This window comes from Gammaproteobacteria bacterium, assembly GCA_035546635.1.
Taxonomy (GTDB): Bacteria; Pseudomonadota; Gammaproteobacteria; order JAURND01; family JAURND01; genus DASZWJ01.
Genome location: DASZWJ010000006.1, coordinates 57,672 through 115,342 on the forward strand (window position 1 = coordinate 57,672; position 57,671 = coordinate 115,342).

A 57,671-nucleotide genomic window follows, 5' to 3' on the forward strand; every position below is an offset into this window, starting at 1 on the left:
ACCTTGCTCACCGTTATAGCGTATAAAATCCGCATAGGCAGTCACTTCAGCCCGGATAAAACCCTTTTCAAAATCTGAATGAATCACGCCCGCAGCTTGCGGCGCCGTACAGCCCAACGGGATAGTCCAAGCTCGTACCTCCTTTACGCCAGCAGTAAAATAAGTCTGCAATCCCAACAGCCGATATCCCGCATGAATGACACGATCCAAACCCGGCTCTTGAAGTCCCATGCTGGCCAAAAACTCCGCCTTATCGTTATCTGGCAACTCAGCAATTTCTGACTCTATCGTCGCACAAACCGCCACCACCACCGCTCCTTCTTGTTGTGCGCGTTTTTGTACCAAATCTAAATAGGGATTATTAGAAAAACCTTGCTCATTCACATTGGCGATATACAAGGTAGGTTTGGCTGTGAGCAGTTGCAAGGGAGCTAAAATAGCCTGTTCTGACACATCCAGCGTCAGCGTTCGCGCCGGATGACCCGCGTTTAAATGGCTACTGACACGAGTCAACAAGGTCTGCTCCATCAAACCCTGCTTATCCCCGCTTTTGGCAGACTTCGCTGCTTTAAGTAACGCTCTTTCCACTGACTCAAGATCAGCCAAAGCCAACTCCGTGTTAATCACGTCAATATCCGACAACGGATCGATACGCCCTGCCACATGCACCACATCCGTATCTTCAAAACAACGCACCACATGCGCAATCGCCTGCGTTTCGCGAATATTGGCCAAAAATTTGTTACCTAAACCTTCGCCTTTAGCCGCTCCCGCCACTAATCCGGCGATATCTACAAATTTCATCGTCGTCGGAACAATTTTTTCTGGATGGACAATAGCAGCCAATTGCGTTAAACGCGGATCTGGAACCGGCACTATGCCAACATTAGGTTCAATCGTACAAAAAGGATAATTCGCAGCCTCTGCTCCCGCTTTGGTAATTGCATTAAATAAAGTAGATTTCCCAACATTAGGAAGTCCGACGATACCGCATTTAAAACCCATGCACTTTTCCTCTAATAATAAAGAAAGTTCAATTTCCTTCTCCATCTGTGACCGAAGGGAATCCCCTTGTGGGATGGGAGAAGGTGCCCGATAGGGCGGATGAGGGGTAAGCTTGCAGTAGCTGTCAACTTAAAGTCAACCACATCTTTTAGATAAAAAAATCTAACTTCCTTTTACAACCTTGTTCTTTTTCCCTCTCCCATCCCACAAGGGGATTCCCTTCGGTCACAGATGGAGAAGGAAATTAGACTTTTTTATTTATTAAGAGATTGGCAAGTTTTTTCCCCGTAAGCTAGAATTCAATCTCTGAGCCATTTTTCAAATAGGCTATACCAACCTAATCACATCAAGAGACCACCATGCAAGCATCCACTGCTGAAAAAATAACTTCCGACTATAAAGTCGCCAATATCAACCTGGCAGAAAGGGGACGCCATGAAATTAACCTAGCTGAGATTGATATGCCAGGGCTAATGGCATTACGTAGCGAATATAGCCAACAAAAACCCTTAAAAGGCGCACGTATTGCCGGCTGTCTACATATGACTAAAGAAACTGCCGTCCTAATCGAAACCTTGCTGGCATTAGGCGCCGAAGTGCGCTGGTCATCCTGCAATATCTTTTCCACCCAAGATACCGCAGCTGCTGCCATGGCAGCAGCCGGAGTTCCGGTTTTTGCCTGGAAAGGTGAAACTGATGAAGAATATGAATGGTGTATTGAACAAACGCTATTTGGACCCAATGGCTGGGAACCTAATTTATTGCTAGATGACGGCGGCGATCTGACAAAAATTGTGCATGATAAATATCCCGAACTATTAAATAAAATTAAAGGCGTATCAGAAGAAACTACCACCGGTGTAAAACGCTTATACGACATGGCCAAAGCCGGTGACCTAAAAATGCCCGCCATCAACGTCAATGATTCAGTGACAAAGTCTAAATTTGATAATCTTTATGGCGCACGCGAATCACTATTGGATGGTATCAAACGCGCCACCAATGTCATGATTGCTGGAAAAATCGCCGTTATCGCTGGATTTGGCGAAGTCGGCAAAGGTTGTGCCCAAGCCTTACGCAGTTTAGGCGCCACGGTATGGATTACTGAAATTGACCCCATCTGCGCTTTACAAGCTGCGATGGAAGGTTATCGCGTTATCACCATGGAATATGCCGCCCCCCACGCCGATATTTTTGTCACCGCCACAGGCAATGTACACGTGATTACCCACGACCATATGCAACAAATGCATGATGGCGCTGTGGTATGCAACATTGGACATTTCGATATAGAAATTGACATCGCCGGCATTCGCAAATACCAATGGGTGAACATCAAACCGCAAGTGGATCAAGTCGTATTTCCAGATGGCAAGCGCGTTATTATTCTGGCCGAAGGTCGTCTGGTCAACCTAGGTTGCGGCGATGGCCATCCCAGCTTTGTCATGTCAACCTCCTTCACCAACCAGGTATTGGCACAGATTGAGTTATGGCAGAATTCAGGTAATTACAAAGCGGATGTTTATGTTCTGCCTAAACATTTGGATGAGCATGTCGCCCGCCTGCATCTGAAAAAGTTGGGTGTGCAGTTGACGCAATTGACTAAAGAGCAGATGGATTATTTGAAGATACCAGCGAATGGCCCTTATAAGGCAGAGCATTATCGTTATTAAATGTACGTCGTCCCGGCATGGATGCTGGGACGACGTGCCATTTTTGGATTTCGCACCAGCGACTAGTTATAACAAAATAAACTTTACAATCGCGCTTATGACCATATTAAACATATTGCAATACCCCAATCCCCGTCTAAAAACGAAAGCGGAACGTGTGACAGAATTCAATGACGCCTTGCAAAAAATTATCGATGACATGTTCGAAACCCATTACAACACAGAAAATTGTGCTGCCCTGGCTGCAACTCAGTTGGATATCAAATCACCCCCGCACGTCACCGTCATTGACTTTTCCCCGGAAAAAAATCAACCCCTGTGCTTAGTCAATGCTGAAATTATTGAATCGCATGGCACTCTCTCTGAAGCAGAAGGCTGCATGTCTATTGCAGGTGTCTATGAAGCGGTTAACCGCGCTACTAAAATCAAGGTGCGTGCGCAAGACCGTTATGGAAAGCCCTTGGAATTTGAAGCGGAAGACTTTATGGCCAAATGTATTCAACACGAATTAGATCATTTAAACGGTACGATTTTTATTGACCGGTTATCACCGCTTAAACGGCAACGCGTAGACAAAAAATTCTCTAAACTTAAACGCTGGCAAAAATAATGGCATTAAAAATTATTTTCGCCGGCACCTCCGAATTTGCAGTAAATTCTTTAGAAGCTTTACTCAACTCTGAACATGAAATTATTGCAGTCTACACGCAACCTGACCGTCCTGCCGGACGCGGTTTGAAACTCAAACCCAGCGCAATTAAACAAGCGGCACTTAAACATCACTTACCACTTTATCAACCGGCTAGCTTACGTCATTTACCTGAGCAACAACAATTAGCTGCCTTAGGCGCTGATGTGATGGCAGTCGTCGTTTACGGCTTGTTATTACCCAAAGCGGTATTAGATACACCGCGTTTTGGCTGCCTCAATGTACATCCCTCCTTACTTCCGCGCTGGCGGGGAGCAGCTCCCATCCTCCGTGCCATAGAAGCTGGAGACAGCGAAACCGGAGTGACCATTATGCAACTGGATGAAGGCTGGGATACCGGTGACATTCTCAGCCAAGTGCGCTGCCCCATTGATAAAGAAGATACCTGTGAAAGTCTGACACGCCAGCTGGCACAAGTCGGAGCACAATTATTGGTAGACACCTTGAACCAACTTGAAACAGGTAATCTGCAACCTAAACCGCAAAACGACGCTGACGCCATCTACGCCGCTAAAGTTGACAAGGCAGAAGCCAGATTAGATTGGAGTCAATCTGCCGTGCAGCTAGAACATAAGGTACGCGCCTATAATTCCTGGCCGGTCGCTTATACGGAATGGCAACAAGCTATGCTGCGAATATGGTCGGCAAGCCTGGTTTCTGAATCCTCCTCTACAAAGGTTAAACCGGGCACCTTACTTGCTGTGAGTCCAGAAGGTATCGATATTGCAACAGGTGCGGGAACACTGCGTTTACTAAAAGTGCAATTACCTGGAGGCAAACCTCAGACAGCGGCGGATTTTATTCATGCGCGCAAACAATTGCTGGTCCCAGGAGTGACAGTTTTTGGTTTGTAAGTTTCCATAACATTTTTTTTCACAATGAAAAACACATTAACTCATTTATCACATGAAAAACAACAAGAATTAAAAACTGTTGTCGCCGCCATCCGTGCTCATCCTGAAGTAGAGATGATTATTTTATTTGGCAGCCACGCAAGCGGCAAAGATGTCGAAGATCTATATGAAGAAGATGGCATCCTTTATCACTATCAAAGTGACTATGATCTTTTAGTGGTTGTTAAAACTCGGGGCTTGCAGAGACAGCAACATTTAGAATTTGATTTGATGGAAACAGTTGAAAAACTACCTAATATTCACACGCCATGCTCTATCATTGTGCATGATGCAGACTATATCAATGCTCAATTAGATGATGCGCAATACTTTTTTTCTGATATCAAGAAAAAAGGAATTTTGTTATATAGCACGGGGCATTTAAAATTAAAAGAAGTGAACAAACAGTTAAATCCAAAACAACGTTATCAGTTAGCGCAAGAAGATTTTGAATATTGGTTTACAGATGGCGTTGGTTTTTACGAAGGATTTAATTTTTACTTGCAAGGCAAAAAAAACAACTTAGCTGCTTTTTCACTACACCAAGCGACAGAACGTTTTTATAACGCCATTTTGCTGGTATTTACACACTATAAGCCTAAAACACATGACTTAGCGATACTACGTAGATTAACCAATAACTTAGATCGACGATTCATTAAAATATTTGTCGAAACTGATCCTGAAGAAAGACGTTTATTCAGACTTTTGCGTGAAGCTTATATTGCCGCTCGCTATAAAAAGGGTTACAAAATCACCGAAGATGAATTAAACAGGTTGAGCGAGCGAGTTCAAACTTTGCAACAACTCACCGAGAAACTCTGTCATGAAAAAATGGAGTCTTTTTTAGTAAACTAGGTCCTGTCATCAATTAGCCCCCTACTACGTCATCCTGCGGCTAGTCCCTGAGAGATAGTCACTTTTTCTAGCGGCAAACCCCTTCTCCCGTCTGTGACCGAAGGGAATCCCCTTGTGGGATGGGAGAAGGATTTGCCACTTGACACGGCTTCATTCGATGTTCGATTGACATGCATGAAGATTTGATAAGTCACAACTCATATCGTTTGCTCCTTGCGGTAAAAACTTCTTGCAACATCTGCATAAATTGCTGTTTATCTCCCTGCCAATACAAAGGTTCCTCTACATAAACATCAATACAAAATGGCACCAGCAAGGCTTCGCCTTTAGGTAATGCCTTGCCTGCGCCGTGAATAAAAATAGGAATGATAGGAAGGTGGGGAAATTGCTTGGCAATATGTGCAATGCCTGATTTAAAAGGGATGAGTTGTTCCGGATCGCCACGGCTGCCTTCTGGATAAAAAATAATGATGGAATTCTCTTCGATGGCTTGATAAACAGCGTCAAGAGGATCAATGGTATGGGTCGTACTTTTTCGTTGAATAGGGATAATGCCGATAATATTTAATGAAAACCAGGCGAGTAATTTGGAACGTAAAAAATAATCTGCTGCGGCGACAGGGTGTAATTTGGGTAATAAGCGTTGGGGAAATAAACTCATAATGACCAGGGTGTCGATATGGCTGTTATGGTTTGCGACCAATAAAGCCGGCCCTTCTGTAGGTAATAAATGACGTTGGCGCACATTAACGCCCAGAATAATCAATAACAAGGGACGTAAGATCACGATAAAAAATAAATAGCGTATCACCTGGTAGAATCTGTTAATAATAAAAATACCTTATGAAATGAAAATACAACGGCGCTGTATAGATCAGGCTATCCAAGCGATCTAAAATGCCGCCGTGACCTGGTAACAATTGTCCGGTGTCTTTAATACCTAAATCGCGTTTCAAGGCAGAAATAGTAATATCGCCAATAAAACCACCGATGCCGATGATTAAGCCGAGAAAAAAGGCGTGTTGAATATCCAGCGGCGTGAGCCATGGCGCAAGTAAAATAGCTAACACGGTGGTAGTGAGTACGCCACCGATAAAACCTTCAACGGTTTTATTCGGACTAACCTTAGGGATAATTTTATGTTTACCGAGCAATTTGCCCCACAAGAATTGAGCAGCGTCGTTAAATTGGTTTAAGAATAATAAGTAAAAGATTAACCCCAGCGCATTACCGGATGTAGTGGAGTTGGCAGGTAATAGATACAGGGCGGCGACGTAACTCATGCAATACACCATCATCATCACTCCCCAATGGAGTGTGGAGATGGCTTTAATAAATCCGGCGGTTTCGCCGAGAATTAGCATGCGTAGGGGTAAAAAAAGAAAGACATAGACTGGGATGAATATAACAAACATCTCATACCAGCCGGAGCTGACCCAGTAATATTGCAAAGGTATGGCCAAATAAGCCCAGAATAAAACGCGACGATCAATACGCCGTGTCGGAATCAAGGTTAAGTATTCTTTGAGAGCTAAAAAACTGATTATCGCCCAAAACCATATGGCAATTTTGGGCGCAAGAAAAAATGACAGGGCGATTACGGTGATGATAATCCAAAACGTGCGGATACGCAGGCCAAGTTGAATACGACCGTCAGTTCTTTTCAGATAGAGCAGGGTAATGCTGATGAATGTTGCAATGCAAAGTAGGGCATAAACGCCGGCTATCGCTAAAAGGACATTGAAGGAGGGCAATACTAATAGCCTATTCATGATAAAGTGCCAAAAATGACAGAGAAAGTAGGGAAATATAGGCTATTTTATTAATTGTGATATAATAAAACAACTTTTAATTTTTCGGGGATAACGATGGATATTGGAATTTATAACGCGAAATACCCCTTTAGAAAACTTATCCAGTTTTTACTCCCTTATTTTAAAAATACCGATCCTAATACTGTCAGCTACGCGCTTGTGCCACTCGGCTTGTTAACCGCGCTTATTTATTTTTTTGCGCCTAAATGCGACTGGCTTTATTTGCTGGGTATTGTGCTTATTTTTTTGCGGATGATCGTTGGCACGCTAGATGGTTTGATTGCCGAAACTTTCCACAAACAATCACCTAAGGGTGAAGTAAACAATCGTTTAACGCCAGAATGTGCTGATATCTTACTGATGTTGGCTATTGCCCTTTCTTTACCGGCATCGCTGCCCTTGGGTCTGTTTGCCTTGGGTATTTCTTGGGGTATTAGTTACACTGGCATCATCGGCGCAGTGGCTGGACTAAAACCCCAAAGCGTTGGGCCCGTCGGTCAGACCGATAGAATTGCCAGTTTAATTTTATTGTCGTTGTTACAGTTCTTCAGTCTACACTATGCCTGGAATTTCAATTTTATCATTTTATTTCTGTGGTGGGTTATTATCGGTGGTCTCATCACTATTGGTCTGCGTATTTATCGACTTTTTAAATTATTGTCACCTCAATGATAAATTTAAATAAGATTCGCTCTAATTATCCCATCACCCAACGAGATATTTTTTTAAATCACGCCGCCACTTCCCCTGTTTCACATGCAGTGATTACCAGAATAAAAACGCTAACCGATGAGATGCAAAGACCGCTTAGTGAACATTTTTATAATTGGTTAGGCATTGTAGAAGAAACACGGCGTATGCTCGCTGATTTGATTAATGCTCAGCCGACAGAAATTGCTTTTTGTCAAAGTACTTCGATGGCATTGAATATAATTGCGCATGCCTTGCCCTTACGACCTGGCGATAAAGTCATCGTGCCGTCAAATGAATTTCCATCGAATATTTATGTATGGCAAAACTTACGCCAGCGGGGCATTGAATTTGAATTTTTTGAGGTGCTTCCGGGCGTGCCGGTGGTAGAGACCTTGCGAAACATAAATCTTCACCGAGTCCGCTTAATCAGTATCAGTGCAGTTAGTTTTCTCACCGGGCGCTTATACGAACTTAAATCCATAGTGGATTTTTGTCACGAACGGGATATTTATATTTGTTATGACGCCATCCAAGCCATTGGCGCCATTCCTTTCGATGTGCAGCACAGCGGAGTTGATTTTGTTGCTAGCGGCGGCCAAAAATGGTTGTTAGGCAGTGTAGGCGCTGGATTTTTCTATGTCAGGAAAGCTCTGCTAGAAACCCTCAACGTTCCTTATGTGGGATGGACGAGCGTTAAATATCCTGAAGATTTTTCTTTGAAAGAATTAGATCTGGCAACGGATATAACGCGCTTTGAAGCGGGACTTCCTAATATCTTGCCTATCGCTGGTTTGAATCAATCTTTGCGTGATTTAACTGCAATAGGGTTGGAGCATATTTTTACGCGGATTAAGGAAAATACCACTTATTTGACGACAGCGTTAAATGAACAGGGCATTAATACCTTGGCGCAGCAGGATCTATGCTCCGGCATTGTCAGCTTTAACATTCCCCCTCATTTAGACCTGGAATATTTTAACAAGTACTTACTGCAACATAATATTCATATTACGCAGCGTAATGATTATATTCGCCTGTCGCCGCATTTCTATAATACTGAACAAGATTTACAACAGTTGTTGGCTGGGTTGAAAATTGCCTATGTAAAAAAACTGCCGACTGATAGAGAGTCTAAAAACATTGCGTCAGTTAGCGTTAACCAAGATAAAAGAATATTATTAATAGGCGCCAACGGTATTTTAGGCAAAGCTTTAGCCCGTGAATTAGCACAACAAGGCTTTGGGATTACGCTAGTCGGTAGAGATCAGCCTCAGTTAGCTGAACTGGCTGCAGGATTGCAATCGGCGGGGAGTGGACACATTTCTTATGAAACAGTCGATTTTACTGCGCCGGAAATGTTTGCGAACTTTCTTGCGCGTTTGCGAGCGGCCGGCATTAAATACCATGCTTTGATTCATTGTGCCGGTGTAGTACATGCCGCGCCATTTACAGCATTGAGTAAAGATGATTTTAATGAAATGTTTAGGGTGAATTGCTTGGCAGCTTTCCAATTGATGCAACTCTTTATCAATGAATTAGCTGCAGAAAATTCATGGGGTATTTTGAATATCGTGTCACCCACCGGTCGCTGCGGTTATCCGCTATTATCTGCTTATGCAGCAACAAACGCGGCTTTGTGGACGTTAACTGAAGCGATTGCTCGCGAGGAAGAGAAGGTGCCAGTCATGCTCTTTGTTGCTCCGGCAATGCATTCACGCATGCAAAAACGAATTGGCCGTGTTTTATTACGTTATTTTAAATTAAGTGGTACTTTTGATTATGCCCAGCCATTGGCGGTAGCCAGGGAAATTTTAAAAATATTGCCTAAGGGAAAACCATTAGTTATCAGCAAAAAAAATCGAAAAATGTTATTACTAAATGCGATTTGCCCTGGCCTGATTAATCGAAGAATTCGTAAGATTTGGAAAGCAGAAAATAAAAAATGATGCGATCAATCCAATTTCGTTTTACATTTCACAGAATAGAATTATATGAATTACTGCGTAGGCAATTAATTGAAGAAGCAGCCGCGAAACCTGCTGAAGATAAAACCGAAATTAAGTCAGCTAAACTACGCCAATATTTTTGGAAAATACTAAGGGACAGCGTGATGAGACATATTAATATTTATAAGCACAAAAGATGGCAAAAAACAAAGTCATCTAATAAATTTGCACACCACAAGCTTTAGCACTATCAAGTAATTTTTTATCTAAAGTAGCCAAAGGGATATGATGTTTAATGGCTGTATTTAAATAGGCCGCATCATAGCTTGTGAGTTGGTAAACTCTAGCCAAATTCAATATAGATTCGCCTTGTTCATAACTGACATGATGATCAAATTGAATAGATAAAGCTTGTAATGTCTTCCAAAAATGTGATACCTGTGCTGGTGTCACACGCTTGCGATTTTCAGCCACCAATAATGTATTACTGACCTCTAATAACCACAGAGGCGGCACGATTGCAATGGTATCTGCCACAACATCATTGAGAATTTGTTCAGTTTTGTGGTTTTTTTCATCCTCAAATAACCAAGCCATGGTAATTGAACAATCTATCACCAGCATATTAGCGCCTGCCTTCTTCGATAGCCTTTCGAGTATTCATGCCTTTTCCCCAAGAAATTCCTTTACGCCAATTGCGCAATTCAGCCACAGCTAATTTAGCATCTGTGTCTTTTTCTTGATAAGGCGCCAAAATAGCTATAGGAACCCCTCGACGTGTTATAGTTATAACATTGCCCTTTATTACTTCATCAAGAAGTTGCGCCAAATGTGTTTTAGCTTCATAAGAACCTATGTGTTTCATAATTAATCTCTTAGAATAGAATAGAATAGACCAGACTATACACTGGTCTATTCTAGTTAAAATATTAAATTTGTCAATCTGATTGGCAGTTTAAAGGGCAAAGAACTAGAATATTCTTTTTTTAGTTGGATATTAACCTTCAGCTCAGCTTGGCCACGGAGCACTTCACTTTTAGACAAGAGATATCTATGACAACCATCGCCTTTAATCCCAGCCTAGTTAAACCAGAAATTGCTGCTTATCTGCAAGAACAGAGCAAACTCCCAATACCTGCTACACTAACGCCGGAATTGGTCAGGGCAGGCTTTGCCGCTAATTTCAAAAAATTCAGCCCCTATGCCAGCTTTTTTCCCGTTGATAGTGTAAAAGATTATGATATCTCTGAAGACCATTCATTATTGGTACGTGTCTATACGCCTACCGCCGATCACCAAAAACTGCCATTATTAGTGTATTATCACGGGGGCGGCTGGGTCGGCAACAACGTGACCACACACGATAGTATTTGCCGATTGTTAGCAAAACGTTGCGGCTGTATTGTGGTTTCTGTTGATTATCCTTTAGCGCCAGAACACAAATTTCCTGAGATTATTCAGCAATGTTTTGCTGCATTAACTTGGGTGTTTGAACACGCTGAAAAATTAAGCGGTGATGTCAATCGCATCGGGGTTGCCGGCGACAGCTCCGGCGCCAATCTGGCGACCATTATGACTTTAATGGCCAAAACCAAACTTCCTCCGATTATTTATCAGGCCTTAATTTGCCCCGTCACCGACTTAACCACACTGAATACTCCCTCTTATACGACTTATTCCAATTTCGGTTTATCCCGTGACAAAATGGCTTGGTTTATACAATGCTATTTGCAGAATGCTGCAGATGCTGCCGATCCCCTCGCTTCGCCTTTATTGGCTCCTGATTTATCCGGCCTGCCACCTACCTTGGTGGTCGCTTCCGAATTTGATGTTCTGCGTGATGATGCAGAACGTTATGCTGTACGCTTACAGCAGGCGGGTGTGCCCACGGTTTATCACTGCATGAAAAAAATGATACACAGCGGTATATTCTGGGCGCTCGGCTTACCGGTGATCGCCGAAGAAATTAATTTTATCAGCGATAGAATGACCGAAGGCCTGTCACTGCCGCCTAAAGCATAAATTCCTCCCCAAACATTATGTCCCTAAATATAAACCACTTAAGTCCCACAGTAACCCTGACACAAGCCTCCCTGCATTTCGGCGGCAATTTATTATTTCAAAATATACAATTAACCCTTCCCAGCAACCAATGGACAGTATTACTCGGCCCAAGCGGGGTTGGAAAAAGTAGTTTGTTGCGTCTGATTGCCGGCTTAAACTCAGATGCCCATATTGCCTCACCCATAACCACATCCGATGGTCTCAGTCTTGAAGGTAGACTGGCCTATATGCCACAGCAAGATTTACTCATGCCCTGGTTATCTGTACTTGATAATGTATTGATCGGGGCTAAGCTACGCGGTAGCAAACAAAAAAAACGCCTGACCGAACGTGCGCTGTTTTTATTGAATCAGGTAGGCCTGGAAAATGTTGCCTATAAAAAACCCAGCGAATTATCTGGTGGCATGCGGCAACGCGTCGCTTTAGCTCGCACCTTACTGGAAGACCGATCTGTGGTATTGATGGATGAACCTTTTTCCGCTCTGGATGTGATTACCCGCTTGCAACTGCAAGAACTGGCAGCGCAACTACTCATACAACGCACCGTGTTATTGGTGACGCATGATCCACTGGAAGCACTGCGGCTGGGAGATAATGTCTATGTCATGGCCGGCAGACCTGCAATTTTAGGCGCTGCACTGCATCCTGCTGGAGATAAACCCCGCGCCTTAACCGATCCTGGCTTGCTGCAATTGCAAGGACAACTATTGCTGGAACTGGAACATGCCAAGGAGAACACCACATGACCATGATGCTTCGCGGTGCAATATTATTATGCGGCCTCTTATTACTATGGCAAGCGGTGGTCTTTGCATTTGGGTTACCCCCTTATATATTGCCTGCGCCACTTAAGGTATTTAGCGCCTGGATTCACTATAGCCCAGTTATTCTGCAACAAACTTTAATCACCTTGACCGAAGCCGTACTTGGTTTATTGTTTGCGAGTTTACTTGGGGTTTGCAGTGCATTGTGCATGGCTTTATTTCGCCCTGTGCGATTTTGGATGTTACCAATTCTATTAATCAGCCAAGCAATTCCCACCTTTGCCGTAGCTCCTTTATTGGTATTATGGTTAGGCTACGGTATGTCATCTAAAATTATGGTGACGGTACTAGTGCTATTTTTTCCTGTCACCAGCGCTTTTTATGACGGCTTGCGCCGTACTGAGCCGGCCTGGTTGGATATGGCCACTGTCATGGGAGCTTCGCGTATGAGGACACTTTGGTTTATCCGAGCTCCTGCCGCATTACCCAATCTTGCCTCAGGATTACGCGTTGCCACCGCATTCGCCCCCATTGGCGCGGTCATTGGTGAATGGGTTGGCGCTAGTCGGGGCTTAGGTTTCATGATGCTAAACGCCAATGCCCGCTTACAGATTGATGTGATGTTTGGGTGTTTATTTACGCTGGTCATTATGTCTTTGTTATTATATGCGCTGGTCGATCAATTACTACGACTGGTTGTGCCTTGGCAGAAAACGGTATAGTTGTCTACAAAAACAAAATGCTGTCCCGCGTAGACGCATTAGTGTCAGGGGAAATATTCACTTTTTAGATGCCCCCCCTTCTCCCCTTGTGGGAGAAGGAATTTAGATTTTTACCAGACACTAGTACGCCTGCGTGGGAATGACAATGCTTTTTAATCTTTTTAGTTTTTATAGGAGCGAGTAGTTACTAAATTTCTTACCATCCATCATAATTTTCCTTTTCCAGGTGAAAAAACATGCGCACTTTTTTATTATTTTGTTTCGCCTTAATCCTACTTTTTTCCACTGCATTTGCCAGTACCACAGAAAAATCACCTCAATCACTCACAGTAGTTTTAGACTGGTTTATTAATCCCGATCATGCCGCTTTATTTGTTGCCGATCAACAAGGCTATTTCAAACAAGCCGGACTAGACGTTAAACTGATTGCTCCCGCTAATCCTGCCGACCCACCTAAGCTGGTCGCAGCGGGTAAAGCAGACATTGCCGTGGATTATCAGCCACATCTGTTGCTGGAAATAGCACAAGGATTGCCATTACAGCAATTAGGTGCTTTGATTGACCATCCATTGAGTTGTCTTGCGGTGCTTATCGATAGCCCCATTCATCAACTTGCCGATCTGAAAGGTAAACGCATTGCTTATTCCAGCACCGGCATTGACACCGCGATGCTGCAAATCATGCTAAAAAAATCCGGTTTAAATTTACAGGATGTGCAATTGGTGAATGTTGGATACGGTTTGAGCCAGGCATTACTCTCTAAAAAAGTTGATGCAGCCATTGGGTTAATGCGGAATTTTGAGTTGACGCAATTAGCGATGGCGGGACATCCTGCACGGGCTTTTTTCCCCGAGGATAATGGCTTTCCACCTTATGATGAATTAGTGCTTATAACACGTAATGATCGGTTGCAAGATCCACGATTTGCACCCTTCCTGCAAGCATTGGCAAAAGGCGTAAATTATTTGCAGGCACATCCTGAAGAAACCTGGCAAGCATTTGCGAAAGCGCATCCTGAACTCAATGATGATTTAAATCATAAGGCCTGGATTGATACACTGCCGTTTTTTGCTAAACAGCCTGCAGGATTTAACGTAGGGCGCTGCCAGAAATTAGCTACTGCATTAAATGAAGCACTGCAGTTGCAAATTCCAGCGAGTGCTTGTCAGATTACTTTGCCTAAAAATTAGGCCTCCTTCCTAGAATCTGTGGGGAAGAGGCGAAAAATATTTTAGGCAATGTTAGCTTGCACAGAAATCGCACATTTTCTGCGGCTATAGCGTTGAAGAAAAGATTCCACGTAGTCAATTGCTAGCTGAGCGGGTGAATCATTACCCATTTCTTCCAACAATTGAATCGCAAGATAGTTGAAATATTGCGTCTTAGACATATTATCTGGTTTAGGGGCATTTTTTAGTGCCACCGCATAACAGTTAATCAACTCCTGTTCCGTGTAAAGATTTCGAGGCTTATCTTTACCTTCGCTGCTAATATTATTAATAATCTCTTTTATTTTTTCTGGGCTAAGCGGTTTGCAAAAAACTTCATCAATTCCAACAGCACGACACCGAGTTACTGTATGCTCATCTGCGCTGACAGTAACTGCAACGATAGGTCGTCTTATTTTTTGCTTACTTCGTATCTCAGCGGCCAATTCGTAACCTGTCTTATCAGACAGTAAAATATCCAATAAAATTAGATCATAAGAGTTATGTAGTAATATAGCCGTTGCTTCTTCAGCATTTTCGACAGTGTGGACTATACAGTCCAGGTCCAGCAGCATTTTTTCATGAAAATGTTGTGCTATCCTGTCATCTTCCACAACAAGAACTTGCAACTTATCCGTTTTAGAAAATACTGGTTTTGATGTATGATTAAATTTTATGGGCACAATCCCAGAGGCAGATTGGCTGTTTGAGGCTTCAGCACTACTAAAGCCATTAACGATTTTTTTGAATTTTACAATAGCGGTTTTTTTTTCCAGATCATCTTCTGCAACATAACCAAGCGTGAATAGTATTTCATTAGCATCCATGTGTGTTTTTTCATTTGAGTTGTTTAGTAAATGGGTTCGCAGCATTTAATATTCCCCTCTGATAGCAAGTGAAAGTTTTTTCATTTATCTATAATCGCTATTTTTTAAGCAGCTTTTTTAAAAACCAGTTTCATCGATTTTCTATTGCTATAGCGCTTAATACTTGCCTCAACCGCATCAATTTCAACTTGCGACGGGTAAGAGTTGCCAGTTTTTTCAAGGATTCTAATAGCCACACAAGTTAAATAAAGAGATTGGCTCATGTCTTCAGATTTCGGCTCTTCTTGAAGTATCTGTTTATAAAGATCAAATAAAATACCGTCCAATGCCACTCGATATTGGTTTTTTACTTTAAGATTAGCTTTCATATATACCTCTACTCTATAAATTATGAGCACTCAATTGTTAGCAATTATTTAATGCCCATTCTTTTAGTTGATTAACACTAATAGGTTTTTTAAAAACCTTATTCATTCCTGATTGGTATGCTTTCTCTATACCATCATTATCAAGATATGCACTAATACCTATGACTGGGATATTCTTGATATTTCCGTCGGCGTTTCTAAGTGCTTTTACAAACTCATGACCATCCATAACTGGCATATTAATGTCCAAGAAAATTAAGCAGATTTTCTTATTTTCTAAAGTTTTTAGTGCTTCAAAACCATTACTCACGGTTTCAACCACATAACCCAGGGTCTCTAAAACGGTTTTAATGGCCATTTTAGTAATGGCATCATCGTCAACAACAAGAATACTAGTCATAATGGCTAAAACCCTGTAATGTAATTTGTATCAAAATTAAGACATAAAATGACTTCACTATAGCTATCTTGCTACTATTGAATTTGGTAAAACTTTTTTGCTTTATTTCAAAACAGTTAGCCATTCTATTAAGAAGCTCTTAATGTAAATTTTTCATTAAGCATAGTTAAACATACTGGCAAAATTTCGGTAAGAACGATTGTTCCAGCCTATTTTAGCTACCAATTTTAGGAGCCTACAATTGAAAGATAAAATCGACACAGGTTTTAAATTTAAGGAATTTTGTTCGCTGGATGATAGCCCCATTGCAGATTATTTAATAAAATCTATGGATATCATGCTGTCACTTGCGTCAATTCAGCAAATTAAGAAAGAATCTATAAATCTTTTAAACCTGAAACCAGGGCAAAAAGTCCTTGAAGCTGGATGTGGGCTTTCTAATGAAGTAGAGCTTATGGCTGGGATGGTTGGAGAAGAAGGTAGAGTTATTGCAATTGATACTAGCCACAGAATGCTAGAAATAGCAAAGAGTCGGGTGAAATCCACTAATATCATTTTTCAAAATATGCCAGTTGAAGCTATTGAATACCCGGATAATTTTTTCTCTGCTTGTCATGCTGACAGACTTTTGGTGAGCCACCAAAACTACGATGAAATTTTTGTTGAAATGCTCAGAGTTCTTAAACCTGGAGGCAATATTTCAATTACCGACGTAGATGCGAGTACCCTAGTAATTACGCCATACACTAGCACCACCAAAATCGTGATTGACCAAATTTTAAGCAGTTTCGTCAATCCAACGATGGGTAGAAAACTACTTAATATTTTTAGCCTACACAACCTCCATGATATTAAGATAAGAGTCAATTTATCCACTATAGAGGATTTTAAAACCCTAGAAAAGATATTTGATTTTCATGCTATTCTTAAATCCTGTGTAAAAGAAGGAAAACTTTCTGAACAGGACGTAAATTTTTGGTATGACCTAATGGAAATGGCCAGTCAAAAAAAGCGATTCCTTTATTGTATAACCTTCTTTACCGTATCAGGGATAAAATCGGATTAAACAGTCTAATAGCTTTACCAAATTTTCTGCCACCAGAATTTTTTTCAATCCAAGTAACATCATTGAACCGTTTAATTATAGAATTTTCTGTTATATAGGTTGATCCGTAATCTTTCCAAGATTGTATTATAAACCGTTGTAATAGCGGACAAAGCATGATTTTTTTAGGTATTTTTTTCAAAGTATGATTATTAACTATCAATGTTGCTTGAATTAAACCAGCAAATAGTAAACCCCGAGTCATTTGAATGTCACATTTACTTACTGCAGAACCTGTTCCATCAAAATTTATTGGAAATCCACCCCTCAAAATCTTAGTATGAATATTATCAGAAAAAATGAAATCGAGATCATCTAACGGACTATTTATTTCATCGCGATTTACCTCTGTATATTTTTTTAATAAGGAATGGAATTCTTTATCTTGAGAAGAACAACTAATAAATACTTTATCATTCTGAATGATGTTTTCTAAATTTACGCCATTTAGTACATGTTTTCCGGCACAACCAAAAACATAATTAGAAAATTTTATGGTATCTTCAATACTATGCATCACCTGTGCACCCTTAATCGGAATATTTTTTTCCTTGTTGATGTCAAAAGTATATACTGTATGACCAAACTCCAATAATTTCTCTGTTACAGCACTACCAATAGCGCCTAACCCAATAACACCACAGGGAGATTTCATCTGCCTTAAGGGTAAATTTTTTTCTAATTTTTCCTCTATAGATTTTGCGATCATGAAAGATTCTACTTTCTGTTTTGCAGCACTCGACGCTACTTCAATTACGGGATAATTAACTGAATCCAACACGGCCAAGCCAGAACTGGTTTGTTCCACACCAATAATTTGATAATTTTCCAGTAAATTTTTTGGAACGCTTTTCAAGCAAGAGCCGCCATCATCCAATACGATTATATGGTCTATTTGATATTTACGCTGTTTTAATAGAGTCTCTACCTCATGCCATAAATGTAATATATCCAGATTAAAGCTTTCTTGAAAATGTCCTATTTTATAGTTAGGTAAGTTATTAATCACCCTAATTCCTTTTGTCGTTAATAAGCGAGATACCATAGAATTAGTAGAATATATTTTACCCATTAACAATATATTATTCGGATTAGCTCCTAAAGAGATCAATCCATCAAATAAGTCAATCGATGTGTAAAGAAGATGTTGAACACAAACAAATAAAGTATTTTTAAAAAGAAAATTTTTATTCACTAGAGATATTAGTGAATTGATAACCGGCATTGATGTCCATGCCGAGTTATCTATGCTAATTTCGGCTGATTCGTACACATCCTCTAAAAAATGGAGCATTGTCACAGGGAACCCTTTGGGAAAATTTATCAGAAAAAGCTAAAAATCGAGAATCTTGCGTTATTATCAATGAGCTACTATTTATCTCAGAATAAGAATCCACATCAGTATGAAAAAAATCATATTGGGTAGAAACAATAGAATCATCCTGGCTGAAGCTATGATATTTCATAACCGCTTGTGTAAAAATTTTTATAAGTCTCATCAACTCTCTAGCATCATCCATAATACTTGGAGGATTTCTCAAAAAAGGTGAGCCTTCAAGTATAGTAGGGTAAGATAATGAAAAATAAACTGGCTGATCTGCTTTTGTAAACTTTGCAGGTTGCATGATCGTGGGAAAATAATTTTTCAGCCCATAGATTTCAACGTAAATTCTTTGAATAAGCTCAACAGGTAGAGCAATATTGTTGGTGGCTGGCCTCAATGCAACAGTTGCGCCGTTTGCGATGGAAATTAAATGCTTAACCACATCAATAAGATACGGTCGTGGCTTTATATTCCTACTTCCCATTTCCTCTGAAAAAGAAGCCCATCTTAGTGAAGAGTCTATTGTATCTCTGAAGAGTTGCAATTGTTTCCAGCACAACACTAATAGAAATTTATAAAACTTCACTGTGTTTTTCTCAGTGTCAGTATTAACAAACCATTCATTAGTGAATATAAGAATTTCATTTTCCCATTCACTATTACTCTTTATAGCTATTTCTTTAAAAAAGTCGAATTGATCGCCCAAGTTTTTTGGAGCTGGAGCAGTGATATTTAACTCTTTTCGAATTCTATTATGACCAATTAAATCATTAGCTCTTGGCAATAAAAAAACTGTCTTAGCGCCAGCCGTAACGCTCCAAAGTGGTTCCGATGAGATCTGTGTAATTTGATTGAGCACTTCAAATACGCCAAATAAGTCACCTGGTATAAAAAAATTAAGTGGGACAACACGTTCTTGACTAGTTTCTGCAAAAACTTCGTTTGAGTTTGTTAAAGTTAAACAAAGGGGAATCGCTGGCCCAGCAATTTTTTTGCGCACATCGTCGTTTAAACTTGGGTCGCTCAGGCTAACTAGTTCTTTAGATTTCAAAGGTAGAGCAAATTTTCCTTTATCAACTATCTTTGCTCCATAGGGATACCTAGCTATAAAAAATGTGTGTTTAGGTCCAGGGGACATGTCATCGATGGCTTCAGCTAAACTTGGATTAATAGCTAAGATTCGTTCTCTAACAGAACTCCAGTTCACTTCCTCTACATTTAAATCGTCCATGTGAATTTGTTTAGAAGAACGTAACATAATGAAAAACTTTAGATTTTACCTATATAAGGTTTGTGGATATTTCAGAGAGGTTAAGCTAGCATATCTTTTATGACTATGCTTGCCCGTTAAACAAAAAATTGTTCAAACATCTATATATTAACTTGAATCCTCATGTCAATCCATAAACATTAACCAGGCTGTGTTATTTTTACACAAACCACTAAGTATAAAATTTCCCATAAAAACTTCTAAGATTAATTTTTATGCTTATTCCTTAAGATGAAGTGTTTTTAAGTTTTAAAAAATACTCAGTAAAATCAATTTTTTTCTACACCAATAGCCATCATGCATTGCATAAAAAACGTAAACATATATCGTCCCCGATATCTTAGATTTTAAATTGGTTATTGATTGTTCAATGCCTATGAAAGCTAGTTTAGTTTTCAAGTCATTATGGCTTAAATCACGCTTAGCAAGCTCCGTCTTCAAAACCTTCCTAGCGATCTTAGACTGAAGGGAATAGCCTCTTGTAGTAGGAAAAAGCTCACCGCTATCAGAGACCAAACAATCTAGCAACCATTTGACTCAAACCCATCACTGCCGGCCCCAATACAACTCCCAATAAACCAAACAAGATCAATACCAACAAAATAATGAACCCATAAGGCTCTATCAGACTATACTTTGCCGCCCATCGCGGCGGCAACAGACTAGATACGACCCGGCTGCCATCTAAAGGTGGAATGGGAATAATATTCAATAGCATTAAAATTAAATTGATGCCAATACCTATCTGACCCATCATCACCACCGCTTTAGCGCCAACCAACTCCCCAACCTTAGTCACAAGCGCCCACAATATAACCATTACCAGGTTAGCAAAAGGTCCAGCGATAGCAACCAACGCCGCATCCCGGCGTGGATGACGCAAGTTACGCCAGGTAATAGGCACAGGTTTTGCCCAACCAAATAAAAAACCGACCGTCAGCAATAATAATGCTGGAACAATAATTGTACCAATCGGATCAATATGCTTGATTGGATTAAGCGTCAATCTGCCCATCATGCGTGCCGTTTGATCGCCCAATCGACTTGCCACCCAGCCATGCGCCACTTCATGCACCGTAATAGCAAATAAAATAGGTATCGCGTAAATCAGAATAATCTGTAATAAAGATAGCGCTTGCGTCATAATTTCCTCTACAAAAACTGGTTTTATTGTAAAGTATTTGTAATTGCTGGGCTATTACTGAATATAAGCAATGGACATTTGACCTCTATTATCTGATTATTCAAAATGCTAACCAGCTCCATGCCAACTTTCAGAAGCAAATGTATGTTCAAAAAAATCCTTATTGCTAACCGCGGCGAGATCGCCTGCCGCGTGATACGCACTGCTAAACGGCTCAATATCCAGACAGTAGCCATTTACTCTAAAGCCGATCAACACGCGCTGCACGTCAAACTGGCAGATGAATCTTATTGCATTGGCGCTGCCCCCTCTAGCGAGAGCTATTTATGCGGCGAGGCTATCATTCAAGTAGCGCACAACGCACAAGCACAAGCAATACACCCAGGATATGGTTTTTTATCAGAAAATGCAGATTTTGCAGAACGCTGCACAGAAGCCGGCATTGTATTCATTGGACCGCCCGCAACTGCCATCCGCGCCATGGGCGAAAAAAACACCGCCAAACAACTCATGCAAAACGCCAATGTGCCAGTTATTCCCGGCTATCACCAAGCAGTTCAAGATGATACAACACTAAAACAAGCCGCTGCTACCATCGGTTATCCCGTGCTAATTAAAGCCGTAGCCGGTGGGGGCGGCAAAGGCATGCGAGTCGTTACAGACCCTGAAAATTTTATTGAAGCACTCAATGCTGCTCGAAACGAAGCCAAAGCCAGTTTCGGCGATGATCGTGTCCTATTAGAAAAATACCTGCAACACTCCCGACATGTAGAAGTCCAAGTATTTGCGGATGCCCACCAAAACGCCGTGTATTTATTTGAACGTGACTGTTCCCTGCAGCGCCGCCATCAAAAAATTATAGAAGAAGCACCCGCCCCCGGCCTCACCGCTGAACTACGCCAAGCCATGGGGCAAGCTGCCGTCAATGCTGCAAAAGCTATTCATTACCGAGGCGCTGGGACTATAGAGTTTTTACTGTCAGAAGAAGGTAGCTTTTATTTCATGGAAATGAACACCCGCCTCCAAGTCGAACATCCCATTACAGAAATGATTACCAGGCAGGATTTAGTGGAATGGCAATTACGTGTTGCTAATGGCGAACCCTTGCCCATTACCCAACAATCCGCATTATCACTATCCGGTCATGCGTTTGAAGCACGAATTTACGCCGAAGATCCGCAAAAAGATTTTATGCCATCAACCGGCAAACTCTCTCATCTAAAATTTCCCACTGAAAACGCTAACGTACGCATAGACACCGGTGTCACGGCAGGCGACAGCATCAGCGTGTACTATGATCCATTAATCGCCAAACTCATTACCTGGGATCAGAACCGAAGTTTAGCACTAGAACGTCTGCATCACGCATTGACAGAATGCCAAATTGTCGGCGTCACGACCAATCTGGCCTTATTAACAGCGATTACGACTCATCCCGCCTTTGCAGCTGCAAAACTTGATACCCATTTCATAGAACAGCATATGGATCAGCTGTTAGCACCCTCAAAACCAGTACCAGACTCACTCTTGGCACTGGCTGCGCTAGGCATATTGATCGAACAACAAACCACACAGAAATCTTCGATCGAAACTGCTTCTGATCCTCACTCACCTTGGTTTCAAAGTGACAGCTGGCGCTTAAATCTACCCGCAAAACATAGCATATATCTTAAGACCCAACAGCAGACTTTCAGCGTAACCCTGCAACTGCAAGAAGGCAAAGTAACAACTATCTCCGTTAATGAAAACACCCATACGATTGATGATTTTTCATCCCAGGGTAATGAAATCACTGCCGTATTCGATCAACAAAACATCAGCGGTACCTTAGTAACTGCCAATAGCCATCTACACCTATTCGCATTAGGCCAACATGTCGTGTTTAATTCTGCCAATCCTCTAACCACCGCCAAAGACACCGAACTCTCACAACGCATCACTGCCCCTATGCCCGGCGCCCTTACCGAAATTTTTGTGACCCAAGGCCAAACTGTCAAAAAAGGCGACCGCTTACTTACAGTGGAGGCCATGAAAATGCAGCATACACTTTATGCGTCTGCTGATGGTAAAGTTAAAGATATATTCTATAAACCTGGGGATTTAATTGAAGAAGGGATGGAGTTAATTTCTTGGGAAGATTGAGAAGAAGGGTCAAGTATTACCCCTTCCTCCTTCTCCCTTAATTACTCGGAGCAACACAACGCTCTGGATGATCCACACAGTGCATTAACCAAGGCGCCAGCGGCACTTCTTTCAAAACCTGATAGGGTACTGCCACTTCTATTGTACCGTAAACTCTTGGTGCGACTTGTGCTTCCTTAAAATGAATCAGGATATCTGCTGCCCGTAAATTCCAGACACTGAAATTTTCTGGGGTTGGCTCTAAGCCTGCTGCAAAAGGCTGAAGCTCGGGAAATTTTTGTTTTAACACAGTCTTTGAATAATCGGCAATGACACTACGATAACCTGAATGGGGTTCAAATAATTCACTCAAGGTTAAGGCTTTCCCGGTACTAAGATCATAGTTTAAAGTTAGCATCGCATGAACAGGGTGTGCCTGTTTTTCCATCATGGATTCAGATGTGAATAATACACTAATGATGTGATGCTCATCTGGCTTGCTCACATAGACTTGATAATTAATAGATAGATTATTGTGTTTAGATGATAAGAGATGCGCATCCTTTTTGAATTGTGCCACTTGTGACGCCATCATCGATTTCACCAATTGATTAAATGTTCCCTCATTTTCGGAAAGGCTGACGCCTTTAATTTGAGGATAGACTAAATCAATCCGCGTACCTTGTGATTTATCTTCCTGATGCGTTATTTCAGGAGCTATGGTCATATTATCATTCAGCTTTAAAGGTTGAGCTGTGCTTATTGCAAAAATCATCTGAGCATATAAAAACACCAAGCCTGCTATAACTATTAGTTTTATTTTTTTCATCATAATTTCCTCTCTGTAAAATAATGAGCAACACCTTGCTGCCAAGGATACACCATAACACCATCTAATTGCTTAGGGTAAGGATCTTTACTGAAACACACAGCTTCACAATCCCCAAAATCTCTAGCAAGCATTCTTAAATTACTGCAATCTGCATTTTGCACATTATTACTGCTTTTAATCTCAATAAAAAGTATTGGTTGACCCGGGCGTTCTACCACCAAATCAATCTCCGCCCCATCTTTAGTCTGCAGATATGAAAACCGATATTCTCGATGAAAATAATTCGCCAACTGTCTAGATTGTAGAATAATGAAATGCTCAAATATTTCACCATACGCGCTGGTTCTTTCTTGCAAAGGTAAAGATAATTGCGAGGTTAATGCTCTTACTACCCCCGGATCAAAAAAATAAAACTTAGGAGCTTTACTAAGACGTTTACGAAAAGAATGTTGGAATGCATTGAGGAAAAATCCAAGTAACGTATCTTCAAGAATTGAAAAATACTTTCCTACCGTTTTAGGAGTCACGCTTACATCCCGCGCAATATTGGAAAAATTAATTATTTTACCATTACTTTGTGCGGAAACTTCTAAAAAATGCCTGAATGCATCTAATTCACGCACAAACTGCGTTGCCCAAATTTCTTCTTTAAGATAGGTATTTGTATAGGCTTCCAAATACAATTGTTTTTTTTCATCGGAATCATAGCTAAGTATTTTAGGTAATAACCCCCAGCGCAATGCATCTTGCAATACAAATTGATCTTTTATTTCTATATAGGTAAAAGGAAATAAATAGTAGACAAAAGCGCGGCCAGCCAAAAGATTAGCTCCACCGTGGCGTAGCTGGCGGGCACTGGAACCTGTTAGTACAAACTTTTTGTCGGTGGTTTCAATCAAATCATGTACCACATCCAAAAGCTTTGGTAATTTCTGGACTTCATCAATAATAATATGCCGAATATGACCAGGAAGCGCTCGAACGATAGCGGCTAATTCATCAGGATTTCTTGCGAAATTTCTCTCTTCTCTAGGACTGAGCAAATTAAGATATAAGGCATCAGAAAACCAGGGTAACTCCTTCACTAAGGTAGTTTTGCCTGTAGCACGTGGGCCAAATAAGAAAAAACTTTCATCTTCGGGTAACTTTAAAAGTCTGTTTATCATAGAATCTAGGCTCTTTGGGCGACTATTTCAGTCATATGATACAAAATTGTACGCCAATTTAGTACTATATAGAAGAAATAGTCGCCCAGTGAGCCTAGGAAAAGGAGGGCGGGTATTCTATAAACCTGGAGATTTTATTGAAGAAGGGATGGAGTTAATTTCTTGGTAAGATTGAACTTAAAAAGTAATTGCACACATTCTAACCAATTCTTTTAGAATCCATACTTTTAGTCACACTTGTTTCATTCTCCTTCGAATCAGCCAAGCCTGGATTGCTTAGTACTCCAAAAAAACCATCTGCAAGCCAATATAAGGCCTTCCTGGCTAAAGGATTTACCTTTTCCCATTCTTTATCAGTATATTCACACATTTGTTTCATCGTTCTTTCTTGAGCGGGTGAAGCTCTCAATAGAAACGCCTGTAAGGGACTTTGTTTCCAGCCTCTAACATTTAAAGGAAAATTCAACACTTCAAGCCATGATTCTGAGGTGTAATCACCCAGATGATATATTATATTCAATGCTTGTATAAGCTTGCTCGAAGCTGCAGCATATAAAGGTGTTTCTCCCTTCCTGCCCCCCAGAGTCAATGGTGTGTTAATTGCTGTGCGCCAGGTTTCTGGGGTATAGCCACCCCGTCGATACATCTCAGCCAATACTCCAACGTTACCCAGATCAGCCGCAATGTGTAACGGTGTTTGCCCTGTATTGGGACCATGGGTCAGAGGCGTGTTAAGCATTGCCCGCCAGGTTTCAGGAGTATAGTTACCCAGCTGGTACATGACATCTAATGTTTGCTGCTGGTTGCCTATAATTGCTGCATATAAGGCTGTTTCTCCTGATTGTTCTCCCTGCGTCAACGGTGTGTTTATTGCTGTGCGCCAAGATTCAGGTGTATAGCTACCCCGTCGATATATCTCAGCCAATACTTCCGCGTGACCTTGATCTGCCACAATGTATAAAGGTGTTTTCCATCTATAAGGACTATAGGGCAGAGGCGTGTTAAGCATCGCTCGCCAGGTTTCAGGAGTATAGTTACCCAGCTGGTACATGACATCTAATGCTTGCTGCTGGTTTTTAATAATTGCTATGTATAAAGGCGTATCTCCTTGCCTATCCCCCACACTTAACGGTGTGTTTATTGCTCTGCGCCAAGTTTCAGGGGTATAGCCACCCCGCTGATACATCTTAGCCAATACTTCCGCATGACCTTGATCTGCCGCTATGTATAGAGGCGTTTGTCCTGTATAGGGAGGAGAAAAGACCACAGCCGCGTTAAGAATTTCTCGCCAAGTTTTAGGTGTATAGCCGCCTCTTCGATAGATTGTGTCTAAAACGAGATGATAGCCTTCAGTAGCTGCAATAAATACAGGCGATACTCTATTCGGCATATCGGCAATAGTCGCAATAGTCATACGCAATCTTTCTGGGGTATAGCATCGCTCGCATATCATTTCCAACATCTCATGCCGACCAAATAAAACGGCGGCAAAGATAGGTGTCTTGCCCAACGGTACCGGCGTTGAAACCGCTATGCGCAAATCATCAGCTGTATACTCGCCCACATCACACATGAGAGATAATAATCGCGTATGACCTTTTGAGACGATGATATATAAAGGTGTTCTCTGATTAAATTCTGTTTCTTCTATAGTGGTGTTAAATAGTTGACGCCATTCAGCTGATGTGATGTCTCCCTCAGGTATTTCTCTTAGCAAAAGAGTATGTAAGATGTTACGCAAAATAGCCTGAACATTAACGTTTAAGATTTCAATCTGATGAGCCAACATATATTCACGAGCTTCTAAATGAATGGGAGCAAACCAATCAGCTCGAACTTGATCTAAAGAAAAACCTGCTACTAACCCCATCGCTTGATGTTTATTTAATTCTCTTAACTCTTCGACTGTCCAACCCTTGGTGATCGCTTCAGCATGTGCAGGGCTTACCCAAGTTGCAAATAAATCCAAAAAGCTAAAACCCGCCTCCAATAAACTTAGTTTCCAAGACTCTAATCCTCTTAGTAATGCTTTAGCCAATAATGAATCAGAGCGAAGAAAAGCTATTATTTGTTCTGGTGCTTCCAATGCCAACAGTTCGTTTATGTCTTCGATACAATCTTTAATGGAGATTCTTCCTGCCAGAATTTCGCCACGTATCTGTAAAAATACCCTGCGCATATTGGTTTTGAGCAACGAAGCTTCTCCTGGCGGATCAGAATGTAATAGCGCCATATGAAAACTTGATAATTTTGAAGCCAGACTCGCTATTAAGGAATCCAGTTCTGCATTTCTTCCGGGATCAAAATCGATGATTTGCGAGGCATAGGGCGAAGGTGCTTTTAGTTCTGCTTCATTGGCTTTACGTAAATAATTTTTGCTGACACTAGCCTGGTGCGCGAGTTCGCTTGGAGAGAAATAGTTAAATATGTTAGAAAGTGGGCCGGCAGGGATTTCATTTATTCTAAAATTTGGTTCAGCTGTTGATTTTGCTTCCTTCATATCAGACGCAGGCTCGAGCTTTTCTTCGGCTAATAATTTTGGGTTTTCCTTCGATTTTTGTTTAGTTGATTCTATTGTTGATATATCAGCAGTTATTACGACCAGGAGGTCATAAATATTCTTTTTTAATCTAATATTCCAAATGCCTGTTGTTCTCCCATACAATTCGCTTAATTGTTTCTTTAATATTGAATAATGAGTCAATATTTCTGCCAATTTCATAGTGGAATCAGTAAAGGATGGGTCAATATCTAAATATAAATTTTTCCAATATTGATATTTATTGAGTAGGAAAGCATATTGTTTGCCTAGAGGAAGCGAATCAAATTTCGTATTTTTTTTATCTTTCTCTTCTAAAATGTTCATTTTTTATATTTCCTACACTTTTAGATACGAACGATGTACTGAATAGTTACAAAAAATCTAGAAAGACTTTTTGCTTCAGAAGTAGAAGTGGTATTAGATTTTTATTTAAAGGAATATGCTAGCAAATGAGCCTTAAAACTGTATTAAGCCTCCCATTTCCCGTTTTTAACGGCTGAAAAGCGTATTTTGGCTTTTTGTTGGTAATTTCAAAAGGTGCACTTAAGAAAACAATAAGATAAATTAGTGTATAATATAAAAAATTTAGTAATTCCTCACCCTGGAGCACTAACCTATGCCAGACCTAAGCCTGGAAGCCACACACCGTTTTTGGCATGACTATGAAGACCCCATTATTTACCGGGTCGTTACCTTCATGGAAGGGGTAGAAGAATGGACGCTGGATGGAAACCCAGAGTTTGAAGCCTCCATGACCCGCTTAGGTGAAGCGCTGGAAGACATTGGCGGCATCGACCTACAACGCGAAGATGATTTTATTAAACTGGCGGCTTACATCAAAGCCAGCCGCAACTTACGACTATTACAGTGCTTGGATACCGCACACCCGGGCGCTGCTTCAAAATTATTAATGCATGCTGAGAACACCAGCACCTCCAGCGACGATGTCGCCGGATTATTCTTACGTCGTAATATCGTATTTGAACGCTTGCGGTTACTGACACGTGTCTTTTCACCTGAAAGATTCGCCATGGTGACCAAGGTTTTGGAGGATAAAGAATGAAATCAGGTATTTTAGGTTTAGTATTGTTATTTACTGTCGTCTCAAGCTTTGCGCAATTAAAATGCGACGCTCCCGAGTATACTGAAAATCCAGTGATGCACGATGCGTGTGTCAACTTGCAAAAAGCCCTAGATGAAAAAATAAAAAACAAAATGGAGAAATTTTCCGAAGGCATCAATAAAGCGAGATCCCGCGTCAACGAAGCAAAACTGAACCAAGCCATCAGCAACGTACAAAGCACACCCCCCCAAGGCACAGCTGGAAATATACCCAACACGGCCGCGCCCGCCAACCCCGCGCCAGTACAACAAATACCACAACAACCAGCACCTGCAGTGAATTACCCAACGCAAACACCCACTGCTCCTGAAGCTGTCACTCCGCCAGCTCCCGCCCCTTCTTCACCGCCGGAGACAGCTCCAAATAAACCACAAAATTCCAAACCCAAAAACATCCCCTATTATTAAACGCAGGTTTTTTTATGAAAAAGCTTAAATTACCGATGATTAACTTAACACGCAAAGGTTTATTACTATCTTGTCTCTGCCTGGCAGCACCCTTATCCGCGCAAGCTGCAACGCTGCAGGATCTGGTGAATGCCATTAATGACTTTCAGGAAGGCGCCCTAGACGTAGTTGAAAACACCATCAAAAACTATCTTGGTCTTTTGTATGAAGAAAACCCCACCTATCCCGCAACAGTTGCAGGCAACACCGCTGTAAATGAAGATGTGAAAACTAAAGTGCAAGACAGCATCAATGAGCAAGCACTACCTCAGATTAAAGAAGCACTGACTCGCCAAAATGAAGACAAACGAAGCATTATCCTGTCTTCTCTGCCTGCCAGTGACAATCAGCCCCAATCCACCAACGCTTCTTCTACGAATAACCCTGCCCCAGTGTCAGGAGGCGCAAACCAGAAAGAAGAAACTAAAGCCCCTGCAGGTGACCTCAACTTTGACGTAGGTTCATTATTATCGAAGCTATCTTACCCAGATGATGATGCTAAGAAAAATGCACAAAACTATATTCAATTTATCACCAGCTTGGCTGACCCCGTTTCCACTGTCAATATGACCACTCTGACTCCAGAACAACGTCGTTTGCTACAGTCTTCAACGGTAGGCCGCTACTATGTGCGCTACGTGCGCTCTGTGGTCGCCGCCCGTTCCATGGCAGTTAATAACTTGCTGAAAATGTATGCCGAACGCTTACCACAAGAAGGTTTAGGCAAACTCGCCGGCATGAAAGAAAAAGATGCAAGTCCCTTGGAAGTCAGAGCCTGGCTCGCTACCCGCCGTACGGATAATAAAGGCGACTGGTACCAACAAATGGCCACCGCTTCTGACTCTACCGTGCAGCGGGAAACATTAAATGTCCTGGCTGAAATTCAACGTCAAAACTATGAAGCACAAATGCAGAATGAACGCATTTTAGCGACGCTTTCGGTAATGGTATTACAGAATATTCAAGCGAATAAGACTGCGGATCAGGCTAAAGAAGCGCAGATTGGGAAATTATTGAAAGAGTAACTTAATTTCTCTGTCCTTGTGCGTAGTTGACTCACCCTTTGAAAAAATATTGTTGCAAAAATATCTATGCCTCGTGGGGCATAGGGGTTAGAGTAAGCACTGTAGCCCCCTCTCCCACAAGGGGAGAGGGGAGAGGGGAGAGGGGAGAGGGGAGAGGGGATACAGTACTAGTTGGAGTCTATTTATGTAACAAGCCCTTTGAAAAAGGGGGATGAACCTCAGCCCTCTTCCAACCAATCAAGATAAGCCTTAACCCCCTCTTCCACCGAACTGAATTTTTCCTGATAACCCGCCTGTCGCAAAGCACTAATATCCGCTTCGGTATAACTTTGATAGTGACTCTGCAGGTGTTCAGGAAATGGAATATATTGAATTTTCCCTTCCCCATGCCATGCCAACACCGCGTTAGCTACGTCATTGAAGGTTTGGCTACGCCCGGTACCAACATTAAAAATACCTGATTTATCTGGATTATCCAAAAACCACAAATTGACCTTGACCACATCGTCTATAAATACAAAATCACGCCGTTGATCCCCTGGACCATAACCGTCTGATCCTTCAAACAGTCGTACTATTCCATCTTTACGCAATTGGTTGTTTAAATGAAAAGCCACGCTGGCCATAGAACCTTTATGCTGCTCCCTTGGACCATAGACATTAAAATAACGCAATCCAACTACCTGACTTCTGATGCCTGGGAGCATAGCCCGCAGGTATTGGTCAAATAGAAATTTTGAATAGCCGTAGACATTGAGCGGTACTTCATACTGAATATCTTCTTTAAACACCTGGCTATTGCCATAGACTGCGGCGCTTGACGCATAAAATAAGGGAATTTTGTTTGAGAGCGCAAAATGCAATACCTTTTTGCTATATTCATAGTTATTTTTTAGCATCCACTGCCCATTCCACTCGGTCGTTGTGGAGCAGGCACCCTCATGAAAAATTGCCTGCACATGCACGGGAAAATGTTTTTCTCCCTGGATATACGGCAGAAAATCATCCTTGTCCATGTAGTCGGCAATAGCACAATCCACAATGTTGGTATATTTATGACCATCCGTCAGATCATCAACCACCAAGATATCCTTATGACCACGTGCATTTAAACCACGCACAATGTTACTACCGATAAAACCCGCACCACCCGTTATGATAATCATTGTTATGCCCTCATTTCTTTATTGTAAGCCTAGAACTAAATCCGCCTATCCTCTGGGCATATGGTGCCAGGTTCCCCCTCCCCTGGGGGGCTAGGGTATGCACACATCTTTCCTTAGTTTGGAAGCTAAGGAAAGATGTGTGCATACCCTAGCCTGGTGGGAAGGAGAGCTAAGACTGTTTCTCTACAATCTCTAGCTAACCTGTGGCGCTGATGGAGCATTAGTGCCAGACTGTGATTCTGAAGCTGGAGCTGAAGGCGCCGCCGTTTTAGCCTCCGGCGAAATAATAACAGTTTGTCCCGGCAATACCCAAGGTCGTGAAGTCTGCTGATTCAATTGACGCAGCAAGGCATTAAAATTAACCACGCTTTGATTGAAAAGTTGGTCAAAAACCTGCTGAAGTTCTGCCTGCCGATTTTGCAGATTCTGCATTAACTGTCCAAGTTGTTTCTCATCCAGCTGTTCATTGCCAGAATATTGAATCACTTGCGAGCTATTTTTATTGGGGGTATTCGTGCTTTGGGTGATGGTCTTAACATAAACTCGATTCTGAGCAGGTAAAGTTTCATTATTAATCCATCCCACCTGGCCATTAGTCGGGTCAGCGACTTTTAGCCAATTGCCTTGGCTGAAAATAGGAATCAACGCGCGACCAGGTGTGATTGCCTCAATCACCTTAGATTTTGCATCCGGCTGTTCATACAGTGAAATATTTGCGGCAGGTGCAGGTGGTGCAACTTCTTTTGATTCTGATTGCGCATACCCAAGCCCCATAAAGGTGGCTAAAAATATCAGTACTGCGCCGATAAATTTCTTCATGGTTTCATTCTCCGAGAGATTGCGTTTAAGTTAGGATGCCGCCACACGCGTACACTACCTATTTTCGCCGCATGACTTAAGAGTACGACCAACTCACCCGCTTTTAATTTTACAGACCAGTCGTCGCACTCCCAAGATCAAGAACTGCTCGGCATCTATTTTTCTTTTTCTGCCTTAACAGTGATTTTACGTGGCTTGACTTTTTCTTTTTTAGGAATAGTCACGTTTAACACACCATGTTTAAACTCCGCCTTAATCCCATCTTCATCGGCCGTATCCGGCAAACTAAAACGACGATAAAATGTCCCTGAAGAACGTTCTATACGAAAATAACCACTTTCCTCAGTTTTAGCCTCAGTTTCTCTATGCCCTTTAATAGTCATAACACCATTTTCCATAGTGACATCCAAATCTTCTGGTTTAACGCCAGGCAAATCCGCCATAATCAGAAAATGGTTAGATTCTTCTTTAATATCTACGGCAGGGATCCATTGACCCGTGGCTATTTTAGAACTATCCCCCCTCATCGAAGGACGATTATCAAACAATTGTGCTAAATCAGTCTGTAATTGATTCAACACATTCCATGGATCATAACGAACAACATTCGGTTGCATAATTTATTCTCCTTTGTGTAGTGATAAAATTGTGAAGTATACGAGTCCTAATATTAGGGTGTTATACTGCTTTTTCAAGCGCTGAGTTCACTCTCTCCCATGTCTGTGACCATACAGAATCTCTTTGTAATGGCAAGTGCATATCTACAATGATTTCAACACTTCAACAGCAATCTTCCCTTGTTCCACGTGGAACAATCTAGATTCGCAAACTTGCTCCAGCTCAACTAACGCCTGCCTATCAACACCTGTAACAAATACTTGCGCATCAATTTCACTCAACACTGAAGCAACCCGATGTCGACTCTCAGTATCCAGCTCAGCCGCCAAATCATCCAACAAATAAATACAACGCTTACCCGTCTGTTGTTTCAACAAAATACCTTGTGCCAAATGCAGCGCATATACCACCAATTTTTGCTGGCCTTGCGAGAGTATATCTTGAGCGGGCAATGTCCTATCCACACGAATTAATAAGTCAGCACGATGCGGACCATACTGGGTATAACCTAATTGCAAATCCCGAGATAAAGATTTCTCCAACACCTCATTTAAACCCAATGATTCATCCCATCCCGATTTATATTGCAACGAAACCGCACTACCTGCAGTTAAAAATTCCTGAATAATCCTAGAAAAAACCATGGTGAGCTCTGCCACATAAGCTTTGCGCTGCTGATGCAAAACTTGCGCAGCCACCTCCAATTCAGCATCCCACAATCGCACCAGCGTATGACTGGCGTGAGATTTAAGCGCCGCATTGCGCTGCTTCAATGCCCGTTGCGCATGTTGCCACGATTTAAGGAAGGTAGGTTCCACGTGGAACAATCCCCAATCAATAAATTGCCGTCGCAGCTTAGAACTGCCCAACAATAAGAAGCGGCTATCTGGATTTAATAATTGGAGAGGTAACAGACGTGTCACTTCGACAATAGAGCGTACATTTTCTTGCGCAATGCGTATGCGGCTATCACCATTGATATGACGCTCCATACCTACCGGCAATAGCTGACTTCCACATTGGATTTGTGAGAATAAAGAAAAATGCGTTGCACCGTGCTGAATAATGCGAGAATGTAAACGACTGCGAAAAGAACGGCCTAATCCTAGAAAGTAAATGGCTTCTATCAGGCTGGTTTTACCACTACCATTGGCGCCATAAAATAAATTAAACCGTTCAGCTGGGTGGAGTTTAACATCAACAAGATTACGTACATTGTTAACCGCAAGCAGCGTCAAACTCATATTTGCAAAGGCATGATTAAAAACAAACTATCTTCATTATTAGCTTCTTCCATAAACATACGGCTGTTGGCATCGAGGAAGGTCAATTTAATCTCGCCGGTGTTAACCGTATTCAGCACATCGAGTAAATAAGTGACATTGAAAGCAATTTCCATATCCTCACCATCATAGTCGACAGTCAACACTTCTTCGGCTTCTTCTTGCTCGGGATTGTTAGCCAGTATATGCAATAAATTACTGCGCAACTGTAAACGCACCGCCCGGACTTTTTCATTGGATAAAATCGCCACTCGCATCAATGCTTCGCGTAGCGCATCGCGATCGACCGCCACAAATTTTCCCGTAGTTTTAGGCAATACCCGTTCATAATCCGGGAAACGACCATCAATCAACTTAGAAGTAAAGGTAAATGCCTCACCGCGGACACGCAGATGATTTTCACCTACTACAGCGACGACCTCAGATGCTTCATTTTTAAGCAAACGCAATAACTCCATCACGCCTTTGCGCGGCATAATGACTTGGGTTTTTTCTTGTCCGGCCAGGGGGGTTGCAATGCTAGTCATAGCAAAACGGTGACCATCGGTAGCAACGGTGCGCATTTTGCCTTCTTTGAGTTCAAACAGCATACCGTTTAGATAATAACGCACATCTTGTTGCGCCATGGCAAAATGCGTGCGTTGCAATAAATTGTTGAAATGTTTTTGCTCAACGCTGAATTCCAGATTAGTCTGTCCTTCTTCAAACGCCGGGAAATTTTCCACCGGCATCGTCGCCAGAATAAAGCGGCTGCGACCCGAGCGCACAATCAATCGTTCCTTGTCCTGGGATAAATCAATTTGGACTTTTTCTGGTAAAGTTCGGCAAATATCTAGTAATTTTCGCCCGGAAATGGTGATCTGCATGGGCTCCTTAACCGGCGCCTCCAAACGTGAGCGCCCAATCAGCTCAATCTCAAGATCAGTGGCGGTAACCGATAGCACATCATCTTCTACCGTCAGCAATACATTAGCCAATATCGGCATAGTTTGGCGGCGTTCAACTACGCCAATAACTAATTGCAAGGGTTCAAGCAATGCTTCGCGTTGAATAGTGAGATTCATAAATCTTAACCTTTTAATGTTAATGTAATTAGCGAATTACGTAGATAACACCCGCAACAAACTCATATAATCCTCTTTCAAACCCACCTCAGAGGCAATTAAATCTTTAATCGTGCGGCAGGCATGTAGCACGGTGGTATGATCGCGTCCATTAAAAGCATTGCCGATTTCAGGCAGACTGTGGTTGGTCAATTCCTTAGCTAGCGCCATCGCCATTTGTCTTGCGCGCGCTAAAAACCGCGTGCGTCGCTTAGACAACAAATCCACGAGCTTGATTTTATAATAATCCGCCACCGTTTTCTGTATATTTTCGATAGAAACTAACTTCGCTTGAACAGCCAGCAAATCTTTCAAAGCTTCACGGGTAAAATCCAGTGTAATCGGCTCACCAGTAAAATGCGAATTCGCAATCACCCGCTTCAACGCACCTTCCAACTCCCTGACATTAGACTGAATCCGCTTAGCAATAAAAAACGCCACTTCATTCGGCAATTCAATGCGCGATTGCTCAGCTTTAGTCATTAAAATAGCCACTCGCGTTTCCAATTCCGGCGGCTCTATTGCCACAGTTAAGCCCCAACCAAACCGCGACTTCAAACGTTCCTCAAGACCACTAATTTCTTTAGGATAACGATCACAAGTCAGTATGATCTGATGCTGCGCATCCAACAAAGAATTAAATGTATGGAAAAATTCTTCCTGAGAACGCTCCTTGCCCGCAAAAAACTGAATATCATCAATCAATAAAGCATCCGCCGAACGGTAATAACGCTTAAAATCATTCATAGCATTACGTTGCAAGGCTTTAACCATATCAGCAACAAAGCGTTCTGAATGTAGATAAAGCACTTTCGCATGAGGTTTTTTGGCTGAAATATAATTTCCTACCGCCTGCATCAAATGCGTTTTCCCCAGTCCCACACCCCCATAAATAAATAGCGGGTTATAGGCAATTCCGGGATGGTCAGCCACTTGCATCGCCGCTGCACGTGCCAATTGATTGGATTTACCTTCAACGAAATTATCAAAATTAAATTGCGGATTGGGTTTGTTCGGCGCACCCTCACCAAAACTTTTGGGAACTGCAGCGATGGCAGCTGCCGGCAAGTCTGTGTGAGTTGCTGGCATCACTGGAACTGGACGTTGATTACTGCCAATCTGCAAGCGTACGGTTAATTGCGCATCAGGACTATATTCATAAATACAACGCGTAATGCGCTCAATGAATTTATCATTGATATAGTCCATAACAAAACGATTAGGCGCCAACAATAGTAATTCACCTTGCGCCATTTCAATTTGCAGCGGACGGATCCAGATATTAAATTCATCTGGCGAAATTTCACTTTCTAAGTGATCCATGCACTTTTGCCAGAGCGCGATTGCTTCCACTAATGTATTCCTCAAATCTATAATTGTAACCACTTGTCCTGCAGCTTGTTTCATAAATCAAAGCTATCATCTCGCTCAATAAGAGCCCATGGATAATATTCGGGATAAGTGACCCATGCTTTTCTTATCCATTCCCGTTTTCGTGTTTTGCTAGCTTTTGATGTCGAAAATTTTTCATCACCCATCATTCTCTAGCCTCATTCAAATTTAAACTAACTTAATCTCGTAGCCTTCTTTACTTGAAGCGTTCCCGCGATTGCAAATTCCTATCCCAGTCAATAACATGATACAATATGTCCCCCATAATTAACAGGCAGTAAAACTCTGCCCTTGACCCAAAAGAGGTACCCGTTTTATGAGTTTATTCAGCAATGAATCGTGGAAAATAAAGGTAGGATTGGCCGAAATGTTAAAAGGTGGCGTTATTATGGATGTCACCACCACCGAACAGGCAGTTATCGCTGAAAGCGCCGGCGCCTGTGCCGTAATGGCGCTAGAACGAGTGCCTTCCGATATCCGTCGCATGGGCGGCGTGGCGCGTATGGCATCACCGAAAATTATCCGCGACATCATGGAAGCCGTTTCCATTCCCGTCATGGCCAAAGCCCGCATCGGCCACTTTGCTGAAGCACAGATTCTACAAGCCCTAGAAGTTGACTTCATTGATGAAAGTGAAGTCTTAACCCCAGCCGATGAAGAAAATCACATTAACAAACATAAATTCCGCGTACCTTTCGTCTGCGGCTGCCGCAACTTAGGTGAAGCCCTGCGCCGCATCGCCGAAGGTGCCGCCATGATCCGCACCAAAGGCGAAGCCGGCTCCGGCAACGTCGTAGAAGCCGTACGCCACATGCGCACCCTCATGAGCGACATACGCAAACTTACCGTCCTCGATCCCGAAGAACTACCCACAGCCGCCAAAACCTTAGGCGCCCCCTTAGAACTCGTATGTTGGGTCGCTGAACACGGCAAATTACCCGTACCTAATTTCTCCGCCGGCGGTATTGCCACACCTGCCGATGCCGCATTAATGCGCCAACTGGGTGCTGAAACCGTATTCGTCGGCTCAGGCATTTTCAAATCCAGCGACCCCGAAGCCCGCGCCCGCGCCATCGTCACCGCCACCACCCATTACGATAACCCACAACGCCTACTTGAAGCCTCTGCTGAATTAGGCGAAGCCATGCCAGGATTGGACATACGCTTATTAAGAGAGGAAGAATTGCTACAAAATCGCAGCGAGTAAAGAAAGACATGAGCATCGGTATATTAGCGCTGCAAGGGGGTTATGCTGCACATGCACAAATGCTGACCAACCTGCAAACCCCTTGGCATTACGTACGTACACCTTCCGAATTAACAAAAGCGCAGGGTCTAATTCTACCCGGCGGCGAAAGCTCCACCATGCTGAAACTCTTGCAGGAAACCGGCCTATTTCACGCCATCAAAACTAAAGGTCAGCAAGGGCTACCGCTATTCGGCACCTGCGCCGGCGCTATTCTGCTGGCACGCTACGTCTTTGCCCCCACACAACCCAGCCTAGAACTAGTAGACGTCACCATCCAGCGCAACGCCTATGGCCGGCAATTATCCAGCCATATCACCTACGGCACCTGCAAACTCAAAACTGAACCTTTAGAGATGTTCTTTATCCGCGCACCACGCATCAGCACCGTCTGCTCCTCCGTTGAAGTCCTCGCCACCTGCGACAATGAACCCGTCTGCGTGCAGCAAAATCACTATTTGCTGGCGACGTTTCATCCTGAATTGACAAATGATACTTGCCTGCATCAGCATTTTATCAACCAAGTGAATCAAGTATCTGAAGCGACAACCATGCTACAAGGCTCAGCATTGTAAACTCTCGTAAGGGAATACCCTTTGGTCACCACAGAGACGTTTCAACCCTTGCCTATTTTACATTGACAATCAGCCACCAGTCCGCCAAAATAACCAGTTCAACTTCCTTCGGCTATGTAGCTCAGTTGGTTAGAGCGCGGCACTCATAATGCTGAGGTCGGTGGTTCAAGTCCACCCATAGCCACCAATGAAATCGATATTCTATCAATAAAAACAGGGTTAATTCATGGATTCGAGGGACATTGTTGTCTAATCCCCTTGATTGTCATTCCTGTGAGTGCAAGCGGTTCGTTCACAAAATTAAAAGCAGGCGAGCCACCCGCGCGCTCAGGAAGAATAGCAACCGAGTGAATGTGAATTATTCAACAATCAACTTGACGCGAAAGGTTTAAATCTAAATGAAGCTAAATTAAAGGTATTATATGCAGACAACGGCAGGTGAAAAATCCATAGAACTTGGTGAACATAAAGACACTGAAAGCCCTACCCCTACTCCCACACAACCAGCGCTTCCTGAAAAACAACTACTCACTTCAACTATAACTCCACTTGAAGTTTTAGAGCCTCCAACTAAAATCCAAAAACCTGATGCTACTTCCAAAACTCTTGCTGATAAAAAGGAAATACGAAATCCAAAATCTGCTTATGAATTAGGGAAAACGCACTTTCTACTTGCACAAAAGGCAACAGATCAGACAATCAAAGCAAGTGAATACCTACAAGCTTTCGCAGCCTTCGCTGCCCACCAAGAGCAATATGCGCCTGCTCAGATCGCTTTAGGAATACTATTTCTAAAAAAAGACTTTCCTTATCGAGATGAAAAAGTAGCAAAGAATTTTTTCGAATTAGCCGCAAACCAAAAAAATAAAAAAGGTCTATATCATTTAGGACTTTGTTTCGAAAATGGCATAGGATGTGAGCCAACAATAAAAATAGCTACAATGTATTATAAGCGTTCAGCTGCTAAAGGTTATGTCCCCGCCAAACAGAAGTTAAAAAATCTTGGAATAACCCTCAAGAAGCCAGCACTTGAAAAGAAACTAGCTCAAATTGTAGGCTCAGGGGATCTTACCTCTAATCTCGATGAATCAAATCCAAAGCTTATCTACGAAAGTGGAAAAATACATCTTGCGCGTGCCCAAAAAGCAACCGATGAAACCATCAAAAACAATGCATATGCAGAGGCGTTTGCAGCTTTTCAAACTGCTGCAGATAAACATCAATATGTACCCGCCCAGATTGCTTTAGCGCAATTGTTCTTAGAAAATGACTTTGTTTACCGTGATGAAAAACAAGCAAGAAACTATTTCCAATCCGCAGCTGATCGAGGCGATGGAGAAGGTTTATATCATTTAGCTCGTTGCTTTGAAAGAGGGATAGGAGGCAATCAAAATAAAGAGATAGCCGCTGACTATTATCAGCAATCAGCCGCCAAAGGCTATGCGCCCGCCAAAAGTAAATTAGAATCTCCACCCAGTATCGAATTATTAGATCTCAAAACATCTCAAACTGAAAACAGTGAAGCTGATTTAGAACCTCTACCACCCATCTCCGCTACCCCTGTTGCTACTGAAGAAGACGAAGAAGAGGAGAATGACGAAGAGGAAGAATACGACGAAGAGGAAGAAGCTGACGAAGAAGAAATCGTCGAAATAAAAGCGGCTAGCAAAGATGAAAAAAAGAGCAGCACCAAATTAGCAGAAGGTTTAATGGAAAACCACTTTCAAACAACATCTCCTATATCAACTAACTTATACTCTAAAGAATTAAACGATTTTGATGAAGAACCCGAAGAATTAAAAGCTAAAAAATTAAAGCCCGAAGATATAAAAAAACCTCCCCTACTGAAAGCTTCAGTGCAAGTGGGGATTAATTTTTATACGGCATGGGGTCAAGACTTTGAAAAAACTGCCCGCTACTATGAAGCAGCGATTGTTAAGAACGAAATAACACCAAGAATCCTAAACGACTTAGGAGAATGCTATTTATATCATGGCGTTAAATCTCTTATAGACTGGACACCACAGCAATTATTCTCTGAGGCTTCAACTTTAGGAGCTTCCTCAAACAGCTGGAAGCATGAAGACTATAGCGCTATAAAGCATACAATTCTTATCAATTTAGGCTATTGTTATGAAAAAGGCGTGGGATTTGGGGGGCTTGAAGGTTATGTACATGATAGACGGCAAACTGCTTTGGATATCTATAGAAAAGCTCAAAAATCTCTTTCTCCACAAGCCCATGAAGCTGTGTATAGATTGGGTCGTTGCGAGGAGGAGTTTGGTCACCCTGAATGGGCTATTCGCTACTATGAAGAATATCGAGATCAATTTCTGTATAAACATAGAGAAAAATTTGCCAAAGCTGAGTACAGATTAGGTTGTGTCCATGAAAAAATTGCCGAGAAAATGGAAGAGAAACGCGCGCTTAGACAAGCCAAGGGTATCAAACAATCTGCACCTACAAAAGAGGAATTGCAGGAAATAAAACAAGAAACCTCTGAGATACAGGAACATTTAGCCTTGGCTTTTGGCTATTATAAAAGAGCTTGCGAGCGTCCACTTTTCAATAACTATGATGACAAGGAATTTACTCGTATATCTGCAAAATCACACAATGCGCTGGGTGAGTATCATTTACGAAGAAGAGGTGAACCTCAAGATTTGAAGGATAATGATAAATCAAAGACAGTAACGGCAAAACTACACGAAGCATTAGAAAAAAATCTTTGGCTAGCAGTAGAACATTTTCGAAATGCAGCGCAAGCTAATGATCCTAAAGGGCAGTGCAATTATGGTTTATGCTATCTCTACGGAGTTGGTAGTTTTCATGAAAAAAACCTTGAGAAAGCTATTCGCTATTTTACTTTATCTGCGCGTCAAGGCTGCAAAGAAGCCATAGAACAACTGGAAAAATGTTATGAAAAAGGCATTCATGTCCCCATAGATTTTGAGATGATGAACCACTTACATAGATTAGCAAAAGTGTCAGAAACAGCAGCCAGAGCAAGGCAAGTCAAGGAATTGCTGTTAAATTATCGGCAGCCAAAACCGTCTACCAAAACCAGCACCTCTCATTCCAGCTCCAGTAGTTCTAGCAGTTCCAGCTTTTTTCCGTCAACACAGGCTTCTGCTCCTTCTACCTCCTCGACTTCTGTACCTTCAACAGCCTCTACACGCTTAGAAGTAAAAAAGAGAGAACTTCTCAAACCGGAGGTAACAACAACCACACTCCTGCCTTCATGAAAAAAATTAAAAATTTCGCACGTCGTCCCAACATCCAGGCCACAAGGATGTAAAACTAATGAAACCTCACCCTCTTTGAAAAAATGGGTGAGAGTTCATTTATTCAACAATGTCCTTTGCGGAACAAGGATTTATCCCTTGAAATATATTGCGACATTGTCATATTTATTGTGAAGTACCCAAGGAAGTCCCCTCAGGCGAATCTGAGAAGAGCTGTGGAAAATGCGTTTTAAATACTTGTAGCTGTATATCAATGTTTATAGATATTTCCTTCATACAATCTGCCACATTTGGATCACTGCTATCATAGATGCTTGCTAGAGATGCGCACGTGAATCAAAGCGTTCTTTTCCCTGCTTAAGTGCACTCACAGCAGCGGTTGCTTTTTCGAGGGTGAATTTGGTTCCGGTAAGTTCACGTTCAACATCCGCTATTATTTTATCCCGTTGACGTTGATATCCTTTTTTATCAGATTGTGAAAAAACTACAGCTGAAGATGAAGAATTTGAAAAAAAGGAACTGGAATAGGAAGAACTTGAAGAAACAGAAAACTTAGATTCTTTAGTTTTTTTGTCTTCTGGTAAATTTAGTTTAGCCGTTGTTTGTACACTTATTTCAACAGTACCTCCTGGTTTCACTCCCAGCAGCTGAAGATTCTTCATTAGCTCTGGAGAATTTAAAAATGTCTGCGCGACTTCTAGAGACTCACCTACGACAACCACATTGGGATGTGACGCGCTAGATGAGGAAGCAGTAGAGCTGAACTAGAACTGGAACTAGATTTACCATCCTTCTTAACATCCAATAAACCCGAATCAGCAACACTCACATCTTCATTCGTCCCTTTTCTGGTGAGAGATAACACCTTCAACCCCAGATAGATTAGTTTCCAACTCTACCATTTTATCGAATAATCTTTTTTCTTGTTCTTGTTGCATATATCCTCACATATATATTTATTATATCTGCCTACCCCTTTAAAAGCTGGAAGAATTTTATAACATGGAAAACCATTTACGGCGAATTATGTCAAAATAAATAATTTACGTATTTATACGTAATTTGACGCAATACACAATCCTTAAGTCAAACTCAAGCATAACAATTGTTGCAACTGTTCACTGAGTATGCTCAGCTTTTTCCCGCTCAAAAAAAGTTATTTTTTCCTGACAAAACATATTCGTCAAATTCATTAACTGCTGCACTCGTTCCTTAAGCCAATTTAGCTCTTCCTTGGTAATTGCATAACTGGGCTTGTAGCGAGCTTCCACATAAGCATTACATAACATTAAGAAATGATATTTTTCCACATTATCAGTCAGGGGAAATATTTCGGTAAAACGCGGATCTAATGCATTGACCAGTTTGCGCAAAATTGCTAAATCATGGGTGTTGGGTTTATAGTGGGTATATACTAGTAAAATAGTGCTGTAAAGGCGCTCAACTGTCTGATGCAATTCAAAAGCCGCCAGTGAATTTCTCTTCTTATTATAATTATATTGAGAAGAATCGAAAAATCCTTCAGCACTGTTAAACCAATACGCAAAATCCTTTTTAACATCCAAATATCGCTGCGTAGGATTTAATGGTCCAGGCTCCGCCAACACAAACTTCCCCGAGTCATACAACAAAACGCCCTGTTTTTGAATGTCAGAAAAAAAGTACTGCGTGCGTCTTACCCTGCGATTAACAAATTCAAAATCATGTGTGATAAGAGAAACCGGCGTTTTGATGCTTTCAGTTTGCTCAATCTCTTTAGCAATATCTCGCTGCAAACTCGCTTGCTGAGTCGTACTACGCGTTTCAACCACCAGCAAAATATCAAAATCACTCTGATACACAAAATGCTGACCATCTTCCGTCAATTTTTCCCGCCAATCACCTCTGGCATAACTGCCAAATAAAATAATCATCTCCACCGCAGAGTGCTGTCGGATAATAGCAATTATCTCAGACAGCTCCTTTTGTTTTTCAGCGGGCAAATGCAGAAAATTAGTTTTCATAAAGTTCCTTGGGATGCGCATTGACCTTTTACCACCCCCTTTGAAAAAGGGGGTCGCAGGCCATAAGGCCTGTGGGGATTTAAAAGTTAGGGTTGCTCTTTTTCAAACAGGATTTCCAATATATTTTATTATTTATAAACCACATCCAACATCAAAGTCCGCTGAATAGCTTCTGGAAGCGAAGTAACACAATGATTAAAACTATCATCCACATTTAAAGAAAGATATTTGCTTAGATAATTATCGATACTGGCTTTAGGCGAGGTTGCAAGCAACTGCGTGATGGCTTGTGTAGCCAGCTCTTTACCAGGATTTGCATTTAACAGATAAGAAAACAACAACGCCGTTTGCAATAACGGCAATATCAACAGATCCGGCAACTGTTTTTGTTGCAGCAAACGTGCTGCGTATAACACATCTATCACCGCATGTTGCAATAAAAAACCATGCTGCCAATCATTTTCGGCAATGCCATGGCGCACAGGAAACTCCCACTGTCTGCAGCCACCTGCACCATTATTTAAAAAATCAAACATGGCCAGTTGTGAAGAACCTAACTCCGGGGAATCTACGACGTGCTTATGCAGTGTAACCGCTAATGAAACACCCAACAGCGCATGAAACACCATGACATGACCCATTAATTTGACCGCAGCGCCTAAATCCACTTCAGCACCGAAATAGTTCGGTTTACCCATCAATTGCAGCATGGGCTCAAGCCGCATATAAAGATTATTATCGCCGCTGCATAAAATTAACATGGTGGCCGCTGCCGCACCTTTTGCACCGCCAGTCAGGGGATAATTGACGTATTGCATATCATAGGCAACACAATAGCGCTGGGTTGCTGTGACAAATTCACAACTCACTGTTGATAAATGTAAAATAAAATAATCTCGACCTGTTGCACGCGCATGTAGCATCGGCACTAATTCGGTCAATATTTGAAAATCATCGCCATTTTTTCCTGCGCAAATAACGACGCCATCAAAATCTCCATCATCAAGCAGCGTGTTCATATCCGGCACCAATTCTGCACCCTGTTCTTTCCACGCTTGACGAAATTTATCCCGACGCGCACCTTTTGTGCCTCTATCCAAGATACGCAAATAGCGCGCAACCTCACTATTTTGCAAATGCTGCGCGGAAGGACCTAACATATTGCCCAAACCACCTATAGCTACGAGTTTTAATGTCATTTTTTTATCCTATTGTAAGCATTTTTCCTTCTCACCTTCTCCCACAAGGGGAGAAGGAAAATTACTCTACATCCTAAACACCCCCCAAGCCGTTTCCTCTATTGGACTATTCAACGCAGCCGAAATCCCCAACCCCAAAACCCTACGCGTATCGGCAGGATCAATAATGCCATCATCCCAAAGCCGTGCACTGGCATAATACGGATGACCTTGCGTCTCATACTGCGCACGGATTTCGGCTTTAAAAGCTTCATCCGCTTTAGCATCATACACTTCACCCAGCCGCGTCTTCTTCTCTTGGTTCACTTGCGCCAACACATTCGCCGCCTGCTCCCCGCCCATAACAGAAATCCGCGCATTCGGCCACATCCATAAAAACCGTGGATTATAAGCCCGCCCCGCCATTGCATAATTTCCCGCACCAAAACTACCACCGATCATCACCGTGAATTTTGGCACTTGGCAACACGCCACAGCCGTCACCAGCTTAGCACCATCTTTAGCAATGCCGCGGGTTTCATATTTTTTCCCAACCATAAATCCAGTAATGTTCTGCAAAAACACCAATGGAATTTTGCGCTTGGCACACAACTGTATGAAATGCGCACCCTTTAGCGCCGACTCTGAAAATAAAATGCCATTGTTGGCAACCATACCCACAGGATAACCATAAATATGCGCAAACCCGCACACTAAAGTACTGCCATACAACGCCTTGAATTCATCAAACTCAGAGCCATCCACAAGACGCGCAATTACCTCATGCACATCATAAGGCTGCCTAGGATCGGCATTGACGACACCATAAATTTCTTCTACTGAATATAACGGTTCTAAACTCGCACGCGTAGCGAGGGTTAAAATTTTACGGCGATTGAGATTTGCAACTGCTTCCCGCGCCAATCGCAAAGCATCGGCATCATTTTGCGCATAATAATCTGCTACACCCGAAGTACGGCAATGCACATCTGCGCCACCTAAATCTTCCGCCGACACCACCTCACCCGTAGCCGCTTTCACTAATGGCGGTCCAGCTAAAAAAATCGTCGCCTGCTCTTTAACCATAATCGCGATATCCGCCATCGCCGGCACATAAGCACCACCCGCCGTACAAGAACCCATGACCACGGCAATCTGCGCAATACCCTTAGCTGACATATTGGCCTGATTATAAAAAATCCGTCCAAAATGCTCTTTATCAGGGAACACCTCATCCTGCTTCGGCAAAAATGCCCCACCTGAATCCACTAGATAAATACACGGCAAATGATTCACTTCAGCAATCTCTTGCGCACGCAAATGCTTTTTAACCGTGATGGGATAATATGTGCCACCTTTCACCGTGGCATCATTGGCCACAATCATGCACTCCTGCCCCATCACCTGCCCAATGCCGGCAATAATGCCACCTGCCGGCACCGGCTCATCATACATAGCCAAACCAGCAAACTGCGATAATTCTAAAAATGGCGAACCAGGATCGAGCAACTGTTCAATGCGTTCACGCGGCAAAAGCTTACCGTGCGCTTGATGACGTTTACGCGCTGCTTCTGTGCCACCTTGGGCAATGACGCTGGCTTTTTCACGCAAGTCCATTACGAGTTGCGACATGTGCGCTGCATTTTCTTTAAACAGTGTGCTTTGTGGGTTTATCGAGGAGGATAGTGTCGTCATAGGTTTCCTGTGGCTGAGATTTTGAGGCCAATGCAGTTTCATCACTCAAACAGCTTTTTTTAAGTAATTTTCCTTCTTTCAAACTGCGCAAGGATTTTCTGAGGTGATTCGCATTCGCTTCATTACTTAATAAATAGCGTGTTTCTTTGAATGATTCATAATCATCTAAAAAATGCATTACCATGTTTCCTACACGAGTTTTTTTGATTAATACCGACAGCATTAAGGTGAGTTTCCTATGGGGAAGGTTGTATAGAGCGGGGACATAGATACAACGCCTAGCCATGCTCAGGATCACAGCTCTACCGCAACCGCCGTTGCTTCTCCACCTCCGATACACAATGCCGCCACCCCTCGCTTTAAATCATATTTCTTCAACGCATATAACAACGTCACCAAAATTCTCGCCCCCGATGCGCCAATCGGATGACCTAACACGCAAGCGCCACCATGCACATTCACCTTTTCATGCGGAAGCTGCAAATCATGCATAGCCGCCATAGTCACCACAGCAAACGCTTCATTAATCTCATACAAATCCACATCATCAACTGACCAATGAATAGCCCGCAACAATTTCTGGATAGCGCCAATTGGGGCAGTGGTAAACAGATTAGGCTCCTGCGCGTGCGTTTGATGGCCAACCATAGTTGCCAAGGGCGTCAAACCTAGGCGTTCGGCTTCTGAACGGCGCATCAAAACCAAAGCCGCAGCGCCATCAGATATAGAAGAAGCATTAGCCGCCGTCACCGTACCATCTTTACGAAATGCTGGTTTCAATTGCGGAATTTTTTCAATTTGCGCACTGCCTGGACCTTCATCGGCACTAATCAACGTTTCTCCTTGTTTTGATGTCACAACTACCGGTGCAATTTCTCCATCAAAACTCCCTTCGACTTGTGCTTGTTTGGCGCGCAGAACAGAAGTAATCGCAAACTGATCTTGCGCCTCACGCGTAAAATAATACTGCTCGGCACATTCTTCCGCGAACACCCCCATTAAACTGCCCTTTTGATAAGCATCTTCCAAACCATCATACAACATATGATCGACCACCGTTTGATGCCCTAATCGGTAACCGGCACGCGCTTTAGGTAATAAATACGGCGCATGAGTCATGCTCTCCATACCCCCTGCGATAATGATATTCTCGCTATCCGCCAACAACGCATCATGTGCCAACATCACCGTCTTCATACCCGAGCCGCACATTTTGTTCACTGTGGTGCATCCCGTACTATTTAAAAGACCGGCTCCCAAAGCGGCCTGTCGCGCTGGCGCTTGACCCAAACCCGCCGGTAACACACATCCCATCAATACCTCATGAATCATCTCTGGCTTAAGTTGTGCCCGCTCCAATGCCGCTTTGATCGCAACAGCGCCCAACTCCGGCGCCGTCGTGTTTTTAAACACACCCTGAAAATTCCCAATCGGTGTACGGGCGCAAGACACAATCACAATAGGGTCATCATTAACCATGTTTATTTTCCTCAAATAAGGCTCTGCCGATTAACATGCGACGGATTTCATTCGTCCCCGCACCAATTTCATACAACTTAGCGTCTCGCAATAGCCTGCCTGCGGGATATTCATTGATATAACCATTGCCGCCTAAACATTGAATGGTTTCTAACGCCATGCGCGTTGCATGTTCTGAACAATATAAAATCACACCCGCCGCTTCTTTACGATTGACTTTACCTGCATCACAATTTCTCGCCACCTGATACAAATAAGCTCGGCTAGCACTCAAATGGTTATACATATCCGCTAGCTTACCCTGAATCAGTTCAAATTCTCCTATGGCTTTCCCAAACTGTTTGCGGTCACTGGTATACGGCAAAACCACATCCATACAGGCTTGCATAATTCCCACAGGTCCGCCGGAGAGTACGACACGCTCATAATCCAAACCACTCATTAATACTTCAATGCCCTTATTTTCTGCATACAATACATTTTCCAGCGGCACCTGGCAGTTTTCAAAAACCAGCTCCGAAGTATTAGAGCCACGCATACCTAATTTATCGAGCTTTTGCGCTGTATGAAAACCGCTGAAAGATTTTTCGACTATCAATGCGCTAATACCGTGGGATTTAGCTTCTTTATTGGTTTTAGCATAGACCACAAAAGTATCAGCATCAGGACCATTGGTGATCCACATCTTGGTGCCATTCAACAGATAATGATCGCTTTTTTTCTCAGCAACCAATTGCATGCTGACCACATCCGAACCGGCATTGGCTTCACTCATAGCCAAAGCGCCTACATGTTCACCACTAATCAGTTTAGGCAAGTAATGTTGTTTTTGGGCAGAAGTCCCAAAACGGTGAATTTGATTAATACACAAATTGGAATGTGCGCCATAGCTTAAACCTATGGCTCCCGAAGCGCGGCTGATTTCTTCCATAGCAATGACATGCGCTAGATAACCCATATCAGAGCCATTATATTCGGGGGCCACTGTGATACCCAGTAAACCCATTGCCCCAAGCTTTGGCCACAAGTCTCTTGGAAACACGTTGGTCTGATCGATGATTCCAGCGCGCGGTGCGATTTCATTTTTGGCAAAATCATATACCGTTGCACGCAGCAAGCGGATGGTTTCATCTAAATCACATTGCAGTCCTGACCACATTATTTCATACTCCGGGTTGATAGCTATTTAGCACATAATCTCCTTGTGAAATTACCACTCCCGTCTATGACCGAAGGGAATCCCCTTGTGGGAGGGGAGGGGTGAATTTTAGAAGAAGATTATGCAAAGATTCTAACACCAAATAACTCCTACCATGGAAAGTTTATGCTATACCCCATCCTTCGCTCACTCTTATTCCAGCTACCACCGGAAACTGCCCATAAAACTACTTTAAAAACTCTTGCCTTATTACAGAAACTCGGACTTAGCCATCTCATCAGCCGCAAACATCAACAACCCATCACCCTCATGGGATTGCAATTCCCCAACCCCATCGGCTTAGCCGCAGGTTTCGACAAAAACGGCGACTACATTGATGCGCTAGCTCCTCTGGGATTTGGATTTATAGAAATAGGCACCATTACCCCACGTCCTCAACCTGGCAACCCTAAACCCAGACTCTTCCGTCTACCCAAAGCCCAAGCGCTAATCAATCGTATGGGATTTAATAATCAAGGCGTGGACTACCTAGTCAACCAAGTTAAACAAGCAAAATATTCAGGTATTTTAGGCATTAACATTGGTAAAAATTTTGACACACCACTTGAGCAAGCCGCGCAAGATTATCTGTTTTGCCTTGAGCGTGTGTATGCACATGCCAGCTACATCACCGTGAATATCTCTTCGCCAAACACCCAGGGCTTGCGACAATTGCAAGATACAAATGCCCTCACTGAATTGTTAACCGCATTAAAAACTGCGCAACACCATCTGGCAGAGCAGCATCAGAAATACGTCCCGCTCGTGGTAAAAATCGCTCCAGATTTAGATAATGCTGCTATTGAAGACATGGCAACTGTATTTTTACAACAAAAAATAGACGGCGTAATCGCCACCAACACCACACTGTCACGAGAAGGAGTCACCGAATTGCCGCACGCCAATGAAACCGGCGGCTTAAGCGGCAAGCCATTATTTGATAAATCTTTAAATGTCGTACAGCAACTAAGCCATCATTTACAAGGCCAAATCCCCATCATCGGCTGCGGCGGCATTATGAGTGTGAAAGATATACAAACAATGCGGGCGGCGGGAGCTAGCTTGGTGCAAGTTTATACTGGACTGGTTTATCAAGGATTGCAGTTGCTCTAACAAACCATAACCTTTTTCCTTCTCCCACAAGGGGAGAAGGAAAGAAGTTAGGGCTGTTAGAGAAGAACTCCGAAATTCACCCCCCATTCCTAACCCCATGCGGCACATGCCCGGTTGCCACATATTCCCGCGCGGAATCACAATGCCCCGTCTGATCGTCAAAAAACATATCCGCACCAAAAGCCCGCAAAAAATCACCCTTTGCCAAACCACCCAAAAATAATGCCTCATCAATACGAATATCCCAAGCACGTAACGTACGGATAACCCGCTCATGCGCCGGCGCCGAGCGTGCCGTCACTAACGCCGTACGCACCGGACAATCCTTGGGAAATTTTTTCTGCAACTGATGCAAAGCCGCCAGAAAACCCTTAAATGGCCCACCCGAAAGCGGTTGATGCGCTGCATTTTTTTCCGTTTCAGCAAAAAACTCCAAACCGTTTTCCTGATAAACCCGCTCCGAATCATCAGAAAATATGACCGCATCCCCATCAAAAGCAATACGCAATTCCGTTGACTTATTACCATCTAAATTAACATGAGAAGGCAAAATAGTCGCAGCCGCACAACCCGCCTCCAACGCATTTCTCACATCCAAAGGATTGGCTGACAAAAATAAATGCGAACCAAAAGCCGACACATACAAATAAGGACTTTCACCATTGGTAAATGCAGCCCGCGTTATATCCAGTTGATAATGCTGAATACTATTAAAAACCCGCAATCCGGTATCCGCACTATTTCTGGATAACAAAATAATTTCCACCATCGGCGCAATGCGATTAAGATTTAGAAATTTTTTCACCAAAGGAAACGCAACCCCCGGCGACAAAATCTCATTTTCATGCCCAATTTGATACTGAGAATACGCCTCAATCCCTTGTTGCTCAAAAATATTATTACTCTCATCCAAATTGAATAAGGCACGCGACGAAATGGCTAGTACTAATTTATGTGAAATATCCTCTGACATAGTATGACCCTGAATAAATTTTCACTGTCATCCTGAGTGCAAGCGAAGGATGACAGTTTAACGAAAGGGAGGTTATTAAAAACTTATTATTCCAAAATATCCCTTAATGCAAATTCCCATTATATACGCTATGCTTCCGCAAGCTAAAACCTATGGAGTCAACTTATGTCAGACGCTGCCCAAGACCGTAAAAAAATTATCCAAAAAGTCATAAAGCATGCCCAAAAAAAACTCACCGCTAAAGAAATAACCCCCTTTGAGCCCTTTATAGAATACTGTTTCTCCCACGCCCCACTCGATGACCTGACACAAAGATCCACACGCGATCTATTCGGTGTAGCATTATCCCTGTGGAAACTCATGCATAAACGCAAAACAGGGGAGTACAAACGCCGCATTTTCAACCCCACCTTACAAACCGATGGCTGGGAATCGACCCACACTGTATTAGAATTTAACCTAGATGACCAACCCTTTCTAGTTGATACCTTATGCACCGAAATCAACCGCGAAGGCCTGGCCGTGCATTTTCTAATCCACCTAGGCGGTATTAAAGTTCTTCGCAATACCAAACATGAAATCACCGGCATCCTTCCCCCCGACTCATCCAACAGCGAAGCCCTGACCGAAGCCCCCATTTATATCGAAATCGACCGGCAAACCGACCCCAAAGTGCTAAAAGCATTAGGTGAAAACCTAGACCGAGTCATCGGTGATGCTCGCCTCGCGGTGCAGGACTGGAAAAAATTACAAGGCGAAGTCTATTCAGCCCTAGAAGAGATGGAAGCCGTTAAACCGCCCGCTACCACTGAAGACATTGAAGAAGCCAAAGCCTTCTTACGCTGGCTACTCGATAACCATTTCACTTTTCTGGGATACCGCCTGTACGATTTCGTGATGGATGGCCAAAAAGAAGCATTAAAACTCGTGAAACACAGCGGTTTAGGTGTACTAAGAGAAACCAGCCAAAGTAAATTGCTGCGTTATTATGCAGATCTGACCCCTGAGGCACGAAAACTCGGTTTATCCAATCAAATACTGCTTTTAGCAAAAACCAACACCCGCTCCACCGTTCATGGCAACCGTTATACGGACTTTGTCAGCGTAAAACGCTTCAATGCCAAAGGCGCTATCATCGGCGAGCGCTGGTTCGTCGGGCTATATACCAGTAATGTCTATAACGACAGCCCGCGTACGTTTCCCCTGATTCGCTTAAAAATATCTGAAGTGTTAAAACGCTCCGGCCTGCCACCCAAAGGCCATGCCCATAAAGCGCTGGCACACATTTTAGAAACCTTACCCCGCGATGACTTATTTCACTCAACACCCAAAGAATTATATGATTTAAGTCTGGGTATTTTGGAACTGCAAGACCGCCGCTGCATTCGCTTGTTTGTCAGAAAAGACATCTATGGACGCTTCATCTCTTGTTTGGTTTACGTGCCGCGCGATGATTTTAATGTGGAATTAGGTGCTCGCATGCAGGAAATCTTGCAGGAATCTTTCTCAGCAATAGAAATTTCCTACGAAACGCGTTTTTTTGATTCTATCCTCGCACGCATCCATTACACTATCCGCATTAATCCCAAACAACCACGCAGTTATGATTTAAGCGCCATTGAACGCCGCCTGATTGAAGCTGGGCGCTCTTGGAAAGACGGACTGCACGAACAACTGATTGCCTATTTTGGCGAAGAAAAAGGCAATGCACTGTATGCCAGCTACTATCGAGCCTTCCCAGCAGCTTATAAAGAAGCCTTCTCACCACAAAGCGCAGTTTTCGATATAGAACACATCGAAAAACTTAACGCTGAAAACAATCTGGAAATGAGCTTATACCAGTCACAGCGTACAGATGATTTAATCCATTTCAAACTATTTCATCCCCAAACCACCATTCCCTTATCTGATGCCATCCCCATCTTGGAAAAGATGGGCTTACGCGTCATCGGTGAGCAACCTTATCAACTCCAATTTAACCATGGGCGTTCAGTCTGGATTAACGATTTCAGCATGCGTTATTCCGGCGGTGAGTTAAATATCGATGAAAACCGCGAAAACTTTCAGGAAGCCTTTAAAAAAATTTGGAACTACGAGGCCGAACATGATGGTTTTAACTCCTTGGTATTACTTTCACATTTAAACTGGCGAGAAACAGCTCTGCTTCGCGCTTTTGCTAAATACCTAAAGCAAATTGGCTTCACTTTCAGTCAAGAATATATGGAAGCCACCTTGGCTCGAAATCCCGAAGTTACCCAATTACTGATACAGATGTTTTTTGAAAAATTTGATCCTGCTCAGCAGTCGGGAAAAACTACAACGGCATTACTTGAGCTATCGGAAAAAATCACCCAAGCCTTGGAAGGAGTCGCCAATCTCGATGAAGACCGCATCCTGCGCATGTACTTAAACCTTATTCACGCGATGGTACGCGTCAATTATTTTCAAAATGATGCACTAGGTGATACCAAACCTTACCTATCGTTTAAATTTAATCCCGACCTGATACACGATCTGCCATTACCTAAACCCGCTCATGAAATATTTGTGTATTCTCCACGCTTAGAAGGCATACATTTACGCGCCGGCAAAGTCGCACGCGGTGGTATCCGCTGGTCTGATCGCCGTGAAGATTTTCGTCGCGAAGTGTTAGGCTTGATGAAAGCCCAACAAGTCAAAAATGCCATCATCGTACCGGCCGGCTCTAAAGGCGGATTTATACCGAAATTGCTACCGACTGATGGTGATAGAGAACAGATTTTGCAAGAAGGCATTCACTGCTACCAAGATTTCATTCGTGGTCTTTTAGACTTAACTGACAATATGCAAGACCATACGATTATTCCTCCTGCAAATACCGTTTGTTATGATGATTCTGATCCTTACTTAGTCGTCGCTGCAGATAAGGGCACGGCAACTTTCTCAGATATCGCCAATGCAATTTCGTTACAATACCAATTTTGGTTAGGCGACGCCTTTGCCTCTGGCGGCTCAGCAGGCTATGACCACAAGAAAATAGGCATCACTGCCCGTGGCGCATGGGAATCCGTCAAGCGCCATTTCCAGGAATTAGAAATAGACATAGACAATCATCCATTCACCGTGGTTGGTATTGGTGATATGAGTGGCGATGTCTTTGGCAACGGCATGTTGCAATCTAAACAAATCAAATTGGTGGGCGCATTCAATGGCACTCACATTTTTCTTGATCCTGATCCCGATCCGGCTATCAGTTTTGTTGAAAGACAACGTTTGTTCAATTTACCTCGCTCTACTTGGGAAGATTATAATGAAGCGTTGATTTCAACAGGTGGTGGCGTATTCAAACGCTCTGTTAAAACCATCAAACTCTCTCCTGAAATCAAAAAATTACTGAATATTAAAAAAGATCAAATTGCGCCTAATGACCTAGTGCAAACATTATTAAAAGCACCGGTAGATTTACTATGGAATGGTGGTATTGGCACCTATGTCAAAGCCAGCACAGAAACCCACCTCGATGCAGGGGATCGCTCCAATGATGGCGTACGTGTCAATGGTGATGAACTTAAGTGCCGCGTAGTCTGCGAAGGCGGAAATTTAGGCCTGACACAACTCGGACGCATTGAGTATGAATTAAATGGTGGTTGCATCAATACAGATTTTATTGATAATTCCGGCGGCGTTGATTGCTCCGACCACGAAGTCAATATCAAAATTCTGCTGAACCATATCGTCAGCCAAGGTGAATTAACGGAAAAAAACCGCAATATTTTACTGGCAAAAATGACTGATGAAGTGGCACAGCTGGTACTACACGACAATTATCGCCAAGTACGCGCGCTGAGCATTAATACGGATTTGTCATTGCACTATCTGGATTTATATTCTCGTTATATTAAAGAAATGGTCAAAGAGGGGAAACTAGACCGCGAACTAGAATATTTACCCAGCGATGAAACCTTAGTGACCCGCAAAGCCAATGGCAAAGGCTTCACTCGTCCTGAAATTGCCGTATTATTGGCTTACAGCAAAAATATCCTCAAGGCGGAAATTATCGACTCTGATCTAGCTGATGAGGACTATTTAAACCAATATATCCAACACGCCTTCCCACAAATACTTAGGAAGCGTTATGGCGAAGCCTTAAACCAACACCGTTTGCGACGAGAAATTATTGCCACTCAATTGAGCAATACACTCATCAACGATATGGGCATTACCTTCGTCTATCAAATGCATGATGAAACCCGAGCCGACACCATCGATATCGTGCGCGCTTATATTATCTCCAAAGAAATTTTTAATTTACGTGACTTAAGAGAAACCATTGAGTCATTAAACATTAAAGTGACTTTGCAGGTGGAAATGATTTTAGAACTGGTACAACTGATACGCCGCCAAGTCCGCTGGTTTCTGCGTAATTTGCGCCCAAAACTTGATATAAAAGCAACTATTGCACATTTTGCAAGTGGGGTTACCACCTTGAAAAAAAATTTGGGCAGCCTTCTAACCAGCACGGAAAAATCTATGCTGGAAGAAAAATCTCAAGCAATGATCGAGGCCGGCGTCCCAGAAGCCATAGCCATTCAAGTTGCCAATGCCAAAGCATTAAGTTCGGCTTTGAATATCATTGAAGCTGCCACTGAAAAGCAAATAGACCTGAAAAAAGCTGCCAAAATTTATTTCAACCTAGCAGATCGTTTAGGTCTGAATGAATTCCGCGAAACCATTAATAAATATCCTTTTGACAGTCGCTGGACGGTACTGGCACGCTCAGCAGTTAAAAGTGATTTGGATTGGCTACAACGCGCCTTAATGCAAGCGGTGTTAAAACAGAAATCCAAAAACAAAGATCCTGTGAGTTTAGTGGAAGCGTGGCTGGAAACGAATCACATCATGGTTGAACGCTGGGAAACCATATTCACTGAAATTAAGGCCAACCCCACACCAGAATATGCTATGTTGGTGGTCGCGGTGCGTGAATTGATGGATTTGGTGCAAGTTAGTTAACTTGTTGCTGGCGCGAAATATAAAAATAGTGTCATTCCCGCGCAGGCGGGAACCCATCTATCCATGGCTTTTGATGATTCATCAGTATACAAGTATCGAATCAGCCAAAAAAATATAAAAATTGCTCACGGATGGATAGGTTCCCGCCTGCGCGGGAATGACAGGCTTGAGTTTCGCGCCAGCAACTAACTAAAGATTTTTAAGCAGACAACAAAAAATTTTCACCCCCACCCCCACAATTTCAAAAAAATCGCGTCAAAAACGTTATTTTTATCATTTGAGACTTGCATTTCTGCTAAATATGAGTCTAAATTACGCAGGTGCCAAACAGGGGTATAGGAAGTGCTATCCTGCGCGTTAGCAATTCTTGTAATTCATGCTCTGTAGAGGAGTATTAGATAGAACTGTTTGGTAATCCTTAATTGGATCTCTATCCACTGGATTTCTATCAACAACAATGAGGGAATTAAATTATGAGTAAAATTTCTAAAGCAGGTGTAGTTCTTGCTTCCGCTGTCGGTGTTGCTTTTGCCTTAACCGGTTGTGCCAGCCAACAATCTGGTGCTGCAACTCCACAAAACCTGCCAAACAATTGCGCTAGCTATGCTCAACCTGCTCAGGTTTGCAAAGGCTACAGCAAATGCAAAACCGTACGCCACAAGCATAAAGTGGTAACCACAACTACCACCACTAGCAGTGTTCAAGGAAGCGAGCAACAGCAATAATAGCCTCCGCGTAGCATTGAGGCTAGGACTGGTTAAAGCCGGATTCCCACAGGTATCCGGCTTTTGTCTCCTAGGAAACGCTCGCCAATAAATTTTTTTCTAATTCTGACGAGTAGAGCGCCAATCATGCACAAACTCCCCTACCTTGGTTTTGGATTAGGCCTGCGTCCTACTCACTATCGTTCAATACTCGATACCAAACCACCCATTGATTGGTTTGAAGCCATCACTGAAGATTATTTAATTCCCGGCGGTAATGCGCTATATTTCCTCGATCGCGTAGCTGAACTGTATCCTATCGTCATACACGGCGTCTCCTTATCCATTGGCAGCCCCGATGCTCTGGACAACGATTATTTAAAACAACTCAAACAACTGGCAGACCGTGTTCAACCCAAATGGATCTCCGACCATTTATGCTGGACTGGCGTTAATGGCGTCAACCTCCATGATCTCATGCCTTTACCCTACACCGAAGAAGCAGTAAAACATCTAGTCACACGCATTTCACAAGTACAAGATTATCTAGGCCGACAAATTTTGTTGGAAAATGTTTCCAGCTATATTACTTACAATCACTCCGTCATGAGTGAGTGGGAATTCATCAGCGCCATTGCCGAGCAAGCTGACTGTCTACTGCTCCTGGATGTAAATAATATTTACGTCAGTGCTTTTAATCACGGATTTAATCCCGAAGAATTCATCAATGGTGTGCCTGCAAACCGAGTGCAACAATTTCACTTAGCAGGCCATTTAAATCTAGAAACCCACATCGTCGACACCCACGACCACGACATCATCGATCAAGTTTGGTCTTTATACGCTA

At 42.6% G+C, this 57,671-nt stretch carries 50 protein-coding genes and 1 tRNA gene (2 of these 51 cut by a window edge); 23 read left to right on the top strand and 28 right to left on the bottom strand.

Translation table 11 applies throughout. From position 1 onward, the window contains the following. Positions 1 to 1,005, bottom strand: partial view of a redox-regulated ATPase YchF gene (gene ychF, locus VHE99_01010; protein ID HVV67606.1) — the 5' portion only. The gene continues 87 nt to the left of window position 1, outside the view; 1,005 of the gene's 1,092 nt are visible here — the first part of the coding sequence; the start codon lies at positions 1,003 to 1,005; its stop codon lies off the left edge, out of view. Between the two features lie 359 nt (positions 1,006 to 1,364). Between ychF and ahcY the strand changes: the two genes are divergently transcribed. The 4 genes from ahcY (at position 1,365) to VHE99_01030 (ending at position 5,138) form a co-directional block, all read left to right on the top strand. Then, positions 1,365 to 2,678 (top strand): adenosylhomocysteinase, encoded by a 1,314-nt coding sequence (ahcY, locus tag VHE99_01015; protein ID HVV67607.1) that lies wholly within the window; start codon positions 1,365 to 1,367, stop codon positions 2,676 to 2,678. A gap of 103 nt (positions 2,679 to 2,781) precedes the next feature. Continuing rightward, positions 2,782 to 3,288, top strand: coding sequence for a peptide deformylase (def, locus tag VHE99_01020; GenBank protein ID HVV67608.1), 507 nt, complete (start codon positions 2,782 to 2,784; stop codon positions 3,286 to 3,288). After that, on the top strand, positions 3,285 to 4,241 hold the full coding sequence (gene fmt, locus VHE99_01025; protein HVV67609.1) for a methionyl-tRNA formyltransferase: 957 nt from the start codon (positions 3,285 to 3,287) through the stop codon (positions 4,239 to 4,241). The genes def and fmt overlap by 4 nt, the downstream gene beginning before the upstream one ends. A 24-nt stretch (positions 4,242 to 4,265) precedes the next feature. Then, entirely contained in the window at positions 4,266 to 5,138 is an 873-nt protein-coding gene (locus tag VHE99_01030) for a HEPN domain-containing protein (GenBank protein ID HVV67610.1), read from the top strand. 190 nt (positions 5,139 to 5,328) lie between these two features. On the opposite strand, the gene VHE99_01035 is transcribed toward VHE99_01030, so the two are convergent. Beyond that, entirely contained in the window at positions 5,329 to 5,949 is a 621-nt protein-coding gene (locus tag VHE99_01035; GenBank protein ID HVV67611.1) for a lysophospholipid acyltransferase family protein, read from the bottom strand. A gap of 13 nt (positions 5,950 to 5,962) precedes the next feature. Then, positions 5,963 to 6,910, bottom strand: a complete 948-nt coding sequence (locus tag VHE99_01040; GenBank protein ID HVV67612.1) for a phosphatidate cytidylyltransferase — start codon at positions 6,908 to 6,910, stop codon at positions 5,963 to 5,965. Between the two features lie 96 nt (positions 6,911 to 7,006). On the opposite strand from VHE99_01040, the gene VHE99_01045 reads away from it, so the two are divergent. Further along, positions 7,007 to 7,624 carry a hypothetical protein gene (locus VHE99_01045; protein ID HVV67613.1) on the top strand — a complete coding sequence of 206 codons (618 nt, stop codon included), beginning with the start codon at positions 7,007 to 7,009 and terminating at the stop codon, positions 7,622 to 7,624. Then, complete coding sequence (locus VHE99_01050) at positions 7,621 to 9,591, top strand: aminotransferase class V-fold PLP-dependent enzyme (protein HVV67614.1); 1,971 nt, start codon at positions 7,621 to 7,623, stop codon at positions 9,589 to 9,591. The genes VHE99_01045 and VHE99_01050 overlap by 4 nt, the downstream gene beginning before the upstream one ends. 216 nt (positions 9,592 to 9,807) lie before the next feature. Here VHE99_01050 and VHE99_01055 read toward each other — a convergent pair whose 3' ends face one another. Beyond that, positions 9,808 to 10,215 carry a type II toxin-antitoxin system VapC family toxin gene (locus VHE99_01055; protein HVV67615.1) on the bottom strand — a complete coding sequence of 136 codons (408 nt, stop codon included), beginning with the start codon at positions 10,213 to 10,215 and terminating at the stop codon, positions 9,808 to 9,810. Position 10,216: 1 nt separating this feature from the next. Continuing rightward, positions 10,217 to 10,456 (bottom strand): type II toxin-antitoxin system prevent-host-death family antitoxin, encoded by a 240-nt coding sequence (locus tag VHE99_01060; GenBank protein ID HVV67616.1) that lies wholly within the window; start codon positions 10,454 to 10,456, stop codon positions 10,217 to 10,219. 188 nt (positions 10,457 to 10,644) lie between these two features. Between VHE99_01060 and VHE99_01065 the strand changes: the two genes are divergently transcribed. The 4 genes from VHE99_01065 to VHE99_01080 all read left to right on the top strand — a co-directional run bounded on the left by VHE99_01065 (position 10,645) and on the right by VHE99_01080 (position 14,331). Then, positions 10,645 to 11,613, top strand: coding sequence for an alpha/beta hydrolase (locus VHE99_01065; GenBank protein HVV67617.1), 969 nt, complete (start codon positions 10,645 to 10,647; stop codon positions 11,611 to 11,613). A 17-nt stretch (positions 11,614 to 11,630) separates the two neighbouring features. Further along, positions 11,631 to 12,401, top strand: coding sequence for an ABC transporter ATP-binding protein (locus tag VHE99_01070; GenBank protein HVV67618.1), 771 nt, complete (start codon positions 11,631 to 11,633; stop codon positions 12,399 to 12,401). Then, positions 12,398 to 13,141 (top strand): ABC transporter permease, encoded by a 744-nt coding sequence (locus VHE99_01075; GenBank protein ID HVV67619.1) that lies wholly within the window; start codon positions 12,398 to 12,400, stop codon positions 13,139 to 13,141. The genes VHE99_01070 and VHE99_01075 overlap by 4 nt, the downstream gene beginning before the upstream one ends. 236 nt (positions 13,142 to 13,377) lie before the next feature. After that, complete coding sequence (locus VHE99_01080; protein ID HVV67620.1) at positions 13,378 to 14,331, top strand: ABC transporter substrate-binding protein; 954 nt, start codon at positions 13,378 to 13,380, stop codon at positions 14,329 to 14,331. A 41-nt stretch (positions 14,332 to 14,372) separates the two neighbouring features. Here VHE99_01080 and VHE99_01085 read toward each other — a convergent pair whose 3' ends face one another. The 3 genes from VHE99_01085 to VHE99_01095 are packed head-to-tail and all read right to left on the bottom strand — an operon-like array spanning position 14,373 to position 15,944. Further along, on the bottom strand, positions 14,373 to 15,221 hold the full coding sequence (locus VHE99_01085) for a response regulator (GenBank protein ID HVV67621.1): 849 nt from the start codon (positions 15,219 to 15,221) through the stop codon (positions 14,373 to 14,375). A gap of 59 nt (positions 15,222 to 15,280) precedes the next feature. After that, on the bottom strand, positions 15,281 to 15,544 hold the full coding sequence (locus tag VHE99_01090) for a hypothetical protein (protein ID HVV67622.1): 264 nt from the start codon (positions 15,542 to 15,544) through the stop codon (positions 15,281 to 15,283). A 37-nt stretch (positions 15,545 to 15,581) separates the two neighbouring features. Next, complete coding sequence (locus tag VHE99_01095) at positions 15,582 to 15,944, bottom strand: response regulator (GenBank protein HVV67623.1); 363 nt, start codon at positions 15,942 to 15,944, stop codon at positions 15,582 to 15,584. A gap of 241 nt (positions 15,945 to 16,185) precedes the next feature. Between VHE99_01095 and VHE99_01100 the strand changes: the two genes are divergently transcribed. Further along, positions 16,186 to 17,010: a methyltransferase domain-containing protein gene (locus VHE99_01100; protein ID HVV67624.1), complete on the top strand. Its 825-nt coding sequence runs from the start codon at positions 16,186 to 16,188 to the stop codon at positions 17,008 to 17,010. Here the strand turns inward: VHE99_01100 and VHE99_01105 are convergent. From VHE99_01105 to VHE99_01115, 3 genes are all read right to left on the bottom strand, one after another. Further along, positions 16,982 to 18,274 (bottom strand): NAD(P)-binding domain-containing protein, encoded by a 1,293-nt coding sequence (locus tag VHE99_01105; GenBank protein HVV67625.1) that lies wholly within the window; start codon positions 18,272 to 18,274, stop codon positions 16,982 to 16,984. The genes VHE99_01100 and VHE99_01105 overlap by 29 nt on opposite strands. A gap of 25 nt (positions 18,275 to 18,299) precedes the next feature. Next, positions 18,300 to 19,631, bottom strand: coding sequence for a hypothetical protein (locus VHE99_01110; protein HVV67626.1), 1,332 nt, complete (start codon positions 19,629 to 19,631; stop codon positions 18,300 to 18,302). 517 nt (positions 19,632 to 20,148) lie between these two features. Continuing rightward, positions 20,149 to 20,787 carry a site-2 protease family protein gene (locus VHE99_01115; protein HVV67627.1) on the bottom strand — a complete coding sequence of 213 codons (639 nt, stop codon included), beginning with the start codon at positions 20,785 to 20,787 and terminating at the stop codon, positions 20,149 to 20,151. Between the two features lie 144 nt (positions 20,788 to 20,931). Here VHE99_01115 and VHE99_01120 point away from each other — a divergent pair, with 144 nt between their 5' ends. Continuing rightward, positions 20,932 to 22,929 (top strand): acetyl/propionyl/methylcrotonyl-CoA carboxylase subunit alpha, encoded by a 1,998-nt coding sequence (locus tag VHE99_01120; GenBank protein ID HVV67628.1) that lies wholly within the window; start codon positions 20,932 to 20,934, stop codon positions 22,927 to 22,929. A gap of 37 nt (positions 22,930 to 22,966) precedes the next feature. Here the strand turns inward: VHE99_01120 and VHE99_01125 are convergent, their stop codons facing one another. The 3 genes from VHE99_01125 to VHE99_01135 form a co-directional block, all read right to left on the bottom strand. Further along, positions 22,967 to 23,740: a DUF3298 domain-containing protein gene (locus tag VHE99_01125; protein HVV67629.1), complete on the bottom strand. Its 774-nt coding sequence runs from the start codon at positions 23,738 to 23,740 to the stop codon at positions 22,967 to 22,969. After that, positions 23,737 to 24,906 (bottom strand): AAA family ATPase, encoded by a 1,170-nt coding sequence (locus VHE99_01130; GenBank protein ID HVV67630.1) that lies wholly within the window; start codon positions 24,904 to 24,906, stop codon positions 23,737 to 23,739. The genes VHE99_01125 and VHE99_01130 overlap by 4 nt, the downstream gene beginning before the upstream one ends. Before the next feature lie 199 nt (positions 24,907 to 25,105). Next, the gene (locus VHE99_01135) at positions 25,106 to 27,772 is read right to left on the bottom strand and encodes a hypothetical protein (GenBank protein ID HVV67631.1); all 2,667 of its coding nucleotides are present in this window, start codon (positions 27,770 to 27,772) and stop codon (positions 25,106 to 25,108) included. A gap of 292 nt (positions 27,773 to 28,064) precedes the next feature. On the opposite strand from VHE99_01135, the gene icmW reads away from it, so the two are divergent. Genes icmW through VHE99_01150 form a run of 3 tightly spaced genes read left to right on the top strand, consistent with a single transcriptional unit; the run spans position 28,065 to position 30,042 of the window. Further along, the gene (gene icmW / locus VHE99_01140) at positions 28,065 to 28,511 is read left to right on the top strand and encodes a type IVB secretion system protein IcmW (protein ID HVV67632.1); all 447 of its coding nucleotides are present in this window, start codon (positions 28,065 to 28,067) and stop codon (positions 28,509 to 28,511) included. Further along, positions 28,508 to 28,978 carry a hypothetical protein gene (locus VHE99_01145; GenBank protein ID HVV67633.1) on the top strand — a complete coding sequence of 157 codons (471 nt, stop codon included), beginning with the start codon at positions 28,508 to 28,510 and terminating at the stop codon, positions 28,976 to 28,978. Before icmW ends, VHE99_01145 begins: the two co-directional genes overlap by 4 nt. Positions 28,979 to 28,992: 14 nt before the next feature. Then, entirely contained in the window at positions 28,993 to 30,042 is a 1,050-nt protein-coding gene (locus VHE99_01150; protein ID HVV67634.1) for a hypothetical protein, read from the top strand. A 218-nt stretch (positions 30,043 to 30,260) separates the two neighbouring features. Here VHE99_01150 and rfaD read toward each other — a convergent pair whose 3' ends face one another. The 6 genes from rfaD to dnaA all read right to left on the bottom strand — a co-directional run bounded on the left by rfaD (position 30,261) and on the right by dnaA (position 36,438). Next, complete coding sequence (gene rfaD, locus VHE99_01155; protein ID HVV67635.1) at positions 30,261 to 31,208, bottom strand: ADP-glyceromanno-heptose 6-epimerase; 948 nt, start codon at positions 31,206 to 31,208, stop codon at positions 30,261 to 30,263. 192 nt (positions 31,209 to 31,400) lie between these two features. Further along, positions 31,401 to 32,027, bottom strand: a complete 627-nt coding sequence (locus VHE99_01160; protein ID HVV67636.1) for an SH3 domain-containing protein — start codon at positions 32,025 to 32,027, stop codon at positions 31,401 to 31,403. 155 nt (positions 32,028 to 32,182) lie between these two features. Then, positions 32,183 to 32,644, bottom strand: coding sequence for an Hsp20/alpha crystallin family protein (locus VHE99_01165; protein HVV67637.1), 462 nt, complete (start codon positions 32,642 to 32,644; stop codon positions 32,183 to 32,185). Between the two features lie 144 nt (positions 32,645 to 32,788). Further along, positions 32,789 to 33,883 carry a DNA replication/repair protein RecF gene (recF, locus tag VHE99_01170; GenBank protein HVV67638.1) on the bottom strand — a complete coding sequence of 365 codons (1,095 nt, stop codon included), beginning with the start codon at positions 33,881 to 33,883 and terminating at the stop codon, positions 32,789 to 32,791. A 2-nt stretch (positions 33,884 to 33,885) separates the two neighbouring features. Further along, complete coding sequence (gene dnaN / locus VHE99_01175; protein ID HVV67639.1) at positions 33,886 to 34,992, bottom strand: DNA polymerase III subunit beta; 1,107 nt, start codon at positions 34,990 to 34,992, stop codon at positions 33,886 to 33,888. A gap of 36 nt (positions 34,993 to 35,028) precedes the next feature. Then, positions 35,029 to 36,438, bottom strand: coding sequence for a chromosomal replication initiator protein DnaA (gene dnaA, locus VHE99_01180; GenBank protein ID HVV67640.1), 1,410 nt, complete (start codon positions 36,436 to 36,438; stop codon positions 35,029 to 35,031). Between the two features lie 301 nt (positions 36,439 to 36,739). Here dnaA and pdxS point away from each other — a divergent pair, with 301 nt between their 5' ends. From pdxS to VHE99_01200, 4 genes are all read left to right on the top strand, one after another. Continuing rightward, the gene (pdxS, locus tag VHE99_01185; GenBank protein ID HVV67641.1) at positions 36,740 to 37,630 is read left to right on the top strand and encodes a pyridoxal 5'-phosphate synthase lyase subunit PdxS; all 891 of its coding nucleotides are present in this window, start codon (positions 36,740 to 36,742) and stop codon (positions 37,628 to 37,630) included. An 8-nt stretch (positions 37,631 to 37,638) separates the two neighbouring features. Next, the gene (pdxT, locus tag VHE99_01190; protein HVV67642.1) at positions 37,639 to 38,244 is read left to right on the top strand and encodes a pyridoxal 5'-phosphate synthase glutaminase subunit PdxT; all 606 of its coding nucleotides are present in this window, start codon (positions 37,639 to 37,641) and stop codon (positions 38,242 to 38,244) included. 110 nt (positions 38,245 to 38,354) lie between these two features. Next, positions 38,355 to 38,431 (top strand) — tRNA-Met (locus tag VHE99_01195). Between the two features lie 235 nt (positions 38,432 to 38,666). Continuing rightward, a complete protein-coding gene (locus tag VHE99_01200) occupies positions 38,667 to 41,489 on the top strand; it encodes a hypothetical protein (protein HVV67643.1) in 2,823 nt (940 codons plus the stop codon). A 317-nt stretch (positions 41,490 to 41,806) separates the two neighbouring features. On the opposite strand, the gene VHE99_01205 is transcribed toward VHE99_01200, so the two are convergent. The 7 genes from VHE99_01205 to VHE99_01235 all read right to left on the bottom strand — a co-directional run bounded on the left by VHE99_01205 (position 41,807) and on the right by VHE99_01235 (position 49,003). After that, positions 41,807 to 42,151 (bottom strand): hypothetical protein, encoded by a 345-nt coding sequence (locus VHE99_01205; protein ID HVV67644.1) that lies wholly within the window; start codon positions 42,149 to 42,151, stop codon positions 41,807 to 41,809. A gap of 456 nt (positions 42,152 to 42,607) precedes the next feature. Beyond that, on the bottom strand, positions 42,608 to 43,492 hold the full coding sequence (locus tag VHE99_01210; protein ID HVV67645.1) for a HEPN domain-containing protein: 885 nt from the start codon (positions 43,490 to 43,492) through the stop codon (positions 42,608 to 42,610). 128 nt (positions 43,493 to 43,620) lie between these two features. Beyond that, a complete protein-coding gene (locus VHE99_01215; GenBank protein HVV67646.1) occupies positions 43,621 to 44,691 on the bottom strand; it encodes an NAD(P)-binding domain-containing protein in 1,071 nt (356 codons plus the stop codon). 66 nt (positions 44,692 to 44,757) lie between these two features. Next, the gene (locus VHE99_01220) at positions 44,758 to 46,365 is read right to left on the bottom strand and encodes a carboxyl transferase domain-containing protein (protein ID HVV67647.1); all 1,608 of its coding nucleotides are present in this window, start codon (positions 46,363 to 46,365) and stop codon (positions 44,758 to 44,760) included. Beyond that, positions 46,319 to 46,543 (bottom strand): hypothetical protein, encoded by a 225-nt coding sequence (locus tag VHE99_01225; GenBank protein ID HVV67648.1) that lies wholly within the window; start codon positions 46,541 to 46,543, stop codon positions 46,319 to 46,321. The genes VHE99_01220 and VHE99_01225 overlap by 47 nt, the downstream gene beginning before the upstream one ends. 116 nt (positions 46,544 to 46,659) lie before the next feature. After that, positions 46,660 to 47,844: an acetyl-CoA C-acyltransferase gene (locus tag VHE99_01230; protein HVV67649.1), complete on the bottom strand. Its 1,185-nt coding sequence runs from the start codon at positions 47,842 to 47,844 to the stop codon at positions 46,660 to 46,662. Then, positions 47,837 to 49,003, bottom strand: coding sequence for an isovaleryl-CoA dehydrogenase (locus VHE99_01235; GenBank protein HVV67650.1), 1,167 nt, complete (start codon positions 49,001 to 49,003; stop codon positions 47,837 to 47,839). The genes VHE99_01230 and VHE99_01235 overlap by 8 nt, the downstream gene beginning before the upstream one ends. A 165-nt stretch (positions 49,004 to 49,168) precedes the next feature. Here VHE99_01235 and VHE99_01240 point away from each other — a divergent pair, with 165 nt between their 5' ends. Next, positions 49,169 to 50,155 carry a quinone-dependent dihydroorotate dehydrogenase gene (locus tag VHE99_01240; GenBank protein ID HVV67651.1) on the top strand — a complete coding sequence of 329 codons (987 nt, stop codon included), beginning with the start codon at positions 49,169 to 49,171 and terminating at the stop codon, positions 50,153 to 50,155. A 76-nt stretch (positions 50,156 to 50,231) separates the two neighbouring features. Here the strand turns inward: VHE99_01240 and VHE99_01245 are convergent, their stop codons facing one another. Then, complete coding sequence (locus tag VHE99_01245; protein HVV67652.1) at positions 50,232 to 51,128, bottom strand: 5'-nucleotidase; 897 nt, start codon at positions 51,126 to 51,128, stop codon at positions 50,232 to 50,234. Between the two features lie 165 nt (positions 51,129 to 51,293). Between VHE99_01245 and VHE99_01250 the strand changes: the two genes are divergently transcribed. The 3 genes from VHE99_01250 to VHE99_01260 all read left to right on the top strand — a co-directional run. Then, positions 51,294 to 56,120, top strand: coding sequence for an NAD-glutamate dehydrogenase (locus VHE99_01250; protein ID HVV67653.1), 4,827 nt, complete (start codon positions 51,294 to 51,296; stop codon positions 56,118 to 56,120). A gap of 473 nt (positions 56,121 to 56,593) precedes the next feature. Next, the gene (locus tag VHE99_01255; GenBank protein HVV67654.1) at positions 56,594 to 56,845 is read left to right on the top strand and encodes a hypothetical protein; all 252 of its coding nucleotides are present in this window, start codon (positions 56,594 to 56,596) and stop codon (positions 56,843 to 56,845) included. 126 nt (positions 56,846 to 56,971) lie between these two features. Next, positions 56,972 to 57,671, top strand: partial view of a DUF692 domain-containing protein gene (locus VHE99_01260; protein ID HVV67655.1) — the 5' portion only. 161 nt of this gene lie beyond the right edge of the window; 700 of the gene's 861 nt are visible here — the first part of the coding sequence; its start codon is at positions 56,972 to 56,974; the stop codon falls past the right edge of the window.

Excerpts from the sequence above, each read along its gene's own strand:
- ahcY (HVV67607.1), top strand. The coding sequence starts at position 1,365 with ATGCAAGCATCCACTGCTGAAAAAATAACTTCCGACTATAAAGTCGCC.
- VHE99_01030 (HVV67610.1), top strand. The coding sequence starts at position 4,266 with ATGAAAAACACATTAACTCATTTATCACATGAAAAACAACAAGAATTA.
- VHE99_01040 (HVV67612.1), bottom strand. The coding sequence starts at position 6,910 with ATGAATAGGCTATTAGTATTGCCCTCCTTCAATGTCCTTTTAGCGATA.
- VHE99_01045 (HVV67613.1), top strand. The coding sequence starts at position 7,007 with ATGGATATTGGAATTTATAACGCGAAATACCCCTTTAGAAAACTTATC.
- VHE99_01050 (HVV67614.1), top strand. The coding sequence starts at position 7,621 with ATGATAAATTTAAATAAGATTCGCTCTAATTATCCCATCACCCAACGA.
- VHE99_01055 (HVV67615.1), bottom strand. The coding sequence starts at position 10,215 with ATGCTGGTGATAGATTGTTCAATTACCATGGCTTGGTTATTTGAGGAT.
- VHE99_01060 (HVV67616.1), bottom strand. The coding sequence starts at position 10,456 with ATGAAACACATAGGTTCTTATGAAGCTAAAACACATTTGGCGCAACTT.
- VHE99_01065 (HVV67617.1), top strand. The coding sequence starts at position 10,645 with ATGACAACCATCGCCTTTAATCCCAGCCTAGTTAAACCAGAAATTGCT.
- VHE99_01070 (HVV67618.1), top strand. The coding sequence starts at position 11,631 with ATGTCCCTAAATATAAACCACTTAAGTCCCACAGTAACCCTGACACAA.
- VHE99_01075 (HVV67619.1), top strand. The coding sequence starts at position 12,398 with ATGACCATGATGCTTCGCGGTGCAATATTATTATGCGGCCTCTTATTA.
- VHE99_01080 (HVV67620.1), top strand. The coding sequence starts at position 13,378 with ATGCGCACTTTTTTATTATTTTGTTTCGCCTTAATCCTACTTTTTTCC.
- VHE99_01085 (HVV67621.1), bottom strand. The coding sequence starts at position 15,221 with ATGCTGCGAACCCATTTACTAAACAACTCAAATGAAAAAACACACATG.
- VHE99_01090 (HVV67622.1), bottom strand. The coding sequence starts at position 15,544 with ATGAAAGCTAATCTTAAAGTAAAAAACCAATATCGAGTGGCATTGGAC.
- VHE99_01095 (HVV67623.1), bottom strand. The coding sequence starts at position 15,944 with ATGACTAGTATTCTTGTTGTTGACGATGATGCCATTACTAAAATGGCC.
- VHE99_01105 (HVV67625.1), bottom strand. The coding sequence starts at position 18,274 with ATGCCGGTTATCAATTCACTAATATCTCTAGTGAATAAAAATTTTCTT.
- VHE99_01110 (HVV67626.1), bottom strand. The coding sequence starts at position 19,631 with ATGTTACGTTCTTCTAAACAAATTCACATGGACGATTTAAATGTAGAG.
- VHE99_01115 (HVV67627.1), bottom strand. The coding sequence starts at position 20,787 with ATGACGCAAGCGCTATCTTTATTACAGATTATTCTGATTTACGCGATA.
- VHE99_01120 (HVV67628.1), top strand. The coding sequence starts at position 20,932 with ATGTTCAAAAAAATCCTTATTGCTAACCGCGGCGAGATCGCCTGCCGC.
- VHE99_01125 (HVV67629.1), bottom strand. The coding sequence starts at position 23,740 with ATGATGAAAAAAATAAAACTAATAGTTATAGCAGGCTTGGTGTTTTTA.
- VHE99_01130 (HVV67630.1), bottom strand. The coding sequence starts at position 24,906 with ATGATAAACAGACTTTTAAAGTTACCCGAAGATGAAAGTTTTTTCTTA.
- VHE99_01135 (HVV67631.1), bottom strand. The coding sequence starts at position 27,772 with ATGAACATTTTAGAAGAGAAAGATAAAAAAAATACGAAATTTGATTCG.
- icmW (HVV67632.1), top strand. The coding sequence starts at position 28,065 with ATGCCAGACCTAAGCCTGGAAGCCACACACCGTTTTTGGCATGACTAT.
- VHE99_01145 (HVV67633.1), top strand. The coding sequence starts at position 28,508 with ATGAAATCAGGTATTTTAGGTTTAGTATTGTTATTTACTGTCGTCTCA.
- VHE99_01150 (HVV67634.1), top strand. The coding sequence starts at position 28,993 with ATGAAAAAGCTTAAATTACCGATGATTAACTTAACACGCAAAGGTTTA.
- rfaD (HVV67635.1), bottom strand. The coding sequence starts at position 31,208 with ATGATTATCATAACGGGTGGTGCGGGTTTTATCGGTAGTAACATTGTG.
- VHE99_01160 (HVV67636.1), bottom strand. The coding sequence starts at position 32,027 with ATGAAGAAATTTATCGGCGCAGTACTGATATTTTTAGCCACCTTTATG.
- VHE99_01165 (HVV67637.1), bottom strand. The coding sequence starts at position 32,644 with ATGCAACCGAATGTTGTTCGTTATGATCCATGGAATGTGTTGAATCAA.
- dnaN (HVV67639.1), bottom strand. The coding sequence starts at position 34,992 with ATGAATCTCACTATTCAACGCGAAGCATTGCTTGAACCCTTGCAATTA.
- dnaA (HVV67640.1), bottom strand. The coding sequence starts at position 36,438 with ATGAAACAAGCTGCAGGACAAGTGGTTACAATTATAGATTTGAGGAAT.
- pdxS (HVV67641.1), top strand. The coding sequence starts at position 36,740 with ATGAGTTTATTCAGCAATGAATCGTGGAAAATAAAGGTAGGATTGGCC.
- pdxT (HVV67642.1), top strand. The coding sequence starts at position 37,639 with ATGAGCATCGGTATATTAGCGCTGCAAGGGGGTTATGCTGCACATGCA.
- VHE99_01200 (HVV67643.1), top strand. The coding sequence starts at position 38,667 with ATGCAGACAACGGCAGGTGAAAAATCCATAGAACTTGGTGAACATAAA.
- VHE99_01205 (HVV67644.1), bottom strand. The coding sequence starts at position 42,151 with ATGAAGAATCTTCAGCTGCTGGGAGTGAAACCAGGAGGTACTGTTGAA.
- VHE99_01210 (HVV67645.1), bottom strand. The coding sequence starts at position 43,492 with ATGAAAACTAATTTTCTGCATTTGCCCGCTGAAAAACAAAAGGAGCTG.
- VHE99_01215 (HVV67646.1), bottom strand. The coding sequence starts at position 44,691 with ATGACATTAAAACTCGTAGCTATAGGTGGTTTGGGCAATATGTTAGGT.
- VHE99_01220 (HVV67647.1), bottom strand. The coding sequence starts at position 46,365 with ATGACGACACTATCCTCCTCGATAAACCCACAAAGCACACTGTTTAAA.
- VHE99_01225 (HVV67648.1), bottom strand. The coding sequence starts at position 46,543 with ATGCATTTTTTAGATGATTATGAATCATTCAAAGAAACACGCTATTTA.
- VHE99_01230 (HVV67649.1), bottom strand. The coding sequence starts at position 47,844 with ATGGTTAATGATGACCCTATTGTGATTGTGTCTTGCGCCCGTACACCG.
- VHE99_01235 (HVV67650.1), bottom strand. The coding sequence starts at position 49,003 with ATGTGGTCAGGACTGCAATGTGATTTAGATGAAACCATCCGCTTGCTG.
- VHE99_01240 (HVV67651.1), top strand. The coding sequence starts at position 49,169 with ATGCTATACCCCATCCTTCGCTCACTCTTATTCCAGCTACCACCGGAA.
- VHE99_01245 (HVV67652.1), bottom strand. The coding sequence starts at position 51,128 with ATGTCAGAGGATATTTCACATAAATTAGTACTAGCCATTTCGTCGCGT.
- VHE99_01250 (HVV67653.1), top strand. The coding sequence starts at position 51,294 with ATGTCAGACGCTGCCCAAGACCGTAAAAAAATTATCCAAAAAGTCATA.
- VHE99_01255 (HVV67654.1), top strand. The coding sequence starts at position 56,594 with ATGAGTAAAATTTCTAAAGCAGGTGTAGTTCTTGCTTCCGCTGTCGGT.